Source organism: Mycobacterium adipatum (genome assembly GCF_001644575.1).
GTDB lineage: Bacteria > Actinomycetota > Actinomycetes > Mycobacteriales > Mycobacteriaceae > Mycobacterium > Mycobacterium adipatum.
Map to the genome: position 1 here is coordinate 2,620,506 of NZ_CP015596.1, position 57,671 is coordinate 2,678,176.

Consider the following 57,671-nt stretch of genomic DNA (forward strand, 5'->3'; position numbering starts at 1 on the left):
ACTACGAGCGGCTGTTCGACGACCCGCAGTTCGTCGACGCGATCAAGAACACCATCGTCTACACCGTGCTGTACGTACCCGGCACGATGGTGGTGGGTCTGCTGGTGGCTGCGGCGTTGAACCGGTCGATCAGGTTCATCTCGGTGTACCGGACCGCGGCCTACGTCACCATGGCGGTATCGACGATCTCCCAGGGCATCATCTTCCTCTGGCTGACCGACCGCGACTACGGTCTGGTGAACGCGGCGCTCGGAGTCGTGGGCATCGCACCGCAGCCCTTCCTGTCTTCACCCTCACAGGCGCTGCTGGTCATCGTCGCGATGACCATCTGGGGCTGGACAGGTTTCACGGTGATCGTGTATTTGGCGGCGCTGCAGGGTGTTCCGGCTGAGCTGCACGAGGCCGCCGCGATCGACGGGGCCAGCGCCTTCACGCGGTTCCGGACCATCACGGTGCCGCTGCTGGGCCCGGCGAACCTGTTCCTGCTGATCTGGCTGACCATCAATGCCCTGCAACTGTTCGACGAGGTGTACCAGACCACCAGGGGCGGGCCACTCAAGGCCACCACGGTGATCGTGTACTACCTGTGGAACCGGGCGTTCGTGCAATTCGACGCCGGCTACGCCGCGGCGATGGCCTACACGCTGTTCGCGGTCATCGTGGTGATCACCGCGCTGCAGTTCCGGCTCGCCCGACGACACGTGCACTACTCATGACCGCCCCGACCATGCACGCCCCATCGGAGTGCCCATGACCCACACCGCAATTCCGGCCGTCAGCACCGCGTCCGGCGACCCGCAGCCGACCCACACCGCCGCCGCACCCGTGCGCCGCCGAGTCCGGCTGCCGTTCAGCCCGTGGCATCTCGTGTTGATCCCGACGTCGTTTCTGCTCGTCGTCCCGCTGCTGTGGATGCTGGTCACCTCGCTACAGACCCCCGGCGAAGCCAACAAGTTCCCGCCCGATCTGGTGCCTGAGCATCCGCGCTGGCAGAACTATCCCGATGCCTGGGATGCCGCTCCGTTCGGGCATTTCTTCCTCAACAGCCTGACCGTCACCACGGTCGTGCTGATCAGCAATCTGTTGGTGTGCAGCCTGGCCGGCTACGCCTTCGCGCGGATCCGCTTCCTCGGTCGCGGCGCCTTGTTCGTCGTGCTGATGGCCACCCTGATGGTTCCGTTCCAGGTGACGATGATCCCGGTGTTCCTGATCGTCAAATGGTTCGGCGACCATATCTGGGAGGGCTTGGGTATCGACCACATCGGTGCGCTGATGCTGCCCAACTTGGCGACCGCATTCGGAATCTTCTTCCTGCGCCAGTTCTTTCAGACCGTGCCGGTGGAGCTGGAGGAGGCGGCCCGGGTGGACGGCACATCGCGGATCGGGGTGATGTTCAAGATCATCCTGCCGCTGTCGATGCCCGCACTGTCGACGTTGGCCGCACTCACGGTGCTGACGTCGTGGAATGACTTTCTGTGGCCACTGATCGTCATCACCTCGACCGACACCATGACCGTTCCGCTCGGGATGAGCTATTTCCAGGGCGCGCACACCACCCAGTGGCCGCTGTTGATGGCGGCCAATGTGATGAGCCTGTTGCCGATGCTGCTGGTGTTCATGGTGGCCCAGCGCTACTTCGTGCAGTCGGTGGCCAGCACCGGGTTGAAGGGATGAGCATGAGATCAGCGACACGAGAGGTGAAGCGGTGGCAGAAGTAGAGTTCCGCGACGTCACCCGCAGCTACGAAGGCGGCGTGGCCGCGCTCAAGGGGCTCAACCTGACGATCGGCGACGGGGAGTTCCTCATCCTGGTCGGGCCGTCGGGCTGCGGCAAGAGCACCGCACTGCGCCTGCTGGCGGGTCTGGACGAGCCGACCTCCGGCGAGATCCGGATCGGCGGCCAATCGGTCAACGGAGTGCCGCCGGGCCGCCGCGATATCGCGATGGTGTTCCAGAACTACGCGCTGTACCCCCACATGACGGTGTACCGCAACCTGGCCTACGGGCTACGGCAGCGCCGTACCCCGAAAGCGGAGACCGATCGGCGGGTGCGTGAGACCGCCGAGCTGCTGCAGATCACCGAACTGCTCAACCGTAAGCCCGGCCAACTATCGGGTGGGCAACGCCAGCGGGTCGCCATGGGGCGCGCGCTGGTGCGTCAACCGCGGGCGTTCCTGCTCGACGAACCGTTGTCGAACCTGGATGCGAAACTGCGCAACCAGGTGCGCGGCGACCTCAAGCGACTGCACCGGGAGGTGCCGGTCACCTCCATCTACGTCACGCACGACCAGGTGGAAGCGATGACCCTCGGCGACCGGCTGTGCGTGATGTCGGCCGGGGAGGTGCAACAGATCGGCACCACCGACGACATCTACAACCGGCCGGCCAACACATTCGTGGCGGCATTCATGGGCAGTCCGCCGATGAACCTGATCCCCGGCATGGTCCGAGACGGTGTGCTGCACATCGGCGATGTCGCGGTGAGCATCCCGGTGGCGCTGCCGACCGGTCCGGTGACCGTCGGGGCTCGGCCGGAACACCTGCAACTGGCCGGCGGTGACATCGAGGGTGCGTTGCCCGCACGGGTGGACTTCGTCGAACCGCTGGGCAGTCATGCCCTGGTCACGGCTCTGGTGAACGCGCCCACCGTGGGCGCCCCGCCGACGGTGGGCGAGCACCGGGTCATCGTGCACGCACCGGCGGGAACGGACTTGGCCTCGGGCGCACACATCGGCATCATGCTGCCGCGCCGGCGCACCTACTTCTTCGACGCAGAGTCTGGAAAGGCAATCCCCGAGCGTCCGTCGGCACGGTCGAACGGCGCGGCGGTCACCGACACCCGAGTGAACTCGTGACGTGCCGCGCCCCGATACCGACCACCACCGGAATCGACTCTTCGGCTTCATCCCCAATGCCGGATCCGTCCACAACCTGACCCGTCACGAGCCGCGGACGATGCCGGTAGGTCGGTTCGGGTGCCTACGGTCGGCTCATGGACACCGAATCGCCCGCGCAGCGCCTGACGCGTCGCATCGGGACCGATCGTGACGCGATAACCGAAGCGCCAGAGGAAGAATCGGATACCGTACTGGCCCGGTGGCTGCCCGAGCACGACAGCCGCTCCGCGCCGGACTGGCTCGCTACGCTGCGAGCAGACCCGGGCCGGGCCGGCGTCATCGCGCTGCTCGGGGTGGGGATCATCGCCGTGCTGGTGACGGTCTTCACCGTGGTCCGGGATTCCCCAGCGCCGGTTTCGGCGGCGAATCTCCCCGCCGTGCAGATGGTTTCCGGCGCTCCCAGCGCCCCAGCCGGCGCCACCCCCGGGCCACCGGACGGGCCCGTGGTGGTCAGCGTCGTCGGCCTGGTCAACACACCCGGGTTGGTGACCCTGGCGGTGGGGGACCGGATCGCCGACGCGCTGGAGGCGGCCGGCGGCGCGGTGGATGGCGCCGACCTGGTCGGGTTGAACCTGGCTCGGCCGGTGGTCGACGGCGAACAGATCATTGTCGGGCTGGCCGCACCGCCGGGATCGCCGTCACCGATGGGCAGTTCGGTGAGTTCGGCCACCCCACCCGGGCAACCATCGGCGGTGCAGGGGACGGACGCAACGGGCACACCGGCGGGACCGGTGGACCTGAACACCGCGACCGCCGAACAGCTCGACGCGTTGCCCGGGGTCGGCCCGGTTACCGCCGCGGCGATCATCGCGTGGCGTGCGGCCAACGGCCAGTTCACCAGCGTCGAGCAGTTGAGCGAGGTGGACGGTATCGGTCCGGCGCGACTGGACAAGCTGCGTGACCTGGTCGATGTGTGAATGCCGAAGAGCGCCAGGTCGATATCCGCCTGGTGCCGGCGGCGATGGCCAGCTGGTTGGTGACCGCCGCCGGGATCCTCTGGTCACCGTGGGTAGTGGCCGCGGCCGTCGCCGGGTGCACGGCGGCGGCCGCGATGGCGGGACGATGGTGTGCCGGTCGCGGGATCCGGCTCGGATCGGCGGGTGTGGCCGCGGTCGCGGTGATCGGTACGGCGTTCGGCCTGGCGATCGCAATGCGCGCACACGACGCCCGACACCATCCGATCATCGCGCGGCACGGCAGCACCGCCATCGTCGGCGTGGTGGCGACCGAGTCTCCGCGGTCATTGGGACAGGGGCGCATCATGTTCCGGGCCGGGCTGCGCGACCTGGATGGCGCCGCAATGTCCGGCATGGTGCTGGTCTTCGCGCCGGTGGCCGACTTCGCCGAACTGAGCGTGGGCCGCCCGGCCACCTTTCGGGCGCGCATCGGGCGTCCCTTGCGTCCCGATCTGAGCGTCGCCGTGCTCACCGCGATCGGTGAACCGACGCTCGGTGCCGTCCCGGCGGTGCGCCGGCTGTCCGGGCAGATTCGCACCGGCTTCGCGGAGGCCGCGCGGGAGGTGTTGCCCGCCGATCAGTCCGCGATGCTGCCCGCGTTGGTGCTCGGCGATATGTCGGCGGTCACGGCGACGACGGCGGACGATTTCAGGATCGCCGGCCTGACTCATCTCACCGCCGTCTCGGGTGCCAATGTCACCATCGTGTGCGGCGCCGCACTGTTGTCCGCGGCGGTGGTGGGGCCGCGGTGGGCGGCGATGCTCGCCCTGGCGGTGCTGATCGCGTTCGTCATCGTGGTGGAGCCGTCGGCGAGCGTGCTGCGCGCCGCGGTGATGGGCGCAATCGCACTGCTGGCGGTGCTGACACACCGTCGCCGGCAGGCGATCCCGGTGCTCTCGGCGAGTGTCGTCGCCCTGATGACGGTGGCACCGCAATTGGCCGTCGATGCCGGGTTCGCGTTGTCGGTGGTCGCGACCGCGGCGCTGGTGGTGATCGCACCGGGCTGGACGGCCCGGCTGGTGGAACGCGGCTGGCCCAAACCGGTGGCCGCCGCGGTGAGCATTGCGCTGGCCGCCCAGCTTGTCACCGCCCCGCTGATCGCCGGGATCTCGGGGCGATTCGGGATGCTTGCCGTGCTGGCCAACCTGCTCGTCGCCGGTGTCATCGCGCCGATCACGGTGATCGGCACCGCCGCGGCGGCGCTGTCGGCGTTCCTGCCGGCAGCGGCCGGGATCCTGATCCGGTTCACCGGGCCGGAACTGTGGTGGGTGCTGACGGTGGCGGACGGTATCGCGGCGGTGCCCGGCGCCTCGATCGCGATCCCGTCCGGCACCGCCGGCATGGCGCTCGTCGCGGCGGTGACGGTCGGGCTGATCTGGAGTTGGCGCCGGCCGTGGGGCCGCAGGGTGTGCGCCGGCGCTGCCTGTTGTCTGTTGGCCTGGACCCTGTCCGGCATTGTCGGCGCGACGTGAAACGATCGTGGCGTGACGGACACCGCGGAATTGCACCTGGTCCTCGGCGATGAGGAACTGCTTGTCGAGCGTGCGGTGGCCGGTGTGCTCAAGGCCGCACGCAAGAAGGCCGGATCGGTCGATGTCCCGGTGGACCGGTTGCGCGCCGGCGAGGTCAGCACCAGCGAACTCGCCGAGCTGTTGAGCCCGTCGCTGTTCGCCGATGAGCGCGTCGTCGTGCTGGAAGCCGCCGGTGAGGCCGGCAAGGATGCCGCCGCCCTCATCGTCAGTTCGGCGGCGGACCTGCCGCCGGGAACGCAGCTGGTGGTGGTGCATTCCGGCGGGGGGCGCGCCAAGGCGATGGCCGATCAGCTCAAGAAGCTCGGCGCGCAGGTGCACGCCTGCGCGAAGATCGCCAAGGCGGGTGAGCGGGCGGACTTCGTGCGTCGCGAGTTCCGGGCGTTGAAGGTCAAGGTGGACGATGACACCGTTTCCGCCATCCTCGACGCGGTCGGGTCCGACATCCGCGAATTGGCGGCGGTGTGCTCGCAGCTCGTTGCCGACACCGACGGCACCGTCGACGCCGCCGCGGTGCGCCAGTACCACCAGGGCAAGGCCGAGGTGAAGGGGTTCGACATCGCCGACAAGGCCGTCCTCGGTGATGTCCCCGGTGCGGCGGAGGCGTTGCGCTGGGCGATGCTCAGCGGGGAACCGCATGTGGTGCTCGCCGATGCGCTGGCCGAGGCGGTGCACACCATCGCCCGGGTGGGGCCCCTGCAGGGCGACCCATATCGGCTGGCCGGGGAGCTGGGCATGCCGCCGTGGCGGGTACAGAAGGCACAGAAGCAGTCGCGGCGCTGGTCGCGCGATCGGGTGGCCGAAGCGCTGCGGGTGGTGGCGTCGCTGAATGCCGATGTCAAGGGCGCTGCGGCGGATGCGGACTACGCGCTGGAGGCCGCGGTGCGCAAGGTTGCCGAACTCGCCACCGACGGGTGACCTTCAGAAGAACCCGGACACGCAGAAACCCGCGCGTGACCGGAGTCGGTCAGCGCGCGGGTGTGCGGGGTGAAAACAGAAACTCAGAGCTTGTTGACGGCGAGCGTCAGTGCGGACTTCTTGTTCGCGGCCTGGTTCTTGTGGATGACGCCGGCGCTGGCAGCCTTGTCCAGCTTGCGGTTGGTGACGACCAGCAGTTCGCCGGCCTTGTCCTTCTCACCGGCGTCGATGGCCTCGCGCAGCCCGCGCACAGCCGTCCGCAGCGACGACTTGACGGACTGGTTGCGCAGTCGACGGCGCTCGTTGGTCTTGATGCGCTTTTCCTGCGACTTGATGTTGGCCACGCGTGTTGTTCCTTCGTAAAACGTCGGTTGGTATACGTCTGGACGCCCGGCTGATCGACCACGGCTGGGCAGCGGTTGTCCAGATTACCAGCGTGGGTGCCATTCCCCCAAAGCGGAGCGGCTGGCCTGCCGAAACGGCGGATTTACGGCAGCATGGCACTGGTGAGCCTACGAACCCTGCCGAATGAAGCTGCCCGCACGTCGCGCTCAGGTTCGCGCGCGGTCAAACGCCAGGCCGGCATTTTCGACGGCTACGAGAATCTGGGCAGATATTCCGAGGCCTTCGATGAGATGTTCGACGCCGAAGGCAACGTCCGCGGACCCTACAAGGGGATTTTCGCTGAACTATCGCCGTCGGATGCGTCCGAACTCGAGGCGCGGTCCGAGGCCCTCGGCCGCGCCTTCATCGACCAGGGCATCACGTTCTCGCTGTCCGGCCAGGAACGCCCGTTCCCGCTCGATCTGGTCCCGCGTGTCATCTCCGCGGCCGAGTGGTCGCGGTTGGAGAAGGGCATCGCGCAACGGGTCAAGGCCCTGGAGCTCTACCTCGACGACATCTACGGCGAGCAGGAGATCCTGCGCGACGGCGTGATCCCGCGCCGGCTGGTCACCTCGTGCGAGCACTTCCACCGCGAGGCGGTCGGCATCGTGCCGCCCAACGGGGTGCGCATCCACGTCGCGGGTATCGACCTGGTCCGCGACGCGCAGGGCACCTTCCGGGTGCTCGAGGACAACCTGCGTTCGCCGTCGGGGGTGTCCTACGTGATGGAGAACCGCCGCACCATGGCGCGGGTGTTCCCGAACCTGTTCGCCTCCCACCGGGTGCGGGCGGTGGGCGACTACTCCTCGCATCTACTGCGCGCACTGCGCAAGGCGGCGGCCACCAACGAGGCCGATCCCACCGTCGTGGTGCTCACCCCCGGCGTCTACAACTCGGCCTACTTCGAACATTCGCTGCTGGCCCGGCAGATGGGGGTCGAACTCGTCGAGGGCCGCGATCTGTTCTGTCGCGACAACACGGTGTACATGCGCACCACCGAGGGGGAACGGCAGGTCGACGTCATCTACCGGCGCATCGACGACGAGTATCTGGATCCGATGCAGTTCCGGCCGGATTCGGTGCTCGGGGTCGCCGGGGTGCTCAACGCGGCACGGGCCGGCAACGTGGTCATCTCCAGCGCCGTCGGCAACGGTGTCGGCGACGACAAGCTGGTGTACACCTATGTGCCGACCATCGTCGAGTACTACCTGGGCGAAAAGCCATTGCTGGCCAACGTCGACACCTTCCGCTGTTGGCTCGACGACGAGCGCGAAGAGGTGCTCGACCGGGTCGACGAACTGGTGATCAAACCGGTCGAAGGCAGCGGTGGGTACGGCATCGTGTTCGGTCCGGACGCCAACGAGAAGGAGCTCGCCACCATCAGCAAGAAGATCCGCGCCGACCCGCGGGGCTGGATCGCCCAACCGGTGGTGCAGCTTTCGACGGTGCCCACCCAGATCGACGATTGTCTGGCCCCGCGACATGTGGACCTGCGGCCGTTCGCGGTCAACGACGGAGACGATGTCTGGGTGCTGCCCGGCGGGTTGACCCGGGTGGCGCTGCCGGAGGGTTCGTTGGTGGTGAACTCCAGCCAGGGCGGCGGATCCAAGGACACCTGGGTGCTGGCCTCGCGCACCTCGGCCGCCGACCGTGAACTGGCCGCCGCCGAGGTGGTCCGCTCGCTGCCGGACGCCGCGAAACCGGGCAAACCGTCGGTGGCCGAGAAGGTCTCGCGCAACGGCAAGGCCGGCCGGGAGGTCAAGAGCGAGCAGACCCAACAGCAGCAGACCCGTGACGGCCGGGCGATGTCCGGCCAGAACGAACAGCAACAACAACAGCAGCAACAGCAGGTGGTGGTCGACTGATGCTGGCACGTAACGCGGAATCGCTGTACTGGATTGGGCGCTATGTCGAGCGCGCCGACGACACCGCCCGCATCCTCGATGTGGTGGTGCACCAACTGCTGGAGGACTCCAGCGTCGACCCGGATCAGACATCGCGGGTGCTGCTGCAGGTGCTCGACATCGAGCCCCCGGAGCAGCAGTTGGATGTGTGGTCACTGACCGATCTCGTCGCCTTCGGCAAGGACACCAAGGGTGGCTGCTCGATCGTCGAGTCGATCACCGCGGCTCGCGAAAATGCCCGTGGCGCACGTGAAGTCACCTCGACAGAGATGTGGGAGTGTCTCAACACCACCTACAACGCGCTCGCCGAGCGCGAGCGTGCGGCGCGGCGACTCGGCCCGCACGAGTTCCTGGCCTACGTGGAGGGGCGGGCGGCGATGTTCGCCGGGTTGGCCGACTCGACGTTGTCGCGCGATGACGGTTACCGCTTCATGGTGCTGGGCCGGGCCATCGAACGCGTCGACATGACGGTGCGGATGTTGCTGTCGCGGGTCGGCGACAGCGGCTCCTCGCCGGCCTGGGTCACCGTGCTTCGTTCGGCCGGCGCGCACGACACCTACCTGCGTACCTATCGAGGCGTGCTGGACGCCAGCAGGGTGGTCGAATTCATGCTGCTGGACCGGCTTTTCCCCAGATCGATCTACTACTCGCTGCGGCTGGCCGAACACAGTCTCGACGAACTGTTGCACCGCAGGCACAACCGGGTCGGGTCGACGGCCGAAGCGCAGCGGCTACTCGGCCGGGCCCGCAGCGAGCTGGAGTTTCTGCCGCCCGGCGCGCTGCTGGAATCACTGGAAGACCAGCTCGCGGCGTTGCAGCAGACATGTGTCGAAGTGGGCGACGCCTTGGCGTTGCAGTACTTCCACTCCGCACCGTGGGTGGCGTGGACCGACGCGGGGCGTGCGGGTGGCACGGTCATCGAAGAAGGGGAAATCTGATGTGGCGCATGCGGGTTGTCCATGCAACGGGCTACGCCTACAAATCCCCGGTGACCGCCTCCTTCAACGAGGCCCGGCTGACGCCGCGATCGGATTCGCGTCAGAACGTGATCCTCAACCGGGTGGAGACCATCCCGGCCACCAGGCAGTACCGGTACGTGGATTACTGGGGCACCGCGGTGACCACCTTCGATCTGCACGCGCCGCACACTGAGCTGGAGGTGACCGCATCCTCGGTGGTCGAGACCGAGAAGCCCGGCGCGCCGGTATCCACGGTGACATGGGCTGATCTGGGATCCGCGGCCGTCATCGACCGCTTCGACGAGCTGCTGACCCCGACGAGGTACACCCCGGCCAGCAAGCGCATCGAGCGCGTCGGCAAGCGCATCGCGAAATACCACGAGCCCCAAGAGGCCGTCATCGAGGCGGCGCGCTGGGTGCACGGCGAGCTCAACTACGTCCCCGGCACCACCGGGGTGCACTCATCGGGTCTGGACGCCTTGCGCGAGGGTAAGGGCGTCTGCCAGGACTTCGCCCATCTGACGCTGATCCTGTTGCGCGGTATGGGGATTCCGGCCCGCTACGTGTCGGGGTACCTGCATCCCAAGCGCACCGCGAAGGTCGGCGACACCATGGAGGGCCAGAGCCACGCCTGGATTCAGGCATGGACGGGGGACTGGTGGCATTACGACCCCACCAACGACAAGGCCATCAACGAGCAGTACATCAGTGTCGGTGTGGGGCGGGACTACGCCGACGTCACACCGCTGAAGGGCATCTACTCCGGTGAGGGCTCCACCGATCTCGACGTGGTCGTGGAGATTACCCGGCTGGCCTGAGCGACCGTGCTCGTCACGGCACCAGCGACCTGACACCGTCGAGAAGTCGGTTGGCGTCAGCCACGTCGCCGGTACGGGCGCGCGACAGCACGCCCAGCACGCCGGCTTGTAACGCGTCGGCGAACATCTCGGGGGATGCGGACGCGAACTCGCCGGCGTCGACTGCACGCCGAACCGCCGCGTGCAAGCTTCGCCGGAGCCGGTTGAGGTGTTGGTCGGTCAGCGCCTTCACGCGTGGGTCGCCGTTGACGGGGTTCTGCATCGTCTCCACGACCAGGCATCCAGCCGGGCCCATCGGGCCGTGTAGCCACTGTGCGATGCCGTCGAAAAAGGCCCGCAGGTCGGCTACCCCGGCGACGCCCTCCTCCAGTGGGGTGAACAACGTCGACGCATGCGTGTCATAGCGCGCCAAGACGGCTTGGAGGATATCGGCCTTGTTTCCGAATGACCGGAACAGCGTCGAGGACGACAGTCCGGTGGCGGTCAGCATCTCCTCTTGTGTCGCACCGTCATAGCCCTTGCTCCAGAACAGAATCAAGAGTTGATCGAGTGCGTGCCCGCGATCAAACCGCGGGGGGCGTCCTGGCCGCCGTTTGCCGTCATCTGGAAGCGTTGACATTTGGAGTGAGTGTACTCAATACTGGCGTGAGTTGGATATGGAGTCGGATGACTCAATATGGAAAGGGGTGCGACGTGCTCAACGTCGGAGACGCGGTGGCGGCGCGGACGCTGACGACCATCGACGGTGTGGATGTGGTCGTTCCCGCACGCGATGCCGTTGTGCACCTTCAGTTCCGGCGTTTTGCGGGCTGCCCGATCTGTAGTCTGCACATGCGCGAGATGGCGCGTCGCCGTCAGGAGATCGCCGATGCCGGCATCCGCGAGGTTGTGCTGTTTCATTCCGACGCCGACCAGCTCCGCAGATACCAGGCTGACCTGCCGTTTGCGGTCGTCGCGGATCCGGATCGGAATGTGTACGCCGAGTTCGGCGTCGGATCATCGCTTAGCGCAGTGCTGCACCCCCGCGCCTTCGTGGCGGCAGCACGTGGAATTCGGCGGACCGGGCTCAAAGGTGCGCTCTCGCCGGGTGAGGATCACACGGGCAGGCCCGCCGATTTCCTCATCGGTACCGATGGCGTCATTCGAGCGTGCAAATACGGTGTACACGCCGACGATCAGTGGTCGGTCGACGAGCTGCTCGCGCACGTGACACCGGCTTGACGTGAAGTGTGGGGTTCGTGTCGGAACGAATCCGACACATCACGGTGATGTGGAGCAGACGCCGGGGTGAACGAGCACGCGGTGCAGGTCGTCACCGCATTCGATCTGGCGGTCGAACACCGTTGCCGCCAGCGCCCGCCAGTCGTCGTACTGGCCCCGCGCGGGGCTGGGCACATAGTGGGTGAGGATCAGGATGCCGACGCCGGCGCGGGCCGCGGTATCGGCCGCCTGTTCCACGGTGGAGTGATAGTCGCAGATGTCGCGGATCCGTTGCAGCGGTATCGCTTCGACCAGATCGTGACGGATCACGGTATGCACCAGGGCGCCTGCGCCCGCGGCGAGGGTGTCCAGGCCCTCGCAGGGCACGGTGTCGCCCGCCAACACCACCGATGCGCCATCGTGTTCGATGCGAAAGCCGATGGTCGGAGCCACGGGGCGGTGATCGGTCGGCGCGGCGACAATGCGGACGCCGTCGGCATCCCACACCACGCCCTCGGTGTACTCGTGCACCTCGACGGCCGGCGGCCCGGTGAGATCGGCGTGGTGGGCGATGCGGTAGCCGATGTCGTGACCGAACGCCTTCAGCGTGGCGGCCACCACGTCGGCGGTCCCCGGCGGTCCGATGATCTGCAGCGGTGCGGGATCCGGGGTGAACGTGGTGATCCAGCGGGTGATGATCACATCGCCGAGATCGGCGATGTGATCACTGTGCAGATGCGTCAGCAGGAGTGCCGTCAGTGCGTTGGCGCCGGATCCCGCGGCGGCCAGTCGCTGTTGGACACCGCGCCCGCAGTCCACGAGGAAGGTCTGCTCGCCCGCGCGGATCAGCGTCGACGGGCCGGCCCGGTCGGGGTCGGGAATGGGGCTGCCGGTGCCCAGGAGCGTCACCTCGATCATGGCTCACATGATCGCGCGAATCGGCGTGGGTTGCGCACAATCGGCCAAACGGGTGCCGATCCGACGTAGCCTTGAATGTGTTCGGGATCACATTCTGGATTGGGTGGAGGATGTCATGCGTATCGCCGACGTGTTGAAAGCCAAGGGTGCCACCGTCGCGACGACCACCCCGGAGACGTCGGTCGCCGTCCTGCTCGCCGGTCTGGTCGACCGCAATATCGGTGCGATGGTGGTCGTCGGTCCGGGCGGGCCGGTAGGCATCGTGTCCGAACGCGATGTGGTGCACAAGCTGCACGATCTCGGTGCGGACCTGCTGAGCCGGCCTGTCAGCGAGATCATGACCACACACCTGGTCTTCTGCTCGCCGGAGGATTCGGTGGACAGCCTCAGCGCGGTGATGACCCACAACCGGGTTCGGCACATCCCCGTCCTGAAGGACGGTCGGCTGGCCGGCATCGTGAGCATCGGTGACGTGGTCAAGACCCGGATGCAGGAACTGGAATCCAGCCGAGAGCAGTTGCAGGCGTACATCACGCAAGGCTGAATGAGTGCCGTGAGCAACACCGACGACGTTGTGGTGCGCCCCGCCCGGCACGCCGACATCCCTGCGCTGTCGCACGCCTTGGGCCGTGCGTTCCTCGATGATCCGGTGATGGCGTGGCTGCTGCCGGACGCGCACGCGCGGCGGCGCAAACTGCACAAGCTGTTCGGCGCCCTGACCCGCCACCACCACCTCGCGCACGGCGGGGTGGAGGTCGCCTCGGTGGGTGCGACGATCGGTGCCGCGGCGCTGTGGGACCCGCCGGGCAAGTGGCGGCACACCACCGGCGAGGAGTTGCGTGCCGCGCCCAGCATGGTGCTGACGTTCGGCACCGCCGTGCGCCGCGGCATCCGGGTCACGGAGCTGATGAAACGCGAACACCCCGAGGAGCCGCACTGGTATCTGGCGGTGATCGGCAGTGACCCGCAGGTGCGCGGCGCCGGACTCGGCCACGCCCTGATGCGCTCGCGGCTGGACCGGTGCGATGCCGAGTTCGCGCCGGCCTACCTGGAGTCGAGCAACCCCGAGAACATCGGCTATTACGAGCGGTTCGGTTTCGAAGTCACCGGGGAGATCGCACTTCCCGACGGCGGCCCGGTCATGTACCCGATGTGGCGGCACCCACGCTGAGTCGATCGCGGTAGAGTGCGGATGCTGACCTGCAGGGGAATCCGGTGAGAACCCGGAGCTGACGCGCAACGGTATGAGGTGTGACCTCCAAGCCCGAATGCCTGCAGTCGGTTAACCGTCGACGGCTCCGCGCCTGGGCCCTGTACCGAAGGAAGTCACGCCGTGCGTGCGTTGATCCCCCTGCTCTTGTTGCTCGTGATCACATCCTGTGGCCGAACCGACCAACCCCCGCCGGCGGCGCCGTCCGTCGAGGATGCCGGCGCCACGCGCTACCCGCTGACGCTGCAGAACTGTGGCGTGACGGTCACCTTCGAGCGCGCGCCGCAGCGCGCCGTCTCGCTATATCAGGCATCCACCGAGATCCTGCTCTCGCTCGGTCTGGCCGACCGCATGGTGGGCACCTCGACGTGGTTCGACCCGGTGCTGCCGGAACTGGCCGCCGACAACGACCGGGTGCCCCGGCTCGCGGACAACGATCCGAGCGTGGAAGCGGTGCTCGACCGCGAGCCCGACATCGTCACCTCGGCCAGTGCGCATACGTTCACCCCGGCGGTCGTCGGGGATCGGGGCCGGCTCGCCGACCTCGGCATCCCCACCTACCAGTCCCCGTCGGTGTGCACCGACGCCGTCGTCGAAGGGGAGACCGTCACGCGGACCGGCCCGTTGCAGATGGACACCCTGCTCCGTGAGATCACGGAACTGGCGCAGATTTTCGATGTGCAGGACCGTGGGGCCGCGTTGGTGAGCGCGCTGCAGCGCCGGTTGGCCGATGCTCCGGTGATCCCGCGACAAGACGCCACCGTCGCATTCTGGTTCTCCGGGTTGCGTACGCCCTACCTGGCCGGCTGCTGCTCGGCACCCGGTCTCTACGCCCGCGAGGTCGGCGCCATCAACGTCTTCGCCGATGCCGAGGAGGACTGGCCGGAGGTCAGCTGGGAGGCGCTGGCCGACCGCGACCCCGACGTGCTGGTGTTGGCGGACCTGAGCCGCAAACGGATCGACGGCGATGCGCTGGACACCAAAGTTGCGTTTCTGGAATCCAATCCGGTGACCCGCGCCATGACGGCGGTACGGGAGAAACGGTATGTGGTGCTGACGGGCTCCGAGCTGGATCCCGGTATTCGGCAAGTCGGTGCCGTCGAGAAGCTGGCCGCGGGCTTCGGATCGATGAGATGATCGGGCAAAGTGTCCTGGCGGCCGTGCTGGCGGTGCTGGTCAGCGCCTGCGGGCAGGCCGACAGCCGGGCCGAAAAGACCGATGCGGCAGTGGGTTACCCGATCACCGTGGCGAACTGCGGCCGTGCGGTCGTCATCGATGCGCCGCCGAAGCGCGCGGTCTCGCTCAACCAGGGGTCCACCGAGATCCTGCTCTCGCTGGGCCTGGCCGACCGCATGGTCGGCACCGCGACCTGGACGGACCCGGTGCGGGAGAACCTCGCCGAGGCCAATGCCACGGTGCCGCAGCTGGCGGTCAACAAGCCCTCGCTGGAGAGTGTGCTGGACACCGAACCCGACTTCGTGTCCGCCTCGTTCGCGGGAACCCTGGGCCCGGGCGGTGTCGCCGACCGCGATCAGTTCGCATCGCTGGGGGTGCCGACCTACCTGGCGCCCAGCGATTGTGTGGGCAAGGTTTCGGTCAACGCCGACGGCGCCCGCACCGAACCGTTCACCATGGACGCCATCTACGGCGAGATCCGCGATCTGGCCCGCATATTCGACGTCGCCGAGCGCGGCGAGGAACTGATCGACGATCTGGACCAACGCATGCAGGCCAGCCGGGTGGTGGCGGACGCCGATCTGGGGTACTGGTTCTCCGATATCCGCGCCCCGTACTTCGGTGGGTGCTGTGGGTCGCCGGGGGTGATCACCGACACCGTCGGGGCCCGCAACGTCTTCGTCGACACGACCGAGGAATGGCCGCAGGTCAGCTGGGAAGTGATCGCCGACCGCAACCCCGATGCGCTGGTGCTCGCCGACCTGAGCCGGCGCACCATCGACGGTGATGCGCTGGCCGCCAAGATCGCTTTCCTGGAATCGAATCCGGTGACCGCGCGGATGACCGCAGTGCAGGAGAAGCGCTACATCGTCGTCAACGGGGCCGACCTGAACCCGTCGATCCGGACCGTCGACGGCGCCGAGAAAGTCGCCGATGGGCTGCGCCGTTTCGGATTGACCGCCGGCCGTTGACCGTGCGTACCCGTTCGCTGCCGGTGCTGTGGGTGCTGGGGCTTGTGCTGCTCGTCGCCTCGGCGGCGGTGGCCATCACCATCGGTCCGGCCGCACTGTCGGTGCGCGACGTGTACGGGATCGTCGCCGAGCATCTGGGCGCCGGACCGTCGGGCACCACCCGGATCCAGGACGGCATCGTGTGGCAGCTGCGGCTGCCGCGGGTGCTGCTGGCCGCCGTGTGCGGTGCGGGCCTGGCGCTGTGCGGGGCGATCCTGCAGTCCTTGCTACGTAACCCGCTGGCGGATCCATTCGTGCTCGGGGTGTCTTCGGGCGCCTCGACCGGGGCGGTGCTCATCGCGGTGCTCGGGGTGGGTGGCGGCGCGCTGACCCTGTCCGGTGGTGCGTTCCTCGGTGCGGTGCTGTCCTTCGGGGTGGTGTTGGGATTGGCCTATGCGGCCGGCGGTGGCACCGATCGGGTGGTGCTCGCGGGAGTGGCGGCGACACAATTGTTTTCGGCGCTCACCTCGTTCATCGTGTTGTCGTCGGCCGATGCCGAGCAGACCCGCGGGGTGCTGTTCTGGCTGCTCGGGTCGCTGGCCGGGGTCACCTGGAACGATGTCGCGGTGTGCGCCGCGGTCGTGGGCGCGGGGTTGGTGTGCTGCCTGGCCTACGCACGGGCCCTGGACGCCTTCGCTTTCGGTGACGACGCCGCCGCCACCCTGGGGGTGTCCGTGCGCCAGGCCCGGATCGTGCTGTTGGTGATGACCGCACTCATCACGGCGGCGCTGGTCAGCGCGGCCGGTGCGATCGGGTTCGTCGGGCTGGTGCTGCCGCATGCGGCACGCTTCGTGGTGGGGCCCGCACACGTGCGGCTGCTCCCGACGGTGGCCATCCTCGGGGCGGTGTTCATGGTGTGGGTCGACACCCTGGCCCGCACCCTGTTTGCGCCGCAAGAGCTGCCCACCGGCGTGGTCACGGCTCTGCTGGGGGTCCCGGCGTTCGCGCTGATCCTGTTGCGGCGCCGAGGGATACCGACATGAGCCTGCTCGCCGACCAGGTCAGCTGGACGCGGTCCGGCCGGCTGGTGCTCGACGGTGTCACCGTCGAGCCGGATCCCGGCGCCACGGTGGGATTGCTCGGCCCGAACGGTTCCGGCAAGTCGTCACTGCTGAAATTGCTGGCCGGCGTGGACCGGCCGAGCAGCGGGACGGTGCATCTCGACGGTGAACCGTTGACGCGGATGTCGCGGCGCCGGCTCGCCCGCCGGGTGGCGATGGTCGCCCAGCACGCCGACACCGAACTGCACATCACCGTGCGTGAGGTGGTGCGGCTGGGCCGCATTCCCCACACCGGCATGATCGCCGCCGATACCGACGGGTCGGCGGTGGTCGATGCCGCGCTGGCCGCCACCGGGCTGCAGGACCTGGCCGACCGGTACTGGCACATGCTCTCGGGCGGGGAGCGCCAGCGCGTGCAGATCGCCCGGGCGCTGGCCCAGGATCCGGACCACCTGCTGCTGGACGAGCCGACCAATCATCTCGACATCGCCCACCAACTGGAGATCCTGGCTCTGATACGCACCGTGAACGTCACCACGGTGGTGGCGCTGCACGACCTGAACCTGGCCGCGATGTTCTGCGACCACGTGGTGGTGCTGTCCGGCGGTGCCATCGTGGCCGTCGGGACCCCCATCCAGGTGCTCACCGAGGACCTCATCGGCACCGTGTACGGCGTGCGGTGCCGGGTCGGCGTCGAGGACGGGGTTGCGCATGTGCGCTTCGCGCAACGGTAATCGCGCGAGCGTGCGCAGACTTCGGCCGGGCGGCGTGTTGCCCGCCGACACGCACGCTCGCGGAGCGCACGTCAGCTCCAGGAGAACTCGGCCCGTAGCCGGGTGGCGATGACCTCGAAGCGGTCACGGTCCAGGATCGCGCCTTCCCGGCGGATACCGTCCTCGGGCACGTCGAGCACCCGGTCCAGCCGCACCCAGGAGGGCCGGCCGTCGTAGTCCCAGTTGCCCGTTCCGATCCCGACCCAGGCGTCGTCGCGGGCGTGGTGTTCCTGGCTGGACAGCATCAGCCCCAGCAGGGTGCGCTGGTCGCGGCCCACCACCAGGACCGGGCGGTCCTTACCGCGGGTCGGGTCGTCCTCGTAGACCACCCAGGTCCACACGATCTCGCCCGGGTCGGCACGGCCGTCGAGGTTGGGTGCGTAGAAGATGCGCCGCGCCCGCTGCGCGGTGGGCACGCTGGCCCGCGTCACCGGGCGCCCGGTGGTGAGGGCGACGGGTGTGGGGGCGGCCTGCCCGGCGAGGGCTTCCATCCCGATCCGCAGGCCCTGCTGGATGACCCGCTCCGGCTTCGGAAGCTGGCGGATGAACTTGGGGGCCTCGTTGAAGACGATGTTCTCGGCGAATTTCTGGAACGCCTTCCATTGCGACGCCATAGCGGCCAAGCATAGCGAGAAAGGGTCCGGCCCGATTGTGTCGAGCGGGGCGGAAGTCGATACCCTGGGACAACACGATCGCGCCAGGACCAGGAGATTCCCAATCAGCACTTTCGCCGACAAGACGTTCACCGACCCGGCGCAGATACGGAACTTCAGCATCATCGCCCACATCGACCATGGCAAATCGACGCTGGCCGACCGGATGCTGGGGATCACCGGTGTCGTCGCGGACCGCGATATGCGGGCCCAGTACCTGGACCGGATGGATATCGAGCGCGAACGCGGTATCACCATCAAGGCGCAGAACGTGCGGCTGCCCTGGACGGTGAACGGCGAGGAGTTCGTGCTGCACCTGATCGACACGCCCGGCCACGTCGACTTCACCTACGAGGTGTCCCGCGCGCTGGAGGCCTGCGAGGGTGCGGTGCTGCTGGTCGACGCCGCCCAGGGCATCGAGGCGCAGACGCTGGCCAACCTGTACCTGGCGCTGGACCGCGACCTGACGATCATCCCGGTGCTCAACAAGATCGACCTGCCCGCCGCGGACCCGGACCGCTACGCCGCCGAGATCGCGCACATCATCGGTTGTGAACCCGAGGATGTGCTGCGGGTGTCGGGCAAGACCGGGGCCGGGGTCACCGAACTGCTCGACGAGGTGGTCCGCAAGATCCCGGCGCCGACCGGCGACCCGGACGCCCCCACCCGGGCGATGATCTTCGACTCGGTCTACGACATCTACCGCGGCGTGGTCACCTACGTCCGCGTCGTCGACGGCAAGATCACCCCCCGCGAGAAGATCGCGATGATGTCCACCGGCGCCACCCACGAACTGCTCGAGGTCGGCATCGTGTCCCCGGAGCCGAAGCCGTCGGCCGGGCTGGGCGTCGGCGAGGTGGGATACCTCATCACCGGTGTGAAGGATGTCCGGCAGTCGAAGGTCGGCGATACCGTCACCACCGCCCGCAAGGGGGCCACGGAGGCGCTGACCGGGTATCGCGAGCCCAAGCCGATGGTGTACTCCGGCCTGTACCCGGTGGACGGCTCCGATTACCCGAACCTGCGGGAGGCGCTGGACAAGCTGCAGCTCAACGACGCCGCGTTGACCTACGAGCCGGAGACCTCGGTGGCGCTCGGGTTCGGTTTCCGCTGCGGTTTCCTGGGGCTGCTGCACATGGAGATCACCCGCGAGCGCCTCGAGCGCGAGTTCAACCTGGACCTGATCTCCACCTCGCCCAACGTGGTGTACCGGGTGGTCAAGGAAGACAACACCGAGATGGTGGTGACCAACCCGTCGATCTGGCCGGAGGGCAAGGTCCGCGCGGTCTACGAACCGGTGGTCAAGACGACCGTCATCGCGCCGAGTGAGTTCATCGGCACCATCATGGAGCTCTGCCAGGCGCGCCGCGGCGAACTGGGCGGGATGGACTACCTGTCCCCGGAGCGCGTCGAACTGCGCTACACGATGCCGCTCGGTGAGATCATCTTCGATTTCTTCGACTCGCTGAAATCACGCACCCGCGGGTACGCCAGCCTCGACTACGAGGAGGCCGGCGAGCAGGAAGCCGACCTGGTGAAGGTCGACATCCTGCTGCAAGGCGAGGCCGTCGACGCGTTCAGTGCCATCGTGCACAAGGACGGGGCGTCGGCGTACGGCAACAAGATGACCACCAAGCTCAAGGAACTCATTCCGCGCCAGCAGTTCGAGGTGCCGATCCAGGCGGCCATCGGCTCGCGGATCATCGCCCGCGAGAACATCCGGGCCATCCGCAAGGATGTGCTGTCCAAGTGCTACGGCGGTGACATCACCCGCAAGCGCAAGCTGCTGGAGAAGCAGAAAGAGGGCAAGAAGCGGATGAAGACGATCGGGCGGGTCGAGGTCCCCCAGGAGGCGTTCGTCGCGGCCTTGTCGACCGATGCGGCCGGCGACAAGGCGAAGAAGTGACTCCGGGCCCGCCATCGGTCACAATGACGCGGTGAACAGTGCCGCAGTCTCGCCGCGCCTGCGGTATGCCCGTCGTGCTCTCCTCGCCGCATCGATCGGCTGTGTGCTGCTGAGCGGCTGTTCTGCCACCGTGACCGGCCAGGCCGTCCGAGACAAGAATGCCGCGCCGGTCGACGCGCCGCCGTTGAAGGAGAGCCAGCTCGACGACGTGCTGCTGTCCATCGGCGATATCAACGACATCATGGGCTCGGACACCATGGAGGTCACCGGCGAACTCGACCAGATGGTGGACCACTCCGGCGATGTGTCCGACCCGGACTGCCTCGGTTCGATCTTCGGCGCCGAACAGCCGGTCTACGGGGACAGCGGGTACACCGCGGTCCGCGACCAGGTTTCCCGCGAGCCCGATGACGACAACGCGCACTGGGTGGAACAGACCGCGGTGCTCTACCCGTCGGCGGACAAGGCGCAGCGGTTTTTCGACAACGCCCGGTCCAGCTGGGACGCCTGCGCCGGCACGTCGATCGCCATCGACGACGGCACCGACAGCTACACCTGGCAGATCGAGGATCTGACCGCCACCGACACGCTGCTCACCCAGATCACCACGCAGGACGATGCGGACGGCTGGGAATGCCAACACGCGCTTGCCCCGGTCACCAACGTTATCGTCGAGGTATGGGCGTGCAGCTACGGCGCCGGCGATGAGGCAGCCGATATCGCGGCGAAGATGGTCGACAACGCGGTCCGGTAGGACTGTGAGCGAGGCTGATCGCATTCTCTGGGATCGGCGATACGCCGAACGCTCAGCCATGCTCACGCCTGCACTTCCCGCGGTGTTCGCCGATTTCGAATCGGTGTTTCCGCGCACCGGTAAGGCCCTCGAACTTGCCTGCGGATCGGGTGCCGCGGCGGTGTGGTTGGCTATGCGCGGGTTGGATGTTCACGGTGTCGACGTCTCCGACGTGGCGATCGAACAGGCACGATTGATCGCCCGACAGTCCGGTGTCGCGATGCGCTGCCGATTCGACTCCGTGGATCTCGATCTGGGTCTGCCCCCGGGTGATGCGGTCGATCTGCTGCTATGCCACCGGTTCCGCGACCGCAGACTCGACGGCGCGGTCATCGGTCGATTGGCGCCGGGAGGGCTGCTGGCGATCTGTGCGCTCCGAGAGGTCGGTAGCGCGCCTGGTCGCTTTCGCGTCCGGCCGGGCGAACTCCGCACCGCGTTTGCCGCACTCGAGGTGGTCGCGGCGGGAGCGAGTGACAAGCAGGAGTGGTTGCTTGCCCGGGCCTCTCCGGCCACAGCGACGTGAAAGAACCGGGGCGAAAGCCACCTAGCTCAATGATGTGCTGCGGCTTCGATATTGCCCGCCGGCGACTCTCTTCGTCACCTACTGTGAACAGGTGAGTCCTGCCCATCGTGGAGTCGCCGACGCCGACCCCGGTGGCGTGTCGGGGCGCACGCGGACTCTGGGGCTTCTGCTGGTCGCTGCCGTCATGTGGGTTGCCGCTTACACCCTGAACGAATACATCTGGGATGCGACGGTCCGATGGCTGAGCCTCGACCTCGAGACCCGAGCCGTCGGCGCAGTGCATTTCTTCCTGTACGACACGGTGAAGATCCTCCTGCTGCTCACCGGTCTGATGTTCGTGGTCGGGATGCTGCGCGCGAGCCTCGACCTGGACAAGGCCAGGGACTATCTGCAGGGGCGTGGATTGTTCGTGGGCTTGGTGCTCGCGGTCTTCCTGGGTGTGGTGACGCCGTTCTGCTCGTGCAGTTCGATTCCGCTGTTCATCGGATTTGTCGCGGCGGGCATACCGCTGTCGATCACGCTGACCTTCCTCATTGCGTCCCCGCTGATAAGCGAGATCGCCGCGATCATGATCGGAGGCCAGTTCGGCTGGCACATCGCTGCCGCCTATGTGGCGGCGGGCAGCGCGCTGGCCCTGGCGATCGGCTGGATCTTCTCCCGCTTCGACCTCGCTCGCTGGGTTGAGGCAAACGTCTTCACCACGAAGGTGGCGGCGTTGCGTGCCGACGGTCATGTGCCCGCACTGGCCGAGCGGGTCGGCGCCGCGGTCGACGAGACGAGGGAGATCTTCCGGAGCGTCTGGCTGTGGGTCCTGCTCGGGGTCGGCATCGGAGCCGTCATCCATGGCTGGGTTCCGGCGGATTTCTTCGTGCGCTTCGCCGGACCGGACAACCCCTTCGCGGTGGTGGTGGCGACACTGGCCGGAGTGCCGCTATATGTCAACGGTGCCGGCGTCGTGCCGATCGCAGAAGCGTTGTGGGCCAAGGGAATGTCACTGGGCACGGTGATGGCGTTCACGATGAGCACGATCGCCCTGTCGATCCCGCAGGCGGTGATGTTGCGCCGGGTACTCAAGCCGCCGCTGTTGGCGATCTTCTTCGGCACAGTGGCCGGCGGAATCATGATCATCGGCTTCCTGTTCAACCTCATCGGCTGATGCTCCATCCATTTTCAGAGAACGGAGTTGCTCTCATGATCGTCAAAATTCTCGGACCCGGCTGCCGCAACTGTCACGCCCTTGAGGAGCGCACTCGTGAGGCGCTCACCCAGCTGGGCCTGCAGGCCGATATCGAGGCCGTCACCGACTACGCCGCGATCGCCGGCTATGGGGTCATGAAAACCCCCGGCCTGGTGGTCGACGACGAGGTCGTGGTGGCTGGAAAGGTGCCCAGCGTCAAGGACCTCACCCGGCTACTTGCCGCACGCTGACACTGAGGCGGGGGGTAGGGCGACCGACCAGCGGTTCGCACCCGGACCGTTGAGAGCCCAAGGGCTAAGCCGGCGCGTTCGCGGGCTGGAAGACCCCGGTGCTGTCGGCCTCATCCTCGGCCCGGATGACGTGCACGACCGCGTTGATCAATGCCAGGTGGGTGAACGCCTGCGGGAAGTTCCCCAGGTGCCGTCCGGTGCGCGGCTCGATCTCCTCGGCGTAGAGATGCAGCGGACTGGCGAAGGACAACAGTCGCTCGCACAACCGCTTGGCCCGGGCCACCTCGCCGATCTCGACGAGTGCGGACACCAGCCAGAACGAGCAGATGGTGAACGTGCCTTCCTCCCCGGACAGGCCGTCATCGGTCTCCTCGGTGCGGTACCGCAGCACCAGCCCGTCCTCGGTGAGTTCCTCGGCGATCGCCAGCACGGTGGCCCGGATGCGCGGATCATCCGAGGGCAGGAACCGGGTGAGCACGGCGAGCAGCAGGGATGCGTCCAGTGCGTCGTCTCCGTAACGCTGGGTGAGCACGCCACGGGAGTCCACACCATGGGCCAGGATGTCGGCCTGGATCTCCTCGGCGATCGTGCTCCACTGCTGCGCGTAGCTCTTCTCACCCTGCAGATCGGCCAGCTTCGCTCCGCGGTCCAGTGCCACCCAGCACATGATCTTGCTGGAGGTGAAGTGCTGCGGCTCGCCGCGCACCTCCCAGATGCCGCGGTCGGGTTCGCGCCAGTGCTTGATGGCCTCCTCGACCTGATTCTTCAGGATCGGCCACAGCGCCTCGGGCATCTGCTCACGCGATTTGGCGTGCAGGTACACCGAATCCAGCATGGTGCCCCAGATATCGTGCTGCATCTGGTTGTACGCGCCGTTGCCGATGCGCACCGGCCGGGAGTTGTCATAGCCCGACAGATGGTGCAGTTCCTCCTCGACGAGGCTGCGTTCGCCGCCGACGCCGTACATCACCTGCAGGGGATGGCGTTCGCCGTTGGTGGCCCCGGACACGTCGGCGATGAAGGAGAAGAAGTCATCGGCCTCGCGGTCCAGGCCCAGGGTGTACAGACCCCACAGCGCGAAGGTGGAATCTCGGATCCACGAGTATCGGTAATCCCAGTTGCGTTCTCCCTGTGGGGTTTCCGGGAGCGATGTGCTGCTTGCCGCCAGCAACGCCCCGGTCGGGGAGTACACCAGCCCCTTCAGGGTCAGCGCGCTGCGTTGCAGATATGCCCGCCAGGGATGGTCGGGAAAGTCACCGATGTTGATCCACTGGCGCCACGACTCGCTGGTCTTCCACATCTTGTCCGCGGCTTCCTCGAAATTCTGCGGCGCAGGGTGTTTCGACCAGCTGAGCGCGACGAACACCTTGTCACCCTCGGTGAGCCGGGTGCGCGCGCGGGCCTCGTGTCCCTCCAGGCCGATGCGCAGGTTGGTGGTCAGGCGCAGCGTCGGGTTTGCCTCGGGGTCCTTGCGGGCGCGGGCGATCGCCTCACCGTAGGCCGCCGACGAGTATTCCCACGTCGCGGGGCTGCGGCCGTAGTCGAAGTTCGGCTCGCAGCTCATCACCAACTCGACGGTGCCGCTGACGCAGCGCACGGTGCGCAGCAGGATGTGCTCGGCATCCCAGTCGGTGGGGGTGCGGCGATGGGTCCGCGAGCGGGTCTCGGTGTCGTGCCAGGGACCCATCACCAGCGCGTCCCGGACGATCATCCAGCCGGTATGGGTCTGCCAGGTGGTTTCCATGATGAGACTGCCGGGCAGGTAGCGCCGTGCCGAGGGCACCGAGACGCCGTACGGGCTCAGCTTGAAGTGACCGGCGCCACGGTCCAGGATGGCCCCGAAGACGCTCGGGGAATCCGGCCGCGGCACGCACAGCCACTCCACGGCTCCCGCCGAGGAGACCAGACAGGTGCTCTCGCAGTCGGACAGGAAGGCGTAATCCGCGATGGGCGGGAACGGGTTTCGCAGGGCTCCGGACGGGGCGTACGCGATGGGAGCCGATGCCGTGAACGGTGTCGGCGACGGATCGTGCTCGGTGTGTTCCAGAACCATGACGCCCATCATGAGTGCATAATCGTTTGCCGTCTAGTTCGCGCGAGTTGTGGACGATTCCCGCTCAGCGCCGGGCAAACGCGGGTATGTGCTCCGGCAGCGGCCCGATCGCGACGCCGTATCCGATGATCCTGCGCAGCAGCGGAACCCGGCCGACCACCTGCACCCCTCGTGGTGCCCGCGCGGGGGCGCCTTCGGCCACCGCGACCGCGATCACCCGGTTGTGCACGATCCGCTGCACACCCTGGACCACCACGGTGGGTAACCACCGGCGGATCTGGACGCGGCGCAACTGCCGTGGGGTCACGACGCCGGACCGCAGCGGTTCGGCGAGCAGGCGGGCCGTCGCGACGGCGTCGGCCACCGCCAGATTGATACCCACCCCGCCCACCGGGGACATCGCGTGCGCCGCGTCGCCGATGAACAACAAGCCGTCGGTGTACCAGTGCGCCAACCGATTCAACTGCACATCGAGCAGCTTGACCTCGTCGAAGGACGTGACGGAGCCGATCCGGTCGGCAATCCACGGCACGACCGCGGTGACGCGCCGGTGCAGCGACTCGATCCCCTCGGACCGAAGTTTCTCATCGCTTCCCTTCGGGATCACGAACGCGCACTGGTAATAGTCACCGCGGTCGATCATGGCGACCATATGACCGGCGCCCATCGCCCCGGCCAGTCCCGCCGGGTCACCCGCGGTGCGCGGCACCCGGAACCACCAGACATCCATCGGTGTGCCGAAACGTTTGGGCGCAAAGGACATTGCTGCCCGCAGCGTCGAATCCCGGCCGTCGCAGGCGACCGTCAACGGTGCCTGCAGCTCGCGCTCGATGCCGTCCGCGTCGCGATAGCGAACCCCGGTCACCGTCGAACCGGTACGCAAGGGTTCGAGTACCTCGCAGTTGCGCAGCAGCGTGAAGGTCGGTTCCCCCTCGGCGGCCTGGGCGAGCAGTTCCAGGAAGTCCCATTGCGGGACCAGCGCGATGTGTCGGTGGTCGCCGGGCAGGTGACGCAGATCCACCTCGACCGGGACGCCCTGTACCGACAATCGCAGCGATTCGATCAGCCGATGCGGTATCGCGGCGAAGCGTTCACCGAGGCCGAGTTCGTCGAGCAGGCGCAGCGTGCTGGCATGCACGGTATCCCCGCGGAAATCGCGCAGGAAGTCGGCGTGCTTCTCCATCACGGTGACGGGCACACCCGCCCTGGCCAGCAGCAGCCCCAGCATCATTCCGGCCGGCCCGCCGCCGACGACTATGCATCCGGTCGACATGGCTCCATGGTGGCACCGAATGCGGCCGCACTACTGTTGTTCGGTGTGGGTGGATTTCTGAGCTGGTGGGACGGCGTCGAGCTGTGGTTGTCCGGTCTCGGTTTCGTCGTTCAGACCGCGATCGTGATGCCGGTGGTGCTGGTACTGGCCTACGGGATCGCCGTGCTCCTCGACGGCGCACTCGGCAACGGGATCCGGCTGCTGCGCCGGGCATTGCACCGGGACCAGGAGCCCTCGTGAACCGGATGCCGCGCTCGCGGGTGACGTTGGCGCTGGTCGCCCTGGTGGTGCTGGTGATCCTGATGTGGCTGTTGGCCCGCTGAATCGATGCCCCGGCATGGGATGCCGCCGCACCGGGTCCGTGCCGCCGATTCTGGTACTCTTCCGGCCATGCACGCGGCGACCGGCAACAAGAGCGGCCATATCTTGGCCCTCATTGCCGTGGGTTTCTCCGCCGTTGCCGATGTCTGTTGTTGTCGCTGACCCCACACCCGTCTGCGGTTTGGCGTTGGTGAGCGGCAGGTGAACGCGTCGCGCTCCCGATCCATCTTCTTTTCCGTATGCACGGGATCTCTGTCCGTCATCCCCGCCCCGGAAAGGCCAACAATGCCCAGTGTCCCCAAAACCGCCACAGCCCGAAGGTCCACCAAACGCGCGAGCGCACTCACCGCGCTCGCGCTGTCCACCACACTGCTCGCGGCGTGCGCCGGCGGAGCCAGCGATGTCGTCGGTGAGGGCAACGTCGCCGATGCCGACACGACGCTGACACTGGTGGCCTACGCGGTGCCGGAGCCCGGCTGGTCCAAGATCGCGCCGGCGTTCGCCGGCACCGAGGAAGGCAAGGGTGTCGGTGTCACCGCGTCCTACGGCGCCTCCGGTGACCAGTCCCGCGGCGTCGAGTCCGGTAAGCCGGCCGACGTCGTCAACTTCTCCGTCGAACCGGACATCACCCGGCTGGTCAAGGCCGGACTGGTCGACGAGGACTGGAACGCCGGTGCCCAAAAAGGTGTGCCGTTCGGGTCTGTGGTGACCTTCGCCGTCCGCGAGGGAAACCCGAAGAACATCCGTGACTGGGACGACTTGCTCAAGCCGGGCGTCGAGGTCATCACCCCCAGCCCGTTGAGTTCGGGTTCGGCCAAGTGGAACCTGCTGGCACCGTATGCGGCCAAGAGCAACGGCGGCCGGGACCATGCGGCCGGCATCGCCTACGTCCAGGAGTTGGTCAGCCAGCACGTCAAGCTGCGGCCGGGCTCGGGCCGGGAGGCCACCGACGTGTTCCGCCAAGGCACCGGTGACGTATTGCTGGCCTACGAGAACGAGGCCCTGCATTACGACCTGGAGCACGTGAACCCGCCGCAGACCTTCAAGATCGAAAACCCGGTAGCGGTGGTGAACACCAGCAAGCACCTCGACAAGGCCACCGAATTCGTGAACTTCCAGTACACGCCGGAGGCGCAGAAGGTGTGGGCCGAGGCCGGCTTCCGGCCCGTCGATCCCGCGGTCGCGGCGGAGTTCGCCGAGAAGTTCCCGGCCCCGGAGAAGTTGTGGACCATCACCGATCTGGGTGGCTGGTCCAAGGTCGATCCGCAGCTGTTCGACAAGGACAACGGTGAGATCACCAAGATCTACAAGCAGGCCACCGGGTGACGACCCAGGCCGATGCTCGCGCGGTGCGTCGATCACCGCGTCGACCCGGCGGCGCCACCCTGCAGGTCGGGGTGGCGGTGCTGTGGTTGTCCCTTATCGTGTTGCTGCCGCTGGCCGCGATCGTGTGGACATCGGCCGAAGGTGGGTGGGGCGCGTTCTGGTCGGCGGTCACCTCGCCCTCGGCGCTGGCGTCGTTCCGGGTGACGCTGACCATCTCGATCGGGGTGACCCTGGTCAACGTGGTCTTCGGACTGCTGATCGCCTGGGTTCTGGTTCGCGACGAGTTCCCGCTCAAGCGCGTCGTCGACGCGATCATCGACCTGCCGTTCGCGCTGCCGACGATTGTGGCCAGCCTGGTGCTGCTGTCGTTGTACGGTCCCGGCAGCCCGGTGGGCATCCATATCCAGCACACCGCGTGGGGTGTCGCGCTGGCGTTGGCGTTCGTGACGTTGCCGTTCGTGGTCCGCGCCGTCCAGCCCGTCCTGCTGGAACTCGACCGCGAGGTGGAGGAGGCCGCGGCCTCACTGGGCGCCAACAATCTCACGATCTTCCTCAGGGTCATCCTGCCCGCGCTGGCACCCGCGCTGCTCTCGGGTGCCGGGCTGGCGTTCTCCCGCGCCATCGGCGAGTTCGGGTCGATCGTGCTCATCGGTGGCGCCATCCCCGGCGAGACCGAGGTGTCCTCGCAGTGGATCCGCACGCTCATCGAGAATGACGACCGGGTCGGCGCGGCGGCCATCTCCATCGTGCTGTTGCTGATCTCGTTCGTGATGCTGTTCATCCTGCGCTACTTCGGCGCGCGGGCGGCCAAGCGGGAGGAGTCGGCTCGATGACGCTGTCCCGCCCCGCGCAGCTCATCCTGCGACTGATCGCCGCGCTGTATGTCATCGCGCTGCTGGTGGTCCCGCTGGGGGCGATCCTGTGGCGCGCGCTCGCGCCCGGGGTGGGGGACTTCTTCGCCTCGATCTCCACCCCCGCCGCGCAGTCCGCCCTGCAGCTGTCGCTGCTGGTGGTCGCGATCGTGGTGCCGCTGAACGTCGTCTTCGGGGTGCCGACGGCCATCGTGCTGGCCCGGCGCAAGTTCCGCGGCAAGAACGCCCTGCAGGCGGCGATCGACCTGCCGTTCGCGGTGTCGCCGGTCGTCATCGGTGTCGCTCTGATCGTGCTGTGGGGCAGCGCCGGTCTGTTCGGGTTCGTGGAGAACAGCTGGGGTTTGAAGATCATCTTCGGCTTTCCCGGCATCGTGCTGGCCAGTCTGTTCGTGACGATCCCGTTCGTGATCCGTGAGGTCGAGCCGGTGCTGCACGAGGTCGGCACCGATCAGGAGGAGGCGGCGGCCACCCTCGGTGCCAACTGGTGGCAGACGTTCTGGCGCATCACGTTGCCGTCCATCCGGTGGGGGCTGACCTACGGCGTGGTGCTGACCGTGGCCCGCACTCTCGGCGAGTTCGGTGCCGTGCTGATGGTGTCGTCCAATCTGCCCGGCCAGTCGCAGACGCTGACCCTGTTGGTGCACGACCGCTACACCCTCGGTAACCCCTACGGCGCCTACACGATCTCGGTGGTGTTGATGGCGGTCGCGCTAATCGTGTTGGTGGCGCAGATCGTGTTTGACGCCCAACGTTCGCGCGTCAAGACTGAGGACTGAAGGAGATATCGGAGATGACCGAAACTGCCATTGCGGTCAAGGGCGCGAACAAGCACTACGGCGAGTTCGCGGCCCTGGACAATATCGACTTCGTGGTGCCCAAGGGCTCGCTGACCGCTCTGCTGGGGCCCAGCGGCTCGGGAAAATCGACCCTGCTGCGCGCCATCGCCGGCCTCGATCAGCCCGATACCGGGTCGATCACCATCAACGGCCGCGATGTCACGGGGGTGCCGCCGCAGCAGCGTGGCATCGGCTTCGTGTTCCAGCATTACGCCGCGTTCAAACACCTCACGGTGCGCGATAACGTCGCGTTCGGTCTGTCCATCCGCAAGAAGCCCAAGAGCGAGATCAAGGAGAAGGTCGACAACCTGCTCGAGGTCGTCGGTCTGGCCGGTTTCCAGACCCGTTACCCCGCCCAGCTCTCCGGCGGGCAGCGCCAGCGCATGGCCCTGGCCCGGGCGCTGGCTGTCGATCCCGAGGTGCTACTGCTCGACGAGCCGTTCGGGGCGCTGGACGCCAAGGTGCGCGAGGATCTGCGGGCCTGGCTGCGCCGACTGCACGACGAGGTGCACGTCACCACGGTGCTGGTCACCCACGACCAGTCCGAGGCGCTCGATGTCGCCGACCGGATCGCGGTGCTCAACAAGGGCCGCATCGAGCAGGTCGGCTCACCGACCGAGGTCTACGACGAGCCGGCCAATCCGTTCGTCATGTCGTTTCTCGGCACGGTGTCGCTGCTGAACGGGAACCTGGTGCGCCCGCACGACATCCGCGTCGGCCGCAATCCCGATATGGCCATCGCCGCCGGCGACGGGACCGCCGAGTCGACCGGGGTCACCAGGGCCACCATCGACCGGGTCGTGACACTGGGCTTCGAGGTGCGCGTCGAACTGATCAGCTCGGTCAACGGCACCCCGTTCACCGCGCAGATCACCCGGGGTGACGCCGAAGCCCTGGGGCTACGCGCCGGCGACACCGTCTACGTACGGGCCACCCGGGTGCCGGCCATCGCCGGCGAACGGCCGAACGCCGAGCCGCGCGCCGAGGCGCTCACCTAGAGCGGCGCCAGCCGGTCGGCCCACGGCGACGCCTCTTCGAGTTGCGCGGCGAGCCGGATCAACAGGGCCTCCCCGGCCAACGGCGCCACGAATTGCACGCCCAGCGGCAGGCCGTCGTCGGTCCAGTGCATCGGCAGGCTGATCGCGGGGCGCCCGGTGAGGTTGGCCAGCTGCGTATAGGGCACCCAGCCGAGGTTCTTGTCGACCATGTCGTCGACGATCTTGGTGTGCCGCAACAGTTTTGCAGTGCGGGTCTTGAGCAGCACATCCGCGCCCCTGGCCAGCGCGGCCGGCAGCTCGAACTCGCCGATCCGGGGTGGCGGGGTGGCCAGAGTGGGGGTGAGCAGCAGATCGTAGGTTTGGAAGTAGGTGCTCAGCCTGCGGGTGTGTTCGTGGCGGCGCTGCACCGCGTCGACGTAGGCGACACTGCTGGTGGCCCGACCGAGGGCGGCCATGATCAGGGTGTCACGTTCGAAGGCGTCATCGCCGGCGCCGGACCGGCGTTTGGCCTCATCGACTTCGTAGGCGATGTACACGAACCAGGTGAGCAGGAACTCGCGTGCCAGCTCGGCGTCGTCGAACGGGGCGGTGGGGAGTTCCTCCACATGGTGGCCGAGATCGGTGAGCACCCGCACCGCATTCTCGACCGCGGCGTATGCCTCGCGGTGCGGTGTCGGGGTGATCGCCGAGGGCACCCGCACGCCGATCCGCAGCGTGCCGGGGTGCTGCCCGACGACGGATGCGTACGTCGCCGGCGCCGGCGCCGGCACATACGGCCCGAACGGCTCGCCGCCGGCGATGACGTCGAGCATGGCGGCGGTGTCGCGGACCGTGCGCGACACCACGCCCTGCACCGCGGCGCCGTGCATGAACTCGGACTGGCCGGGACCCATCGGCGTCACCCCGCGCCCGGGCTTGAGGCCGACGAGCCCGCAGCAGGCGGCCGGGATCCGGGTCGACCCGCCGCCGTCGTTGGCACCCGCACATGGCACGATGCCCGCGGCGACCGCGGCCGCCGAACCGCCCGAGGAGCCGCCGGGCGTGTGCGCGAGGTTCCACGGATTGCGTGCGGGTCCCCAGAGTGCCGGTTCGGAGATGGCCTTCGCGCCGAACTCGGGCAGATTCGTCTTCCCGAAGATCACCAGACCGGCATCGATCCAGCGCTGTACCACGGTGGCGTGTTCGGTGGTTGCGACGTCTTTGAGTGCCCGCGATCCGCCGGAACTCGGCAGCCCGGCGTAGTCCTGGGCGAGGTCCTTGATCAGGAAGGGCACGCCGGCGAACGGGCCGGTCAGGTCGTCGGTGGGAGCGGCCGGGACATCGCGGACGATGGCATTGATCTTCGGGTTCACCGCGGCGGCACGTTCGGTGGCCAGCGTGAGCAACTCCGAGGCCCGTACCTGCTTGTCGGCCACCAGCTTCGCCAGGCCGGTCGCGTCATGGCTGCGGTACTCGTCGAACCTCATGACGCCAGACTAGGGGAGGCTCCCGTCGGTGACGTGTGCTTGCCCGTTCCGGCCGGTCAGGCCGCGGCGGACAGCGCCAGCGCGGCGTCGAAACGGTCCAGTACCGTCTCGGCCACCAATCGGTGCGCACCGAGCGGTGCGGCCATGGGGATGCCTTGGGACACAGCGAAATCCGCGACCCGGTCGGTGATCTTGCCGTGTGCCAGAAACCACGGCGCGATGACGACGCGGTCGGCGCCGAGTCGGCGCAGTCGGTGCACCGCGGACGGCAGCGACGGTTTCGGTCCGGTGGCGAAGGCCGAGGTGACCCCGATCCACCGGGTGTCGACCGCGACGGCGGATGCCACCGTCGAGGTACGCGCATTCGCCTGTGCCCGCGACGAACCGACCGCGGTCACGATCACGCCGACATCCGAATCCTGTGCGGCCACACCGGCTTCGGCGATCCGGCGGCGCAACACCGCGATCAACTGATCATCCTCGCCGAGCACCTCGGCTTGCAGCGCCCGCACCCCGCTGGCGTCGATCATCGCCGGGATGTCACTGCGTGCGTGATAGGCGTCCGCCAACAACAGTGGCGTGACCACGGCGCGGTCGCCGATCTCACGCAACACGTCCACCAGGTTGGGCGTGCTCTGCTCGCAGAACGCGGGCAGCACGTCCAGTCCCGGCCGCAGCCTACGGATCGTCTCGGCCACCGCATGCGTGGTCGCCGCCGAGCGTGGATCGGCGCTGCCGTGCGCGGTGAGCACCAGGACCGGCGCGCTCACCGCGACCTCACGATGCGTGCAGACCGCATTCCGTCTTCGCCTGGCCGGCCCACCGGCCACTGCGCGGGTCGGCACCCGCGATCGGCTTGCTGGTGCACGGTGCGCAACCGATCGACGGGTACCCCTCGTACACCAGCGGATTGACCAGGATGTCGTTGGCGTCGATATAGGCCTGCATGTCCTCGTCGCTCCACGCGGCGATGGGATTGATCTTCACCAGGCCGAACGCGGCGTCCCAGCTGATCAGCGGTGCGTTGGCCCGGGTCGGCGCCTCGACACGGCGGATGCCGGTCACCCAGGCCGAGTACCCGCGCAGCGCCTTGCCCAGCGGCTCGACCTTGCGCATCCGGCAGCAGGCCGCGGCATCGCGGGCGAACAGGTCCTTGCCGTGCAGCTCATCCTGGCGGGCGACGCTGTTCTCGGGGGAGACGTTCACCACATGCACGTCGTAGACGGCCTCGACGGCGTCGCGGGTGCCGATGGTCTCCGCGAAGTGATACCCGGTGTCCAGGAACAGCACGTCGACCCCGGGCCGCACCGTGGCGGCCATCTGTACCAGGACCGCGTCCTGCATGTTCGACGCCACGATGTAGTTATCGCCGAAGTTCTCGTCGGTCCAGCGCAGCAGGTCTTCGGCCGACGCATCGGCCAGCTCCGCCGCGCCACGTTCGGCCAGCGCCTTCAGGTCGAGCTCGGTCCTCGTGTCAGTCATCGTTACCTCAAATCCGCGTCATCGGCGCGTACCGCCCACTGAGCGAAACGCTCGCCGTCCTCGCGTTGTTTCACGAAATTCCGGACAACCCGCTCGATGTAGTCACCGAGCTCGGTGGCGAGCACCTTGTGCTGGCGCAGCTTGCGGCCGAAGCCGCTGTCCAGGCCCAGGCTGCCGCCCAGGTGCACCTGGAAACCCTCTTCGGGCCCGTTGCCCTCGTCGACCATCTGGCCCTTGAAGCCGATATCGGCGACCTGGATGCGCGCGCACGAGTTCGGGCAGCCGTTGATGTTGATGGTGACCGGCACGTCGAGCTGGGCGTTGAGGTCCTCCAGCCGCTTCTCCAGCTCGGGGACCAGCACCTGGGAACGGCTGCGGGTCTCGGCGAAGCTGAGCTTGCAGAACTCGATGCCGGTGCAGGCCATCAGGTTGCGCCGCCAGTGCGACGGGGTGGACGGCAGGCCCAGCGCATCCAGGCCGGCGCGCAGCGCGTCGAGTTTCTCGTCGGGGACATCGAGGATGATCAGCTTCTGGTACGGCGTGAACCGGATCCGGTCGCTGCCCACGGACTCGGCAAGGTCGGCCACCTTGGTCAAGATGGTGCCCGAGACGCGGCCCGCGATCGGCGAGACGCCGACGGCATTGAGACCGTTCTTGAGCTTCTGCACCCCGACATGGTCGATCGGTCGGGTCACCGGTGTGGGCGCCGGACCGTCGATGAGCGGCCGCTTCAGGTACTCGGTTTCCAGAACCTCGCGGAATTTTTGGACGCCCCAGTCCTTGATCAGGAACTTCAACCGCGCCTTGGACCGCAACCGGCGGTAACCGTAGTCGCGGAAGACGCTGACCACGCCCTCCCACACGTCGGGCACCTCGGCCAGCGGCACCCAGGCGCCGACCCGCTGGCCCAGCATCGGGTTGGTGGACAGGCCGCCACCGACCCACAGGTCGAAGCCGGGCCCGTGCTCGGGGTGATTGACGCCGATGAACGCGACGTCGTTGACCTCGTGCACGACATCCTGCAGACCGGAGATGGCGGTCTTGAACTTGCGCGGCAGGTTCGAATACTCCGGCTTGCCGACGTAGCGCTTGACGATTTCGTCGACCGCCGGGGTGCCGTCGATCACTTCGTCGAGCGACTCGCCGGCCAGCGGCGAGCCGAGCACCACCCGGGGGCAATCGCCGCACGCCTCGGTGGTCTGCAGGCCGACCTGGTCGAGCCGGCGCCAGATCTCGGGCATGTCCTTGACGTCGATCCAGTGGTACTGGATGTTCTGCCGGTCGGAGATATCGGCGGTGTCGCGCGCGAACTCGGTGGAGATCCCGCCGAGGGTGCGCAGCGCGGCGGCGGTCAGGGCGCCGCCGTCGCTGCGGACCCGCAGCATGAAGTACTCGTCTTCGAGCATGTCGGTGTTCTCGTCGCCGGTCCAGGTGCCGTCATAGCCGGGCTTGCGCTGGGTGTAGAGGCCCCACCAGCGGAAACGGCCGCGCAGGTCACCCTTGTCGATGGATTCGAAGCCACCGGCGGCGTAGATGTTCTCGATGCGCGTCCGCACGTTGAGCGGGTTGTCGTCCTTCTTGGACTGCTCGTTGGCGTTGAGCGGCTCGCGGTAGCCGAGCGCCCACTGGCCCTCGCCGCGGGGCCGCTTCACCGGCTTGGCCGGCTTGTCGGCGGGTTTTGACACGGTATCGGTCATGTTGTCGGGCTCCTTGTCGGAGGAGCGGCACGTGAATCGCGCGATTCGCCGGGGGCTGGCCGGCGGCGCAGATCCGGCGGCCAGCTCACTGTATTGGCGGGCAGATTCCGTAATCGACGCAGGTCAGGACAGACAACAACAGCTGCAGATGCGCTTTAGGTCGACATGCCGCCGGACCACGAGCGCAATGCTGGTGGAGCTATCGACGGCGGCGGTCACGTCCGCCATTCTGCCACGGCTGCGTCCACCTGCCCTAACCGGACCAGATTTGGGCTCAGGGTGAGCGCAACAGGGTCTGGGACAATGCGGTCATGCGCAGTGACGGCCCCTTCGGCATCTACATCCACGTGCCGTTCTGCGCGACCCGCTGCGGATACTGCGACTTCAACACCTACACACCGGCCGAACTTGGGGGCGCCACCCCCGACGGCTGGCTGGCGGCCGTGCGGGTCGAGTTGGAGCTCGCTGCCCGCCGCGTCGGTGCCCGGCCGGTGGACACGGTGTTCGTCGGCGGGGGGACACCCACGATGCTCGGGGCTGACGGATTGGTGGCGGTGCTGGCGGCGGTGCAGGAGCGGTTCGAGCTGGCACCCGATGCCGAGGTGACCACCGAGGCCAACCCGGAGTCCAGCTCCCCGGAGCTGTTCGCCCGGTTACGCGCGGCCGGTTTCACCCGCATCTCGCTGGGCATGCAGTCGGCCGCCACGCACGTATTGAAGGTGCTCGACCGGGTGCATTCGGCGGGGCGGGCCCCGGCCGCCGCAATGGAGGCCCGCGCCGCAGGGTTCGAGCACGTCAACCTGGACCTGATCTACGGCACACCCGGCGAGACCGACGATGACCTGTTGCGGTCGATCGAGACCGCGCTGGGGGCCGGTATCGACCACATTTCGGCCTACGCACTGATCGTCGAGGACGGGACCGCACTGGCCCGCCGGGTACGCCGGGGTGAACTTCCGGCACCCGACAACGACGTGCTGGCCGACCGCTACGAACTCCTGGACGCGCAGCTGTCGGCGGCCGGCCTGCACTGGTACGAGGTGTCCAACTGGAGCCGCCCCGGCGGCGAATGCCGGCACAACCTCGGCTACTGGGACGGCGGGCACTGGTGGGGTGCCGGTCCTGGTGCGCACAGCTTCCTCGGCGCGACACGCTGGTGGAACATCAAGCACCCCAACGCCTATGCCCAGGCGCTCGGCGAGGGCCGGCTGCCGGTGGCCGATTCCGAGGAGCTCGACGAGTCGGCCCGGCACATCGAGGACGTGATGCTGCGGATGCGGCTGCGCAGCGGCCTGCCGCGCGGCCTGCTCACTGCACCCGAACGGCGCCGTGCCGATACCGCGCTCACCGACGGACTGCTGGTCGCCGCCGCGGACCGGCTGGTGCTCACCGACCGGGGCCGGTTGCTGGCCGATGCGGTGGTGCGTGACCTGCTCGACGACTGAGCTCAGCCGCAGGACACGCCGACCTCCTCGGCCTGATCGGAACCCGAATGCTCTTGTGGTGTAAGCATTTCCACGATCTTGGCGGTGACCGCCGCCGCGGTCGGATGCTCCCACAACAGCGTCGGTGGCAGCGCGAGTCCGGTCTTGCGCTCCAGTTGCCGGCGCAGTGCGACGGTCATGATCGAGTCGACGCCGATCTCGGCCAGCGGTAGCCGCGGGTCGACATCGTCACCGGGCAAACCGAGTTCGGCGGCCACGGTGGTGAGCACCAGCTCGGCCACCCACGTCGCGGTGTCCACATCGTCGCGCCCGAGCGGCAACTGCAGACCAGCCAGCCCGTCGGCGTCCTCGTCCTCGCTCGGGGCGATGTCGGCGAGCATCGGTACCGAGGCGGCGTCGGCGGTCACCGGCAGCACGACGATATGGGCCTGATCGGCCCGCACCGCCAGGTCCAGTGCGCGCATCGCGTCGTCGGCGCCCACCGTGCCCATCCCCAGCGCGGACAGCTGCGCCGCGACAAAGCTTGACGCCGAACCCATTCCGAGTCCGCGCCAGGCGGTCCAGGCCACCGCCGTGGTGCGGTCACCGAGGCTGCGGCGGTGCTGTGCGAAGCTGTCGAGGAACGCGTTCGCGCAGGCGTAGGCGCCCTGGCCGGGGAAGCCCGCCAGGTATCCACAGGACGAGAACAGCACCAGCCAGTCCAGCTCGCCGGGCGGGAACACCTCATGCAGGGTGAGCGTGCCATCCACCTTGGGGCGCATGGCTTTTGCGAAATCCTCCGCGGTGCTGCCGGTCAGTAGCGCGCCGGCCTCCACGCCGGCGGCATGCACCACGCCGCGCACCGGCGGCAGGTCGGACAGGGTCGCGCGCAGCGCCTCGGCCGCACCGGGTGCGGCGATGTCGACGGCCGCCACCCGCACCGACACGCCGCGTTCCTCCAGCGACAGGATGGTGCGGATCGGCTCCTGGTCGGGGACCCAGGACGCCCGGTCGGCGAGACCGCTGCGGGACACCAGCACGATGCGCCGGGCCCCCAGATCGGCCAGTCGGGCGGCGACGCGCACACCCAGGGCGCCGGTGCCGCCGGTGATCAGATAGGTGCCTGCCGGCGAACAGGACAGGGTGGTTCGCCTGCTCGACTCGGCCGGGGCCAGGCGCGCGGTCAGGGCGATATCGTCGCGGACCACGACGACACCATGACCGCCCAGTGATCCGAGCACGCCGACCGGCAGGCTGTCATCGGCGGTGTCCAGGACGCCGCCCCACAGCCCGGGGTGCTCGGCCGCCGCGACGCGGGACAGGCCCCACAGCGGTGAGCCGCCGATGTCGCTGCCCTCGTACACGCCCCGGGTCAGTGCCCACAGTTGCGCCGGTGCAGCACGTTCCAGCAGTACGGTGAGGCTCTCGTGCACCCGCAGGACGGTGTCGAGGGGAGCGTCGCCGGGGTGCGGAAGCACCAGGACGACCGCGCCGGCGCTCAGTGAAGCCGGGATCTCCTCGGCCGATCGGCACAACCGGTGGTCCACGTCAGCGGCGGCGAGATCCCGCATGCACCAGGCCAGTGTCTCGGCATCGCCGCCGACCAGGATCACCTGCGCGGGTGTGGTGGCCTGCCACGGGGTCGGATGCCACTGCAGCTGTTGCATCATGCGGCTGACATCGTTGCCGCCGGGGTTCTCCAGCTGATCGAAGAACATGCCGTCGATCGCACCGACCACCGTGCCGTCGGCGTCGGCGATCGTGACATCGGCGACCGTGCTGCCGGTACCGCGGCGAATATGCAGGAATGCCACCGGGACCGGCGCGCCGCGCAGCGCCACCCGGTCGATGCGGGCGGGCATCCGCAACCGCAGCGGGCTGTCGAACACCGTCGAGGCCGCTGAGGTCGCGGCGTCCAGCAGACCGGCCCAGGTGTCCGGGGTGGTGCCGTCGGGTTCGACGCGCACCACGGCCAGCATCTCGCCGTCACCACGGCGCAGTTCGGTGATCTCCCAAGGGAATCCCATGGCCGTCACGCCCAGCTCGGCGAGCGTGTCCACGACGTGTCCGGCGGCCTGCACCGTGCTGCAACGGCGGCGCACCCCGGCGATGTCGATGGCCGGCAGCGGGGTCTGTGCGGCGGATGCGACGGCCGTGCAATGGGTGAGCCAGCCCCCGCCGTCGGCATCGGTGCCGGTCGCGGTGTCCTCGATCCGGGAGGCCAGCGCCAGCGCCCGGTCCTGCAGCACGACCTGCACCGACCGGGCCCGCCCCGGTGCCACCGGGGTGCGCAGCCGTACGTCAACGATTTCGCTGCCCGCAGCGGTGGCGATGTCGCTGCCCGCAGCGGTGGCGATCTCGCTGCCCGCAGCGGTGGCGATCTCGCCACCGGCGGCATTGAGGAACGTGTTGAGCAGCACTGCGGCCGGGATGATCTCGGTGCCTTGGACCGGGTGATCGCCCGGATAGGGCCGGGTGTCCATGTCGAGCTGGGTCTGCCACACCTTGGCAGGCACCGCGGCGGTCACCTCGAGGCGCCCCCCGAGCAGGGTGTTGGTCTGCGGGTCGTGCACCGCACCACCGCCCGGCGGTGCGGCGGGGGTGCGCCAGAACCGGCGATGCTGCCACTGGGTGCCGGGAAGATCGTGCGCCCAGCCGGTATGCGACGGGCCGAGCCGCACCGGTGCGCCGTGGCAGTGCAGTGCGGCCATCGTGGTGGTGACCGAGCGCACCTCCGGCATGTTGCGGCGGTGCAGCGGCAGCACCGCGTACTCGTCGAGACCGGCCGCGGTGAGGGTGTCGACGATGGAGTGGCTGACCACCGGGTGCGGGGCGATCTCCAGGAACAGCCGGTGCCCGTCCTCGGCGGCGGCGGTCACGGCTTCGGTGAACCGGACCCGACCGCGCAGGTTGGCCACCCAGTAGTCGCCGTCCCGTGGGGCCGCCGACCGCGGGTCGGCCATGGCCGTGCTGTAGAGCGGAATGCGCGCAGGCCGCGGGGACAACGCGCCGGTGAGCCGGGCCAGTTCGCCGGTCAGGGCGTCCATTGCCGGGCTGTGGAACGCGACATCGGTGTTCACCGCGCGGGTCACGATGCCCTGTGCCGACCATTCGGCGGCGATGGCCCGCACCGCGTCGGCGGTGCCGGAGATGACCGTCGATTCCGGCGCCGCGCTGATCGCGGCGACGACCTGGTGTTGGCCGGCCAGGCGTTGCTCGGCGTCGGCGAACGACAGCGCAACCAGCGCCATCGCTCCCGCGCCCTGCACGGAACGGAAACCGCGGGCCCGGTAGCAGGCGATCCGCGCGCCGTCGGCCAGATCGAAGACGCCGGCGATGACGCAGGCGGCGACCTCGCCGACGGAGTGCCCGATCACCGCGGCCGGCGCCGCACCACGGGAGCGCAGCACCGCCGCCAGCCCGACCTGCATCGCGAAGGTCAGGGCCTGCACCTGATCGGTGCCGCCGTGCTCGCCGCCGGCCAGCGCCGCGCGGGCGGAGAAGCCGAGTTCGTCACCGAATACCGGGTCGATGGCATCGATGACGGCGGCGAATTCGGGTTCCTCGCGCAGCAGCTCGGCGCCCATGCCCACCCAGTGCGAGCCGTGTCCGGAACACACCCAGACCGCCCCGGCACCGGCGCCGGGTACCACCGAGCCGGTGGCCACCGAGGAGTGCCGCTCACCGCCGGCCAACGCGTCCAGGCCGACGATGAGTTCCTTGTGATCCGCGGCGATGACGGCCGCGCGCACCGGCTCGTGGGACCGCCGCGACCACAGGGTGCCCGCGACATCGGCCAGTGACTCGTGCGCGGACCGCAGATGGTCGCCGAGCGCCTCGGCGTTGGCCGACAGCCGCGACGGTGATCGGCCGGAGATCGGAACAACGTGATACGCCGAGGCTTTCGCTGCCTCGGTGGGTGCCGGCAGCGGCGCCTCTTCGAGCAGGACATGCGCGATGGTGCCGCCGTAGCCGTAGCTGCACACCGCGGCGCGGCGGGGCGCCTCGCCGCGCGGCCAACTTTCGGTTTCGGTGTTGACCCGCAGCCCGTTGGTGGCCCAGTCCACCGCGGTGGTGGGAGTCTGCACGCCGGCGGTCGGCGGGATCGCCTCGTGGTGCAGCGCCAGCGCGGCCTTGATCAGGCCGACCACTCCGGCGCCGCCCTCCAGGTGCCCGGTGTTCGGTTTGACCGAGCCGACCACGCAGGGCCGGTCCGCGCGGCCGGCGCCGTACACCGCGGACAACGCGGTCAGTTCGACGGGGTCACCGGTCGGGGTGCCGGTCCCGTGCGCCTCCACGAAATCGATGCCGGCCGGGTCGATACCGGCGGTGCGGCAGGTCATCCGGAACATCTGCTCCTGTGCCGCACCGTTGGGCGACATGATGCCGACGGTCCTGCCGTCCTGGGCGACGGCCCCGCCGCGCACGACGGCCAGCACCCGGTCGTGGTCGCGCTGCGCGTCGGCCAGCCGTTTGAGCACCACCACCGCGGCACCTTCACCGCGGCCGTAGCCGTCGGCGGACTCGTCGAAGGATTTGCACCGCCCGTCCGGGGCGGTGGCCCCGGCGACGTCCAGCACCCGGGTCAGGCCGGGTCCGATCAAGGCGCTGACGCCGCCGGCCAGGGCCAGCGCGGTCTCGCCGGCGCGCAGCAGCTGGCAGGCCTGATGCACGGCGACCAGGGAGGCCGCGCAGGCGGCGTCCAGCGCGACGCTGGGGCCACGCAGATCGAGCAGGTGGGAGACCCGGTTGGCGATACCGCACAGCGCGGTGCCGATCCCGGTCCAGGCCTCGATTCCGGGGAGGTCCTCCATGACGAGTTTGCCGTAGTCGTCGGAGTTCACGCCCATCAGCACCGCGGTGTCGCTGCCGGCCAGTGAACGCGGCGGCACGCCGGCGTGTTCGAGGGCCTCCCAGCTGACTTCCAGGGCCAGCCGCTGCTGCGGGTCCATGAGTTCGGCCTCGCGCGGGGACACCCCGAAGAACTCGGCGTCGAAACCCGGCAGGTCGGAAAGGAAGCTGCCGCTGCGTGTGGTCGCCTTCAGGATCGCGGCATTGCGGGGGTCCCTGCGCAGATATGGTTCCCACCGATCGGCGGGAACTTCACCGACGGCGCTGTCGCCGTCGAGCAGGAATCGCCAGAAGTCCGCCGGGGAGTTGACATCACCGGCGAGCCGGCATCCGATACCGACGATGGCGATCGGTTCCAGGGTGGGTTCCTGGTTATGCGTCACGGCTGCGAATCCTCTTCACATGATCGGTGTTTACACAGATCGTGGCACGCGACGACGCTCGGTGGCGGGCTACCTGTTGTGCCTTCGGGCACACTGGTCGCTGAGATCGCAAGCGGATCAACGGATCAACGTTCACGACGACCCCAGCAGGGCGATGATCTGCTTTTTGTCGACCTTGCCGACCGCGGTCTTGGGAAGCGACGGTAGCCCGGCCAGCATGTCCGGCTTGGCGTGCGAGGACACGCCGCGGCTGTCCAGGAAGCCGTGCAGCTCTGCCAGCGTCAGCTCCTTGCCGGAGAAAACGACTGCGGCACATATTTTTTCGCCGAGATACTCATCGGGAAGAGCCACCGCGGCCGCGGCGTAGATACCCGGATGAGCGAACAGGTGCTCTTCCAGGTCCGAAGCCGACACCGTCTCACCGCCCCGGTGGATGACGTCCTTGATGCGTCCGGTCACCTCGACGTGGCCGGCCAGTGGGCCGTCGGCGAAGATCCGCACCCGGTCCCCGGAGCGGTAGTGGCCCTGGGCGCTGAACGAGCGCGCGTTGGCTTCCTCGGCGCGGTAGTACCCGTTGATGGTGTTGGGTCCCCGCACCAGCAGTTCGCCCTCTTCACCCGGGGCCACGGCATCGCCGTGCTCGTCGACCACGAGCATCTCGTCGTGCGGGGACATCGGACGGCCCTGGGTGTGCAACAGCACCTCAACCGGGTCACCCGGACGGGTGAAGTTCAGCATTCCCTCGGCCATCCCGAAGATCTGGGACAGCCCCGGGGTGAGGTTGTCCAGGATGAACCTGGCCTCCTCGGCGGTCATCCGCGACCCACCCACCTGGACCACCCGCAGCGAGGTGGGCAGCACCGGCTCCCAGTCGCAGGCCTGCGCCCAGACCTTGGCCAGCGCGTTGACCAGGCCCGTCACCGTCACGTGGTGCTTGTCGATGAGGGCGAACGCGTTCTCCGGGCTCGGGTCGTCGGTGAACACCGTGGGGGCGCCGACGGTCATCGCGCCGAGCAGTCCGGGGCAGGCGAGCGGGAAGTTGTGCCCAGCCGGCAGCGCGACGAGGTAGGTGTCATCGCTGGTCATCCGGTACTCCCGGGCCGATGCAACGGCCGTGTAGACGTAGTCGTCGTGGGTCCGCGCGATCAGTTTGGGCAGCCCGGTGGTGCCACCGGAGACCAGCAGCAGCGCGGGTGCGGCCGGGTCGAACTGCCCGCGTACCGGCGCAGTCGCCGGCCCGTCGGCACCCGGATCGGTCAGCGCCGACCACGGGAGGTACCCACCCGGGTCGCCGTCGACGATCACGTGACGCAGCTGCGGGTGGTCTCGCTGCAGTTGGGCTGCCATCGCGCGAAAGTCGAAACCGGCTGCGGTATCGGTGATCACGAGACCGACCGCGCCGCTGATGCCGGCGAAGTGGCTCAGTTCGGCAGACCGGTGGCCCGACAGACACATCACCGGCACCACGCCGGCGCGCAGCAGGCCGAAGAACGCGACGGCGAACTCGGTGGTGTTCGGTAGCTGCAGCAGCACCCGGTCGCCGGCCTGCAGTCCCCGTGCGGCCAACCGCGCGGCCACCCGGTCGGCGACGGCGTCCAGTTCGGCGAAGGTATAGCTGCGCTGCGCATCGACAATCGCGGTGACCTCGGGCCACCGGGCCGCCGCATTGCTGAGAATCGAGTCCAGTGGTTGCCCGGTCCAATAGCCCGCGTGCCGGTAGGTGGCGGCGCGATCGGCCGGGAAAGGGACAAAACCGTCGGTCAGATCGCCCTGTCCCTGCGAAAAACCCGTGCTCATGCTGGAGAAACCGTCCCTCTGGGTAGGTGCGTTGCCGATACGAATATAGGGTAGCCTCGCCCTAGTTAGGGCAGCCTGTACTAAATCTTCGGAGGAACCAGAGTGGGCGTCGCTGCGACGACATCAGACACCGTTCGCGCGGAGGTGGCAGAACTGCTCGGAATCGCGCCGGAGGAATTGGATCCGGGTGCCGACCTCATCGCCTCCGGCCTGGACTCCATCCGGATGATGTCGTTGTCCGGACGCTGGCGCAAACAGGGCATCGAGGTCGGGTTCGCCGCGCTGGCCGCCACCCCCACGGTGCGGGCCTGGCAGGAACTGGTGGCCGAGCATGCACCCGCCGCACCCGTCGTCGACGTGGCCACCGCGCCCGATCACGATCCCGGCGCGCCCTTCTCGCTGGCTCCCATCGCGCACGCGATGTGGGTCGGCCGCCACGGTGAGCAGGAGCTCGGCGGTGTCGCCGCGCACCTCTACGTCGAATTCGACGGCACCGATGTCGACCCCGTTCGTTTGCAGGAAGCAGCCACCAAACTTGCTGTGCGCCATCCGATGTTGCGCCAGGAGATCCTCCCGGACGGCACCCAGCGGATCGGCGACCGCGGCTTGCCGGTGACCGTCTACGACCTGCGGGCGCTGGACGCCGTTGCCGCCGACGCGCGTCTCGAACGCATCCGTGACGACAAGTCGCATCAACTGATGGACAACGAGGTACTGCAGATCTCGTTGTCGCAGTTGCCCGGTGGTCGCACCCGCCTGCACGTGGACATGGACATGCAGGCCGCCGATGCGGTGAGCTATCGCAACTTCATGGCCGATCTGGCGGCCTACTACCGCGGCGCCGATCTCCCCGAACTGGGCTACACCTACCGGGAGTACCGCGCCCGGCTGACCGCGGCCACCCCGCCGCCGTCGGAGGCCGACCGGCAATGGTGGGCGGAGCGCATCCCCGATCTTCCCGAACCGCCGGCGCTGCCGCTCGTCCCGCGCGGCGAGCAGCAGAACCCGTTGCGCAGCATCAGGTTATGGCACATCTTCGACGTACCGACCCGTGATGCGCTGTTCGCCGCGGCACATCGCCGGGGCATCACACCGGCGATGGCCGTGGCCGCGGCGTACGCCAACGCGCTGGCCCGCTGGTCCAGCGACGCACGCTTCCTGCTCAACCTGCCGATGTTCGGTCGCGAGCCCTATCATCCCGACGTCGACAAACTGGTGGGCTGCTTCACCTCCTCGCTGATGCTCGACATCGACCTGGCCGGCACCGGTTCGGCGGCCGCCCGAGCGCAGGCGGTGCAGGACGTCCTGCACGCCACCGCCGCGCACTCGTCGGTGTCCGGCCTGGACGTGCTGCGCGATATGAGCAGGCACCGCGGTACCCAGACCCTGGCCACCATCGTCTACACCAGCGCGCTGGGGCTGGGGGACCTGTTCGCCGGCGACGTCACCGACCAGTTCGGTGAGCCGGTGTGGACCATCTCCCAGGGTCCGCAGGTGCTCATCGACGCCCAGGCCACACCGCTGGCCGACGGACTGATGATTAACTGGGACGTCCGCGTGCAGGCCTTCCCACCCGGGGTGCCGGAGGCGATGTTCGCCTACGAGATCGCCGAATTGGCCCGGCTGGCCGAGAGCGACGCGGCCTGGGATGAACCGGACCCGCCCGCGCTGTCGGCGGACGCCCGCGCCGTCCGCGACGCCGTCAACGCCACGACCGCGGCCCCCAGCGGTGAGAACCTGGTGGACGGCTTCTTCCGCAACGCCGAGGCCGCTCCCGCGGCCACCGCGCTGATCGCGAGCACCGACACGCTGACCTACGGTGAACTGAAAGAACGAGTGCTTGCGGTGGCCGGCACGCTGCAGGCCGGCGGTGTCGGCTCCGGCGATATCGTCGCCGTGCTGGGACCCAAAGGCGCCCAGCAGATCCCCGCGTTGCTCGGCATACTCACCGCCGGGGCGGCCTACCTGCCGATCGGTGTCGATCAGCCCGTCGACCGGGCTGCACGCATGCTGGCTACCGCAGGGGTGACATTCGCGCTCGTCTGTGGCGACGACGTTCCCGACGTGCTGGCCACCGCCGGTGTCCCGTTCCGACGCATGGTCGATATCGGCACTGCCGTGACACCATTCGAACCCGTCACGGTGGCACCGAGCGACTTGGCCTATGTGCTGTTCACCTCCGGTTCCACCGGCGAGCCCAAGGGTGTGGAACTGACCCACGACGCGGTGCTCAACACCCTGGAATTTCTCTACCGGCACTTCCAGATCGGGCCCGAGGACCGGGAATTGGCGCTCTCGCACCTGGAATCGGACATGTCGGTACCCGATGTGTTCGGCATCCTGCGCGCCGGCGGCGCCATCGTCATGGTCGACGAGGACCAGCGGCGCGATCCGGACAGCTGGGCACGGTTGATCGCCCGACACAAGGTATCGGTGGTCAACTTCCTTCCCGGCTGGCTGCAGATGCTCACCGAGGTCCCCGGCGACCTCAGTTCGCTGCGGGTGGTGCTCACCGGCGGGGACTGGGTGCGGCCCGACCTGGTCCGGGCATTGCGTGCCCGCGCCCCCCGAATGCGGTTCGCCGGACTGGGCGGCGCGACCGAGACGGCGATCCACGGCACCATTTTCGAGATCGGGCCCGCCTCCGGCCCAGATCTGGGGATTCCCGCGAATGCCCCTTCGGTGCCCTACGGTGTGCCGTTCCCCAACAACGCCTGCCGGGTGGTCAGCCCCACCGGCGAAGACAGCCCGGACTGGGTGCCCGGGGAACTCTGGTTCACCGGTCGTGGCATCGCCCGCGGCTATCGCGGCCGCCCGGACCTGACAGCCGAGAAATTCGTCGAGTACGAAGGCCGCACCTGGTACCGCACCGGGGACCTGGCCCGCTACTGGCCGGACGGCACCCTGGAGTTCATCGGCCGCGCCGACCACCGCGTCAAACTCAGCGGGTACCGCATCGAACTCGGTGAGGTGGAAGCGGCGCTGGGCCGGGTGCCGGGTGTGGGCGCGGCCGTGGCCGCGGTGATTCCGGCCGGCGGCGAGCGGCCCGGTGGGTACGACCGCGACGTCCTTGGTGCGCTGGTCCGCATCGACGATGCCGGGGTGGACGCCGACGCGGTCCTCACCGCGATGGCCGGCCTGGTGCCGGCCCACATGATCCCGCAGGTCATCGTGACCACCGACCGGATCCCGTTCACCGTCGGCGGCAAGATCGACCGCAAGGCGGTGGCCGGGCGCCTGGCCGAGGCCGAACTGCCCGCCGGGCGCGGCTACCGCGCACCGTCCACCCCGCTGGAAACCGCACTCGCCCACATCATGTCCGGCCTGCTGGGTCGCGACACCATCGGCGTGGACGACGACTTCTTCGGTCTGGGCGGTGATTCGGTGATGGCCACGCACGTGGTGGCGCAGGTGCGTGACTGGCTCGACACACCCACCATCATGGTGCCCGACGTGTTCGCCACCAGGACGGTCGCCGCGCTGGCCGAACGCCTGATGGAGCGGGAATCCGAGGCGCAGCGCCTGGAACTGGTGGCCGAGCTGTACCTGGAGGTCGCCGCCATGGACGATGCCGACGTGGTGTCCGAACTCGACACCGCGGGCCGCGCATGAGCTCGTTTCAGCCCTGGATCAAGCGGTACTCGGGAGCCGGTGGCGGTGCCGCGCTGGTGTTCCCGCATGCCGGGGGTGCCGCCCTGGCCTACCGTGCCCTGGGCGCCGCGCTGGCCGCGGGCGGCTCCGACACCTACGTCATGCAGTACCCGCAGCGCGGGGACCGGCTGACGCATCCGGCTCCGGAGACCGTCGGCGACCTGGCCGCCGACCTTTTCGACGGCGGCGACTGGGCCGGGCTCGGCCCGCTGCGGTTGTTCGGGCACTGCATGGGTGCGGTGGTGGCGTTCGAGTTCGCCCGCGTCGCCGAGAGCAAGGGCATCGCGGTCGACTCGCTGTGGGTGTCGGCCAGCGAGGCGCCCTCGACGGTCGCCGCCGCCCCGGCATTGCCGATGGCCGAAGCCGAGATCATCGCCGAGATGGTCGATCTGGGTGGCACCGACCCGCAGTTGCTGGCCGATGACGATTTCGTGGAACTGCTGCTGCTGGCCGTGCGAGCCGACTACGCGGCCTTCAACCGCTACGCCTGCGACGAGGGTGTTCGCATCGCCGCCGATATCCACACCCTCGGTGGCGATGCCGATCACCGGGTCAACGAGAACATGTTGCGCCGCTGGGAAACCCACACCACCGGCGCCTTCACCGTGTCGATGTTCGACGGTGGCCACTTCTACATCAACGAGCACATCGCCGAGGTGGCGGAGCTGGTCCATGCCCTCTGAGAACAGGCGCTCCGACGACAGGCGTTCCGACGACAGGCGTTCCGACGACATGCCCGCCGACCCCGATCCCGTGGTGATCGTCGGCATGGCGGTGGAGGCACCCGGAGACGTCGATTCCGCGGACTCGTTCTGGGATCTGCTGTCCGGGAAACGGGAGGCGCTCGGGCCGTTCCCGACCGACCGCGGCTGGTCGGTGGCCGACCTGCTGGAGGGATCGCGCCGCGACAGCTTCAAACCGATCCATGATCTGGGTGGCTTCCTCACCGGGGCGGCAAGTTTCGACCCGGCATTCTTCGGCATCTCGCCACGCGAGGCGGTGGCCATGGACCCCCAGCAGCGGGTGGCACTGCGGCTGGCCTGGCGCACCCTGGAGAACAGCGGGATCAACCCCGACGATGTCGCCGGACACGACATCGGTTGCTATATCGGGGCGTCGGCACTGGAATACGGGCCGCCACTGTCGCAATACTCACACCACAGCGGGCATCTCATCACCGGAACGTCGCTGGGAGTCATCTCCGGTCGCATCGCCTACACCCTGGATCTGGCCGGGCCCGCCCTCACCGTGGACACCTCCTGCTCCTCGGCGCTGGCCGCGCTGCACACGGCCGTCGGCGCGGTACGCGGCGGCGACTGCGATATGGCGCTGACCGGGGGAGTGTGCGTGATGGGCAGCCCGGGCTACTTCGTCGAATTCTCCAAGCAGCACGCACTGTCCGATGACGGGCACTGCCGCCCCTACAGTGCGGCGGCCAGCGGCACCGTCTGGGCCGAGGGCGCCGGGATGTTCCTGCTGCAGCGCCGGTCCGCGGCGCTGCGGGACGGCCGGCCGATCCTGGCCGAGGTGCGTGCCACCGCCGTCAACTCCGACGGACGGACCGTCGGGCTGACCGCCCCCAGCGGCGCCGCCCAGCAGCGGCTGTTCGCCCGCGCCATCGCCCGCGCGGGGGTCCGGCCGGAGGACGTCGGCATGATCGAAGGCCACGGCACCGCGACCCGCCTCGGCGACCGCACCGAACTGCGGGCCCTGGCCCGGACCTATGGCGCCACCGCGCCCGGCGCCGGGCCGCTGCTCGGCTCGGTGAAATCCAATGTGGGCCATACCCAGGCCGCCGCCGGCGCGCTCGGACTGGCCAAGGTGATCCTCGCCGCCCAGCACGGCGCCATACCCGCCAGCCTGCACACCGACACCGCGAGCCGGGAGATCGACTGGGCAGCACAGGGTCTGCGCCTTGCCACCGAGCTCACCGAATGGCCGGCCGTGGGCGGCGAACGCTTCGGCGCGGTATCGGCCTTCGGGATGAGCGGCACCAACACGCACGCCGTCGTGGCCATCCCGGACACCGTCGGACGGGCCGCGTGATGAGTATCGACACCCTGCCCGACGGCCGGATCCCGGTCTTGCTGAGCGCGCACGCCGAGGGCCTCACCGCCGCGGACGCCGGCGCGATCCTGGCGTACCTGCGCCGCAGGCCCGGCCTGCGCACCGCGGCCGATGTCACCCGGGTGGCCGCGACCCTGGCCGGAACCCGGCGGGTACGCACGTTCCGAACCCTGATCCGGGCCGGCGATATCGCCGAACTCACCGAGGCGCTACGCGCCGTGCAGGCCGGGGCGGACCACCCGCTGGTCACGCGGTCGGCCCACAGCGCCCGACCACGCACCGCGTTCGTCTTCCCCGGGCAGGGCAGCCAGTGGCCGTCGATGGGCGTCGAGGCGTATGGCCGGCTGCCGGTCTACCGCGACACGGCCGACCGCTGCGCGGCGGTCTTCGCCGCGGGCGGGCACCCCTCGCCGCTGTCGTATCTGCTCGCCGATCCTGGCGCACGGACCAACGACTTCTCCCAGGTGCAGATCCAGGGTGCGCAGTTCGTGCACGGCGTGGCGCTGGCCCGGGTGTGGCAGTCCTGTGGGGTGACGCCGGACATCACCGTCGGGCACAGCCTCGGCGAGATCGGCGCCGCCCACATCGCCGGTGCCATCACCCTCGATGCGGCCGTCGGCGTGGTCGTCTCCCGCGCCACCCTGCTCGACGGTCTCACCGGGCCCTACCGGGTGGCGGTGCTCGGGGTGGATCCCGAACAGGCGCAGCGGGCGATTACAGAAACGCCGGGCTGGCTGGAACTCTCGGTGGTGAACTCCCGGTCCTCGGTGGCGGTGTCCGGTGACACCGCTGCCGTCGCCGCGGTGGTGCGCCGGGTCGGCGAGAGCGGCCGGTTCGCCAAACAGATCGAGATGTGGTTCCCGGCCCATACCACCAAACTGGACGGCAAACGCGCCGAGCTCGAATCAATGCTGCCCGCAGCTGCCTTCGATGCGGCCCAGGTGCCGTTCATCGGTTCGGCGACCGGGCAGACCGTCGCCGCGGGTACCGACTTCGCCGAATACTGGTATGCCAACCTGCGCAACACGGTGCGCTTCGACGACGCCGTACGTGCCGCGGTGGCCGCCGGCGCGCAGACGTTCGTCGAGTTGTCGGCGCACCCGGCGCTGCTCTACGCGATGGCCGACACTCTCGAGGATGCGCCGGACCCGCCGCTGATGGTCGGGTCGGGTCGCCGCGACGAGGCCCTCGTCGACCGGCTGTCGGCAAACCTGGCTGCGGTGGCTCTGGCGGATCCCGGATTCCGTTGGGGTGCCCGGGACGGGGAATTGTTGCGCGACTTCCCGTTCGCGCCGATGCGGACCCAGCGGCTGTGGGCCGCGCCCGAGCCGTTGCCGCCGGTGCCGGGACTGAAGGTGCTCACCGAGCGGTGGGAGCAGCGCCCGCCGGCGCCGGTCGGCCCGCGCCGCGCCGCCGTCCTCGACCTCGGTGACGACGGCCGGCTCGCCGTCACACTGCGGACCGCACTGGGCAGCACCGACCCGGGCGAGGCCGACCTGTTGGTCGTGGTCTGCCCGGTGCTGGATCACCTGGACGCGGTGACCGCCGGCCACGACCTCGCGGCCCGCATCGAGACGGGTCTGCTGCGCTACACCGACGCCATCGGAGCGCGCTGCCGCGACGTCTGGCTCGTCACCGTCGGTGCCGAACAGGTACGCCCCGGCGAACCGGGCCCGCTGCCGGCCCAGGCCGCACTGGCCGCGATGCACCGCAGTGTCGGACTGGAACACCCCGACCAGACATTCGGTCATCTCGACCTGCCGTCGTGGGATATCGACGCCGCGGTGACCGCGCTCGCCGCCGTCGCCCTGCGCGGCACACCCGCCGAAATCGCAGTACGGCGCACCGATTCCGGGGCCGCACTGTACGAGCGCGGCACGGCCGAGCACCCGCTGCCGCACCCGGCCTGGGACGCGTCCCGGGTGTTCGACAATGTGGTGATCACCGGCGGTACGGGTGCGGTCGGTTCGCATTTCGTCGACTACCTCGTCGCGCACGGGGCGCGTCGCATCGTGCTGCTCGGACGCACCGGGGCCGACCCACAGCGTCGGGTCGGTGTCGAGGTGCTGGCACCGCCCTGCGATATCACCGATCCCGAGGCGGTGGCCGCCGTGGCGGCCGAATTCGGTTCCGGCGGTGCGTCGCTGGTCATCCATGCCGCGGGGGCGGCGACCATCACCGGGCACCGCGAGCTCACCGGTGCGGGATTCGCCGCCACCGTAGCGGCGAAGGTGGCCGGGCTTGCCGGATTCACCGCAGCCTGGCCGCTGCGCGACGATGCGCGAATCATCCTGTGCTCCTCGGTATCCGGCCTGTGGGGCGGCCAGGGTCACACCGCGTACGCGGCGGCGAACCGGCTGCTCGACGTGATGGCGGGGCAACTGCGCGGCGATGGCAGGCACTGCACATCGGTGCGCTGGGGGCTGTGGCCGGGCGCAGAGGGTCAGCCCGGCATCATCGATGCCGACGAGGTCGCCCGCGTGCAGCGGTCCGGGCTGCTCGCGATGGCACCGGAGCGTGCCGTCGAGGTCTGCCTGCGGGACTTCGCCGGGGACCCGCTGGTGTTCACCGCCGACCCGACCCGGCTGCAGATGTTCCTGGGGGAAGCGCCGGCGCAGCCGCCGGCGGCCGGGCCGCCGGAAATGTCAACGGACGGGCTGGATGAGGCCGGCATCCTGCGGGTGGCACTCGGGTCGGTGCTCAACCTGCCGGCGGATACGGCGCTGGAGCCCTCCGCCTCACTGCTCGATCTGGGCGTCGACTCACTGTTGGCGCTCGACCTACGCAAGAAGCTCAAGACAGCCGCCGGGGTCAATGTGCCGCTGGCAACCATCCTCGGCGGGGCCACCGTCGAAGAGGTACTTGAGCACCTGACACGACCTGAGAAGAAGGCACGCCTGAAGTGACTGACACCGTATCCGCAACCGTTGCGTCATCCCGCCTCGAATTGATGCGCCGCAAACTCGCCGAGCGCGGCCTGGCCCAGAACGCCGCCGCCGAGGGCGATGAGCGGGCACTGTCCGACGGCCAGCGCCGGATGTGGTTCGTGCAGGCGCTCGACCCGACCGGGGTGCTGCTGAACATCAGCCTGTCCTACCGGCTGACGGGCGCACTGGACGCCGGCCGGCTGCACACCGCGCTGAACGCGGTGGCACGCCGGCACCCGGTGCTGCGCACCACCTATGCCGCCGACGAGAACGGCGAACCGCGGGCCGTCCTGCACGACGACCTGACCCCGGGGTGGGCGCTGCACGACCTCTCGGAGATGTCCGAGCGGGCCCGCGGCCTGCGCCTGGAGGTACTGGCCCAGCGGGAGTTCGGCCGGAGCTTCGACCTGGCCGCCGACGCGCCGCTGCGGATCACGCTGGTGCGCTTGGCTGCCGACGAGCACGTGATGCTGCTCGTCGCCCACCACATCGCCTGGGACGACGGCAGCTGGCGGGTGTTCTTCGCCGATCTCACCGCGGCCTACGGTGGCGCCGACCTCGGCCCCGCGCCGCGGCCCCCGGCCCCGGCACCCGACACCACCGACCAGGATCTGGCGCACTGGCGCGCCGTGCTCGCCGATCCGCCCGAGCCGCTGGAGCTTCCGGGGCCGACCGGATCGGCGGTCCCGACCGGATTCCGCTCCCAGCGCAGCTCGCTGGCGCTGGCGCCCGAGACTGTCGCCAAGGTGGCCGTGCTGGCCCGCGAGACCGGGTCCACCCCGTACATGGTGTTGCTCGCCGCCTTCGGTGTGCTGATCTACCGCTACACCCACACCGATGACTTCCTGGTGGCCAGCCCGGTCCTCAACCGCGGCACCGACGACGCCATCGGCTACTACGGCAACACGGTGGCCATGCGGCTGCGTCCGCAGCCGACCCGAGGATTCCGTGAGCTGGTCCTCGACACCCGCGACACCGCCCTGGGCGCCTTCGCCCACCAGCGCATCAACCTGGATCGGGTGGTGCGGGAACTCAATCCAGACCGGCGTCACGGCGCCGAGCGGATGACGCGGGTGAGCTTCGGATTCCGTGAACCCGACGGCGGTGGCTTCCGCCCCGAGGGGGTGCAGTGCCGCCGCGGTGACCTGCGCGGGCACGTCACCCAGCTGCCGCTGGGCTTCATGGTCGAGTGGGACGGGACGAACGCGGTGGTGGAGGCCGAGCACCTCACCGAGATCATCGACGCGGACCTGGCTGCGCGCATGCTGAAATCCTTTGCGGTACTGCTGGACAGCGCGTTGGAGCACCCGCAGCGCCCGGTGGCACGGCTGGACGTCCTGTCCGTGGCGGACGCCGAGTGGATGCGCACGGTGTCGTGCGGTGAGCGGTTCGACAGCCCCGCGACCACCCTGGCCGCGTTGGTGCAGGAGCAGGCGGCCAAGACGCCCGAGGTGACCGCCGTGGTGTACGAGGGTCGCCACTACAGCTACCGTGAGATCAACGAGACAGCGAACCGGTTGGCGCACAAGCTGATCAGCCAGGGAATCGGGACCGAAGACCGCGTCGCGGTGCTGATGGAGAAATCGCCCGAGTTGGTCATCGCCGCCCTCGGCATCGTGAAGGCCGGTGCGGTGTACCTGCCGGTCGACCCGAGCTACCCCGAAGACCGGCTCAACTACATCCTCGCCGACTCCGCCCCCTCGGTCGTGCTGCGCGAACTGGGCGCCGACCTGGACGGCTATCCCGGGGCCGACCCCACCGACGCCGATCGGGTGCGTCCGCTGCTGCCGGAGAACACCGCTTACCTGATCTACACCTCCGGCTCGACCGGCCTGCCCAAGGGTGTGCCGGTGCCGCACCGGCCGATCGCCGAGTATTTCGCCTGGTTCGGTCCGGAATACCAGGTGTCCGATCAGGATCGCCTGCTCCAGGTGGCTTCCCAGGGCTTCGACGTGTCCATCGGTGAGATCTTCGGCATGCTCGCCGCCGGCGCCCGCCTGGTCATCCCGAAACCCGACGGCCTCACCGATATCGGCTACCTGACCGACCTGCTCCGCACCGAGGGCGTCACGTCGATGCATTTCGTCCCGTCGCTGCTGGGGCTGTTCCTGTCCTTGCCCGGGGTCAACGAATGGCGGACGCTGCAGCGTGTCCCGATCGGCGGCGAGGCGCTGCCCGGCGAGGTCGCCGACAAGTTCCATGCCACCTTCGACGCCCTGCTGCACAACTTCTACGGGCCCACCGAGACGGTGCTCAACTGCAGCCGCTACAAGGTCGAGGGCAAGCAGGGGTCGCGCATCGTGCCGATCGGCACCCCGAAGATCAACACCACCATGCACCTTCTCGACGACCACCTGCAGCCCGTCCCGGTCGGGGTGATCGGCGAGATCTACATCGGTGGAACACATGTCGCGCACGGCTACCATCGCCGACCGGGCATGACCGCCGAGCGTTTCGTCGCCGACCCGTTCAACCCGGGAATGCGGATGTACCGCTCCGGTGACCTCGCCCGGCGTAACGCCGACGGCGACATCGAATTCGTCGGCCGCGCCGATGAGCAGGTCAAGATCCGCGGCTTCCGGATCGAACTCGGTGAGGTGGCCGCCGCGATCTCGGTGGACCCGTCGGTGGGCCAGTCCGTCGTCGTGGTCAGCGACGCACCCGGGTTGGGTAAGAGCCTGGTCGCCTATGTCACGGCGGCCGGCGAATCCGGTGGCGTCGAGATCGACCGGATCCGGGCTCGCGTCGCCGCCGCCCTGCCCGAGTACATGATCCCCGCGGCCTATGTCGTGATCGACGAGATCCCGATCACCGCGCACGGCAAGATCGACCGAAAAGCGTTGCCGGAACCCGAAATCATCGTGGCCACCGCGTACCGCGAACCCGGCAGCGATACCGAGCGGGAGGTCGCCGAGCTGTTCGGCGAGTTGCTCGGCCGCGACACCGTGGGCGCCGATGACTCGTTCTTCGAACTCGGCGGACATTCGCTGTTGGCCACCAAGCTGGTCGCGGCGGTACGGGCACGCTGTCGGGTGGACATCGGGGTGCAGGATATCTTCGAGCTCGGCACCGTCAGCGGAATCGCCGCGCACATCGATACCGTCGCCGCGGCCGGCGGTCGCTCCGACCGGCCGGCCATGGTGGCCGTCGCGCACGACGGTCCGCGGCAGATGTCGGCGGCCCAACTGCGGCAATGGTTCCAGTTCCGTATCGACGGCCCCAACCCGGTCAACAACATTCCGTTCGCTGCGCGCCTGAGCGGACCGAACAACCCGCAGGCCTTCGTCGCGGCGGTCACCGATGTGGTGCACCGGCACGAGATCCTGCGCACCACCTACCGGGAGATCGACGGTTCGCCGTACCAGATCATCCACCCCGGCGCGGCGGTCCCGGTCCGGCGGGCGCGCGGCGTCGGCGAGGAGTGGCTGCACGCCGAGCTGACGGCCGAACGGCGGCACTGCTTCGACCTGGAGCACGAGTGGCCGATCAGGGCCGCGGTGCTCTCGACGACATCCGATGATGCCCACGGCGCGCCGGACCAGCATGTGCTGTCGCTGGTGGTGCATCACATCGCCGCCGACCACTGGTCGGCCGGTGTGCTGTTCACCGACATCCTGACCGCCTACCGGGCCCGCAGCGCCGGGCAGGAGCCGGACTTCGCGCCGCTGCCGGTGCAGTACGCCGATTACGCGGCGTGGCAGGCGCAGCTGCTCGGCGGCCAGACCGAGAGCATCGCCGCCCAGCGTGACTACTGGGTGGAACAGCTCGCGGGCCTGCCGGAGGACAACGGGCTGCGCCCGGACTTCCCGCGCCCGCCGGTGCCTGACGGCGAAGGCGCGGCGCTGCCGTTCACCATCGACGCCGACACCCGCGCACGGTTGGCGGGACTGACCCGCGAACTCGGTATCACCGAGTTCATGCTGCTGCAGGCCGCCGTCGCGGTCGCCCTGCACAAGGCCGGTGAGGGGACCGACATCCCGATCGGCACCCCGGTGGCCGGGCGCACCGAGCCCGAACTCGACGGCCTGATCGGCTTTTTCATCAATATCGTGGTGCTGCGTAACCGGCTGGACGGCAACCCGACCGTGCGTGAGGTGCTGCGCCGGGCCCGGGAGATGGCACTGGGCGCCTATGCGCATCAGGACCTGCCCTTCGACCGCGTCGTCGACGCGGTCAGTCCGGTGCGCACGCTGTCGCGCAACCCGCTGTTCGGCGTCGTGGTCCACGTGCGCGAGGAACTGCCGTCCGACCAGGTCATCGACGTCTCCGAGGACGGCGAAACCCGTTTCACCGCACTGGAACCGACGTTCGACGTGGCGCACGCCGATCTGTCGCTGAACTTCTTCGCCGAGATGGCCGCCGACGGTAGCCCGGCGGGATACCAGGGCACCGTCATCTACCGCACCGAGCTCTACCGCCCGGAGACCGCGCAGCGGTTGGTCAGCTGGCTGGGCCGGGTCATCGCGGTGTTCGCCGACAACCCGGACGCCACCCTGCGTGATATCGCCATCGCGGACGCCGCCCATACGGTGACGCAGTGGAGCCACGCCACCTCACCACGGACGGGCCTGCCGCAGACTGCCGGGGCCGATCGGGTGTTCGTTCTCGACGACTGGTTGAACCCGGCCGCCGTCGGGGTGACCGGTGAGGTCTACTACGCCGGTGGCGGTGTCGACGCCGCCGCCCGCACGGCCACGCCCGCAACCGCGCTCCGTTACCCGGAGAACCCGTACCGGGACTCCGATGACACCGCCTACCTGTACCGCACCGGTGATCGCGCCCGGTGGAGTGCCGAGGGTGGTCTGGAGTATGTGGCCAGCGGTGATCTGCAGGTGCAGGCCGCACTGGAGGCCCTACCCGGCGTGGCCGCGGCGGCGACCAGATACTGGGAGACCCGCGGCGGCCCGGTGCTGGGTGCGTACGTGGTGTTGACCGACCCGGCGTCCCCGCTCGACACCGCCGCGCTACCGGAACCGCTTGCGGCACTGCCGATCACTGTGCTGGATGCGTTGACCGGTCCGTTGCCGAGGCCGGTCATCACCAGTGCCGCGCCGAGTGAACCGGCCCGCACCGAGACCGAACGCGCATTGGCGGCCATGCTGACCGACCTGCTGTCGGCGGAGCGGTTCGGTCGCCTCGATGACTTCTTCACCCTCGGCGGGGACAGCATCCTGGCCGTGCAGCTGGCGGCGCGGGCCCGCGATGCCGGGATGCCGTTGACCGCTCGGATGGTGTTCGAGCATCCCGTGCTGGCCGAACTCGCCGCCGCCGTCGACGCGAAGGTGACCCACG

General features: G+C 68.7%; 45 protein-coding genes and 1 riboswitch (2 of these 46 cut by a window edge). Of the genes, 33 read left to right on the forward strand and 12 right to left on the reverse strand.

Features of this window, described 5'->3' with window-relative positions:
- The 6 genes from A7U43_RS12470 to holA all read left to right on the forward strand — a co-directional run.
- Positions 1 to 716, forward strand: partial view of a carbohydrate ABC transporter permease gene (locus tag A7U43_RS12470; protein WP_067995412.1) — the 3' portion only. 205 nt of this gene lie to the left of the window's left edge; the window shows 716 of its 921 coding nt (coding positions 206–921); its start codon lies beyond the left edge, outside the window; the stop codon is at positions 714 to 716.
- A gap of 34 nt (positions 717 to 750) precedes the next feature.
- Positions 751 to 1,674: a carbohydrate ABC transporter permease gene (locus tag A7U43_RS12475; RefSeq protein WP_067995416.1), complete on the forward strand. Its 924-nt coding sequence runs from the start codon at positions 751 to 753 to the stop codon at positions 1,672 to 1,674.
- A gap of 31 nt (positions 1,675 to 1,705) precedes the next feature.
- On the forward strand, positions 1,706 to 2,854 hold the full coding sequence (locus tag A7U43_RS12480; protein ID WP_067995419.1) for an ABC transporter ATP-binding protein: 1,149 nt from the start codon (positions 1,706 to 1,708) through the stop codon (positions 2,852 to 2,854).
- A 137-nt stretch (positions 2,855 to 2,991) separates the two neighbouring features.
- Positions 2,992 to 3,813 carry a ComEA family DNA-binding protein gene (locus A7U43_RS12485; protein WP_067995422.1) on the forward strand — a complete coding sequence of 274 codons (822 nt, stop codon included), beginning with the start codon at positions 2,992 to 2,994 and terminating at the stop codon, positions 3,811 to 3,813.
- The gene (locus A7U43_RS12490) at positions 3,810 to 5,324 is read left to right on the forward strand and encodes a ComEC/Rec2 family competence protein (protein WP_418287681.1); all 1,515 of its coding nucleotides are present in this window, start codon (positions 3,810 to 3,812) and stop codon (positions 5,322 to 5,324) included. Before A7U43_RS12485 ends, A7U43_RS12490 begins: the two co-directional genes overlap by 4 nt.
- 30 nt (positions 5,325 to 5,354) lie before the next feature.
- Positions 5,355 to 6,299 (forward strand): DNA polymerase III subunit delta, encoded by a 945-nt coding sequence (holA, locus tag A7U43_RS12495; RefSeq protein WP_197500054.1) that lies wholly within the window; start codon positions 5,355 to 5,357, stop codon positions 6,297 to 6,299.
- An 83-nt stretch (positions 6,300 to 6,382) separates the two neighbouring features.
- Here holA and rpsT read toward each other — a convergent pair whose 3' ends face one another.
- A complete protein-coding gene (gene rpsT, locus A7U43_RS12500) occupies positions 6,383 to 6,643 on the reverse strand; it encodes a 30S ribosomal protein S20 (protein ID WP_067995427.1) in 261 nt (86 codons plus the stop codon).
- 291 nt (positions 6,644 to 6,934) lie between these two features.
- Here rpsT and A7U43_RS12505 point away from each other — a divergent pair, with 291 nt between their 5' ends.
- From A7U43_RS12505 to A7U43_RS12515, 3 genes are read left to right on the forward strand one after another with little or no spacing between them, the layout of a single operon-like run.
- Entirely contained in the window at positions 6,935 to 8,548 is a 1,614-nt protein-coding gene (locus A7U43_RS12505) for a circularly permuted type 2 ATP-grasp protein (protein ID WP_418287694.1), read from the forward strand.
- Positions 8,548 to 9,525: an alpha-E domain-containing protein gene (locus A7U43_RS12510; protein ID WP_067995438.1), complete on the forward strand. Its 978-nt coding sequence runs from the start codon at positions 8,548 to 8,550 to the stop codon at positions 9,523 to 9,525. The genes A7U43_RS12505 and A7U43_RS12510 overlap by 1 nt, the downstream gene beginning before the upstream one ends.
- On the forward strand, positions 9,525 to 10,364 hold the full coding sequence (locus A7U43_RS12515) for a transglutaminase family protein (protein ID WP_067995441.1): 840 nt from the start codon (positions 9,525 to 9,527) through the stop codon (positions 10,362 to 10,364). Before A7U43_RS12510 ends, A7U43_RS12515 begins: the two co-directional genes overlap by 1 nt.
- A 13-nt stretch (positions 10,365 to 10,377) precedes the next feature.
- Here the strand turns inward: A7U43_RS12515 and A7U43_RS12520 are convergent, their stop codons facing one another.
- Positions 10,378 to 10,902 (reverse strand): TetR/AcrR family transcriptional regulator, encoded by a 525-nt coding sequence (locus A7U43_RS12520; protein WP_067995444.1) that lies wholly within the window; start codon positions 10,900 to 10,902, stop codon positions 10,378 to 10,380.
- A gap of 128 nt (positions 10,903 to 11,030) precedes the next feature.
- Here A7U43_RS12520 and A7U43_RS12525 point away from each other — a divergent pair, with 128 nt between their 5' ends.
- Complete coding sequence (locus A7U43_RS12525; protein ID WP_067995446.1) at positions 11,031 to 11,585, forward strand: peroxiredoxin-like family protein; 555 nt, start codon at positions 11,031 to 11,033, stop codon at positions 11,583 to 11,585.
- Between the two features lie 39 nt (positions 11,586 to 11,624).
- Here the strand turns inward: A7U43_RS12525 and A7U43_RS12530 are convergent, their stop codons facing one another.
- Positions 11,625 to 12,482 (reverse strand): ribonuclease Z, encoded by an 858-nt coding sequence (locus tag A7U43_RS12530; RefSeq protein ID WP_067995449.1) that lies wholly within the window; start codon positions 12,480 to 12,482, stop codon positions 11,625 to 11,627.
- 115 nt (positions 12,483 to 12,597) lie between these two features.
- On the opposite strand from A7U43_RS12530, the gene A7U43_RS12535 reads away from it, so the two are divergent.
- From A7U43_RS12535 to A7U43_RS12560, 6 genes are all read left to right on the forward strand, one after another.
- Positions 12,598 to 13,026 carry a CBS domain-containing protein gene (locus tag A7U43_RS12535; RefSeq protein WP_068002561.1) on the forward strand — a complete coding sequence of 143 codons (429 nt, stop codon included), beginning with the start codon at positions 12,598 to 12,600 and terminating at the stop codon, positions 13,024 to 13,026.
- Positions 13,027 to 13,035: 9 nt separating this feature from the next.
- Positions 13,036 to 13,653 (forward strand): GNAT family N-acetyltransferase, encoded by a 618-nt coding sequence (locus A7U43_RS12540; RefSeq protein ID WP_231963579.1) that lies wholly within the window; start codon positions 13,036 to 13,038, stop codon positions 13,651 to 13,653.
- Positions 13,642 to 13,776: riboswitch (cobalamin riboswitch) on the forward strand. It overlaps the preceding gene by 12 nt.
- 39 nt (positions 13,777 to 13,815) lie before the next feature.
- On the forward strand, positions 13,816 to 14,829 hold the full coding sequence (locus A7U43_RS12545) for an ABC transporter substrate-binding protein (protein WP_067995455.1): 1,014 nt from the start codon (positions 13,816 to 13,818) through the stop codon (positions 14,827 to 14,829).
- Positions 14,826 to 15,839, forward strand: coding sequence for an ABC transporter substrate-binding protein (locus A7U43_RS12550; RefSeq protein ID WP_067995458.1), 1,014 nt, complete (start codon positions 14,826 to 14,828; stop codon positions 15,837 to 15,839). The genes A7U43_RS12545 and A7U43_RS12550 overlap by 4 nt, the downstream gene beginning before the upstream one ends.
- On the forward strand, positions 15,836 to 16,861 hold the full coding sequence (locus tag A7U43_RS12555; protein WP_067995461.1) for a FecCD family ABC transporter permease: 1,026 nt from the start codon (positions 15,836 to 15,838) through the stop codon (positions 16,859 to 16,861). Before A7U43_RS12550 ends, A7U43_RS12555 begins: the two co-directional genes overlap by 4 nt.
- Positions 16,858 to 17,613, forward strand: coding sequence for an ABC transporter ATP-binding protein (locus A7U43_RS12560; protein WP_067995463.1), 756 nt, complete (start codon positions 16,858 to 16,860; stop codon positions 17,611 to 17,613). The genes A7U43_RS12555 and A7U43_RS12560 overlap by 4 nt, the downstream gene beginning before the upstream one ends.
- Before the next feature lie 71 nt (positions 17,614 to 17,684).
- Here the strand turns inward: A7U43_RS12560 and A7U43_RS12565 are convergent, their stop codons facing one another.
- Complete coding sequence (locus A7U43_RS12565) at positions 17,685 to 18,266, reverse strand: type II toxin-antitoxin system PemK/MazF family toxin (RefSeq protein ID WP_067995466.1); 582 nt, start codon at positions 18,264 to 18,266, stop codon at positions 17,685 to 17,687.
- 103 nt (positions 18,267 to 18,369) lie between these two features.
- Between A7U43_RS12565 and lepA the strand changes: the two genes are divergently transcribed.
- From lepA to A7U43_RS12590, 5 genes are all read left to right on the forward strand, one after another.
- Positions 18,370 to 20,211, forward strand: coding sequence for a translation elongation factor 4 (lepA, locus tag A7U43_RS12570; RefSeq protein WP_068002564.1), 1,842 nt, complete (start codon positions 18,370 to 18,372; stop codon positions 20,209 to 20,211).
- Positions 20,212 to 20,242: 31 nt separating this feature from the next.
- The gene (locus A7U43_RS12575; RefSeq protein WP_231963581.1) at positions 20,243 to 20,965 is read left to right on the forward strand and encodes a sensor domain-containing protein; all 723 of its coding nucleotides are present in this window, start codon (positions 20,243 to 20,245) and stop codon (positions 20,963 to 20,965) included.
- A 4-nt stretch (positions 20,966 to 20,969) separates the two neighbouring features.
- Positions 20,970 to 21,527: a class I SAM-dependent methyltransferase gene (locus tag A7U43_RS12580; RefSeq protein ID WP_082902116.1), complete on the forward strand. Its 558-nt coding sequence runs from the start codon at positions 20,970 to 20,972 to the stop codon at positions 21,525 to 21,527.
- A 91-nt stretch (positions 21,528 to 21,618) separates the two neighbouring features.
- Entirely contained in the window at positions 21,619 to 22,683 is a 1,065-nt protein-coding gene (locus tag A7U43_RS12585; protein ID WP_068002570.1) for a permease, read from the forward strand.
- Between the two features lie 35 nt (positions 22,684 to 22,718).
- Complete coding sequence (locus tag A7U43_RS12590) at positions 22,719 to 22,955, forward strand: thioredoxin family protein (protein WP_067995470.1); 237 nt, start codon at positions 22,719 to 22,721, stop codon at positions 22,953 to 22,955.
- Between the two features lie 64 nt (positions 22,956 to 23,019).
- Here A7U43_RS12590 and A7U43_RS12595 read toward each other — a convergent pair whose 3' ends face one another.
- Both A7U43_RS12595 and A7U43_RS12600 read right to left on the reverse strand, forming a co-directional pair.
- Positions 23,020 to 25,008 (reverse strand): glycoside hydrolase family 15 protein, encoded by a 1,989-nt coding sequence (locus tag A7U43_RS12595; RefSeq protein WP_068002573.1) that lies wholly within the window; start codon positions 25,006 to 25,008, stop codon positions 23,020 to 23,022.
- 64 nt (positions 25,009 to 25,072) lie between these two features.
- A complete protein-coding gene (locus A7U43_RS12600) occupies positions 25,073 to 26,281 on the reverse strand; it encodes an FAD-dependent oxidoreductase (protein WP_067995472.1) in 1,209 nt (402 codons plus the stop codon).
- 45 nt (positions 26,282 to 26,326) lie between these two features.
- On the opposite strand from A7U43_RS12600, the gene A7U43_RS12605 reads away from it, so the two are divergent.
- From A7U43_RS12605 to A7U43_RS12625, 6 genes are all read left to right on the forward strand, one after another.
- Positions 26,327 to 26,521, forward strand: a complete 195-nt coding sequence (locus A7U43_RS12605) for a hypothetical protein (RefSeq protein ID WP_068002576.1) — start codon at positions 26,327 to 26,329, stop codon at positions 26,519 to 26,521.
- Positions 26,522 to 26,671: 150 nt separating this feature from the next.
- Positions 26,672 to 26,764: an Ms4533A family Cys-rich leader peptide gene (locus A7U43_RS30665; RefSeq protein WP_369320892.1), complete on the forward strand. Its 93-nt coding sequence runs from the start codon at positions 26,672 to 26,674 to the stop codon at positions 26,762 to 26,764.
- 123 nt (positions 26,765 to 26,887) lie between these two features.
- The gene (locus tag A7U43_RS12610) at positions 26,888 to 27,928 is read left to right on the forward strand and encodes a sulfate ABC transporter substrate-binding protein (protein ID WP_067995474.1); all 1,041 of its coding nucleotides are present in this window, start codon (positions 26,888 to 26,890) and stop codon (positions 27,926 to 27,928) included.
- 23 nt (positions 27,929 to 27,951) lie between these two features.
- Positions 27,952 to 28,761, forward strand: coding sequence for a sulfate ABC transporter permease subunit CysT (gene cysT / locus A7U43_RS12615; RefSeq protein ID WP_418287695.1), 810 nt, complete (start codon positions 27,952 to 27,954; stop codon positions 28,759 to 28,761).
- Positions 28,758 to 29,576 carry a sulfate ABC transporter permease subunit CysW gene (gene cysW, locus A7U43_RS12620; RefSeq protein ID WP_067995478.1) on the forward strand — a complete coding sequence of 273 codons (819 nt, stop codon included), beginning with the start codon at positions 28,758 to 28,760 and terminating at the stop codon, positions 29,574 to 29,576. The genes cysT and cysW overlap by 4 nt, the downstream gene beginning before the upstream one ends.
- Positions 29,577 to 29,590: 14 nt before the next feature.
- Positions 29,591 to 30,634 (forward strand): sulfate/molybdate ABC transporter ATP-binding protein, encoded by a 1,044-nt coding sequence (locus A7U43_RS12625; RefSeq protein ID WP_156525901.1) that lies wholly within the window; start codon positions 29,591 to 29,593, stop codon positions 30,632 to 30,634.
- Here A7U43_RS12625 and A7U43_RS12630 read toward each other — a convergent pair.
- From A7U43_RS12630 to A7U43_RS12645, 4 genes are read right to left on the reverse strand one after another with little or no spacing between them, the layout of a single operon-like run.
- Complete coding sequence (locus A7U43_RS12630) at positions 30,631 to 32,100, reverse strand: amidase (protein WP_067995488.1); 1,470 nt, start codon at positions 32,098 to 32,100, stop codon at positions 30,631 to 30,633. The two genes, A7U43_RS12625 and A7U43_RS12630, sit on opposite strands and share 4 nt — an antisense overlap.
- A 56-nt stretch (positions 32,101 to 32,156) precedes the next feature.
- The gene (locus A7U43_RS12635; RefSeq protein WP_197500003.1) at positions 32,157 to 32,870 is read right to left on the reverse strand and encodes a sirohydrochlorin chelatase; all 714 of its coding nucleotides are present in this window, start codon (positions 32,868 to 32,870) and stop codon (positions 32,157 to 32,159) included.
- Positions 32,871 to 32,877: 7 nt separating this feature from the next.
- Complete coding sequence (locus A7U43_RS12640) at positions 32,878 to 33,582, reverse strand: phosphoadenylyl-sulfate reductase (protein ID WP_067995490.1); 705 nt, start codon at positions 33,580 to 33,582, stop codon at positions 32,878 to 32,880.
- 2 nt (positions 33,583 to 33,584) lie between these two features.
- Positions 33,585 to 35,279: a nitrite/sulfite reductase gene (locus tag A7U43_RS12645; RefSeq protein WP_067995493.1), complete on the reverse strand. Its 1,695-nt coding sequence runs from the start codon at positions 35,277 to 35,279 to the stop codon at positions 33,585 to 33,587.
- Between the two features lie 311 nt (positions 35,280 to 35,590).
- Here A7U43_RS12645 and hemW point away from each other — a divergent pair, with 311 nt between their 5' ends.
- The gene (gene hemW / locus A7U43_RS12650; RefSeq protein WP_067995505.1) at positions 35,591 to 36,724 is read left to right on the forward strand and encodes a radical SAM family heme chaperone HemW; all 1,134 of its coding nucleotides are present in this window, start codon (positions 35,591 to 35,593) and stop codon (positions 36,722 to 36,724) included.
- 2 nt (positions 36,725 to 36,726) lie between these two features.
- On the opposite strand, the gene A7U43_RS12655 is transcribed toward hemW, so the two are convergent.
- Both A7U43_RS12655 and A7U43_RS12660 read right to left on the reverse strand, forming a co-directional pair.
- Positions 36,727 to 41,937, reverse strand: coding sequence for a type I polyketide synthase (locus A7U43_RS12655; protein WP_067995507.1), 5,211 nt, complete (start codon positions 41,935 to 41,937; stop codon positions 36,727 to 36,729).
- Between the two features lie 132 nt (positions 41,938 to 42,069).
- Positions 42,070 to 43,734: a (2,3-dihydroxybenzoyl)adenylate synthase gene (locus tag A7U43_RS12660; RefSeq protein WP_067995510.1), complete on the reverse strand. Its 1,665-nt coding sequence runs from the start codon at positions 43,732 to 43,734 to the stop codon at positions 42,070 to 42,072.
- A 102-nt stretch (positions 43,735 to 43,836) separates the two neighbouring features.
- Between A7U43_RS12660 and A7U43_RS12665 the strand changes: the two genes are divergently transcribed.
- The 5 genes in view from A7U43_RS12665 to A7U43_RS12685 are tightly spaced (at most 49 nt apart) and all read left to right on the forward strand, a layout consistent with a single transcriptional unit that may run on beyond the window.
- Complete coding sequence (locus A7U43_RS12665; RefSeq protein ID WP_067995513.1) at positions 43,837 to 47,346, forward strand: non-ribosomal peptide synthetase; 3,510 nt, start codon at positions 43,837 to 43,839, stop codon at positions 47,344 to 47,346.
- On the forward strand, positions 47,343 to 48,068 hold the full coding sequence (locus A7U43_RS12670) for a thioesterase II family protein (RefSeq protein ID WP_067995514.1): 726 nt from the start codon (positions 47,343 to 47,345) through the stop codon (positions 48,066 to 48,068). The genes A7U43_RS12665 and A7U43_RS12670 overlap by 4 nt, the downstream gene beginning before the upstream one ends.
- Positions 48,069 to 48,117: 49 nt before the next feature.
- On the forward strand, positions 48,118 to 49,431 hold the full coding sequence (locus A7U43_RS12675) for a beta-ketoacyl [acyl carrier protein] synthase domain-containing protein (protein ID WP_067995515.1): 1,314 nt from the start codon (positions 48,118 to 48,120) through the stop codon (positions 49,429 to 49,431).
- Complete coding sequence (mbtD, locus tag A7U43_RS12680) at positions 49,431 to 52,358, forward strand: mycobactin polyketide synthase MbtD (RefSeq protein WP_067995518.1); 2,928 nt, start codon at positions 49,431 to 49,433, stop codon at positions 52,356 to 52,358. The genes A7U43_RS12675 and mbtD overlap by 1 nt, the downstream gene beginning before the upstream one ends.
- Positions 52,355 to 57,671, forward strand: partial view of a non-ribosomal peptide synthetase gene (locus tag A7U43_RS12685; RefSeq protein ID WP_067995520.1) — the 5' portion only. It continues 101 nt past the right edge of the window; 5,317 of the gene's 5,418 nt are visible here — the first part of the coding sequence; its start codon is at positions 52,355 to 52,357; its stop codon lies beyond the right edge, outside the window. The genes mbtD and A7U43_RS12685 overlap by 4 nt, the downstream gene beginning before the upstream one ends.

Bases quoted from the DNA above. Each gene is read 5' to 3' on its own strand.
- A7U43_RS12475 (WP_067995416.1), top strand. From the start codon at position 751: ATGACCCACACCGCAATTCCGGCCGTCAGCACCGCGTCCGGCGACCCG.
- A7U43_RS12485 (WP_067995422.1), top strand. From the start codon at position 2,992: ATGGACACCGAATCGCCCGCGCAGCGCCTGACGCGTCGCATCGGGACC.
- A7U43_RS12505 (WP_418287694.1), top strand. From the start codon at position 6,935: ATGTTCGACGCCGAAGGCAACGTCCGCGGACCCTACAAGGGGATTTTC.
- A7U43_RS12510 (WP_067995438.1), top strand. From the start codon at position 8,548: ATGCTGGCACGTAACGCGGAATCGCTGTACTGGATTGGGCGCTATGTC.
- A7U43_RS12515 (WP_067995441.1), top strand. From the start codon at position 9,525: ATGTGGCGCATGCGGGTTGTCCATGCAACGGGCTACGCCTACAAATCC.
- A7U43_RS12525 (WP_067995446.1), top strand. From the start codon at position 11,031: ATGACTCAATATGGAAAGGGGTGCGACGTGCTCAACGTCGGAGACGCG.
- A7U43_RS12530 (WP_067995449.1), bottom strand. From the start codon at position 12,482: ATGATCGAGGTGACGCTCCTGGGCACCGGCAGCCCCATTCCCGACCCC.
- A7U43_RS12535 (WP_068002561.1), top strand. From the start codon at position 12,598: ATGCGTATCGCCGACGTGTTGAAAGCCAAGGGTGCCACCGTCGCGACG.
- A7U43_RS12550 (WP_067995458.1), top strand. From the start codon at position 14,826: ATGATCGGGCAAAGTGTCCTGGCGGCCGTGCTGGCGGTGCTGGTCAGC.
- A7U43_RS12560 (WP_067995463.1), top strand. From the start codon at position 16,858: ATGAGCCTGCTCGCCGACCAGGTCAGCTGGACGCGGTCCGGCCGGCTG.
- A7U43_RS12565 (WP_067995466.1), bottom strand. From the start codon at position 18,266: ATGGCGTCGCAATGGAAGGCGTTCCAGAAATTCGCCGAGAACATCGTC.
- A7U43_RS12590 (WP_067995470.1), top strand. From the start codon at position 22,719: ATGATCGTCAAAATTCTCGGACCCGGCTGCCGCAACTGTCACGCCCTT.
- A7U43_RS12595 (WP_068002573.1), bottom strand. From the start codon at position 25,008: ATGGTTCTGGAACACACCGAGCACGATCCGTCGCCGACACCGTTCACG.
- A7U43_RS12600 (WP_067995472.1), bottom strand. From the start codon at position 26,281: ATGTCGACCGGATGCATAGTCGTCGGCGGCGGGCCGGCCGGAATGATG.
- A7U43_RS30665 (WP_369320892.1), top strand. From the start codon at position 26,672: ATGCACGCGGCGACCGGCAACAAGAGCGGCCATATCTTGGCCCTCATT.
- A7U43_RS12610 (WP_067995474.1), top strand. From the start codon at position 26,888: ATGCCCAGTGTCCCCAAAACCGCCACAGCCCGAAGGTCCACCAAACGC.
- cysW (WP_067995478.1), top strand. From the start codon at position 28,758: ATGACGCTGTCCCGCCCCGCGCAGCTCATCCTGCGACTGATCGCCGCG.
- A7U43_RS12625 (WP_156525901.1), top strand. From the start codon at position 29,591: ATGACCGAAACTGCCATTGCGGTCAAGGGCGCGAACAAGCACTACGGC.
- A7U43_RS12630 (WP_067995488.1), bottom strand. From the start codon at position 32,100: ATGAGGTTCGACGAGTACCGCAGCCATGACGCGACCGGCCTGGCGAAG.
- A7U43_RS12640 (WP_067995490.1), bottom strand. From the start codon at position 33,582: ATGACTGACACGAGGACCGAGCTCGACCTGAAGGCGCTGGCCGAACGT.
- A7U43_RS12645 (WP_067995493.1), bottom strand. From the start codon at position 35,279: ATGACCGATACCGTGTCAAAACCCGCCGACAAGCCGGCCAAGCCGGTG.
- hemW (WP_067995505.1), top strand. From the start codon at position 35,591: ATGCGCAGTGACGGCCCCTTCGGCATCTACATCCACGTGCCGTTCTGC.
- A7U43_RS12660 (WP_067995510.1), bottom strand. From the start codon at position 43,734: ATGAGCACGGGTTTTTCGCAGGGACAGGGCGATCTGACCGACGGTTTT.
- A7U43_RS12670 (WP_067995514.1), top strand. From the start codon at position 47,343: ATGAGCTCGTTTCAGCCCTGGATCAAGCGGTACTCGGGAGCCGGTGGC.
- A7U43_RS12675 (WP_067995515.1), top strand. From the start codon at position 48,118: ATGCCCGCCGACCCCGATCCCGTGGTGATCGTCGGCATGGCGGTGGAG.
- mbtD (WP_067995518.1), top strand. From the start codon at position 49,431: ATGAGTATCGACACCCTGCCCGACGGCCGGATCCCGGTCTTGCTGAGC.